The organism is Gracilibacillus kekensis, assembly GCF_900143085.1.
GTDB classification, from domain to species: Bacteria; Bacillota; Bacilli; order Bacillales; family Amphibacillaceae; genus Gracilibacillus; species Gracilibacillus kekensis.
The window spans coordinates 922,745-980,415 of record NZ_FRCZ01000001.1 but is presented as its reverse complement, the minus strand read 5'-3'; the positions used below and the strand labels follow the sequence as shown (position 1 = coordinate 980,415).

The following is a 57,671-nucleotide window of genomic DNA, read 5'->3' as shown; positions in this document are numbered from 1 at the left end:
CGTTTAATTGAATGTAATCCCAAACGTCTTCCCACGACCAATGAATCAGCGGACATATTTTGATGGATTGAAATCGATCATCTTTGTTAATAAATCTCGTGTTAGCTCTTGTGGGTGATTGTGATCTTCTTAGACCTGATATCCAGGCTGTTGCTCCAGATAATGCTTCTTCAAGAGGTTTAACTTTTCTGATATAACAGCATTGATCAGGGTTTCTTTTCCATAAAGCAGCGCCATATTGTTCACGTTGTTCATCTACGGTTATGGAAGGTTTTTTCATTTCAATTTTTAATAACGGGTACCGTTTCTGCACTTCTTCAATTAAGTCATATGTTTCTTGAAAATGCAGGTCCGTATCTAAAAAGACTAATGCTGCATCTTTTTTTACCTTGGCAATAAGGTCAATAAGTACCATGCTTTCTGCACCGAAACTGCAAGCGTAGACTAATGAGTCACCATAGCTTTGATAAGCCCATTCAATAATGTTTAAAGCTCCTTTAGTGGGATCATCTACTGGTGGGGTTTCCTCATTTAATGGGCTTTCGATATAACTTTTGTACGTAATCATGTGTTTCCCCCTTTATCACAGTGTAACCGCCTCTAACCCCACTATTTACTCGATTGAAGTATAAGCAAAGTAGCTGGGTAGTGAATAAAAGGCGATAAAACTTTTTCGTAGAAAGTAAAAACCTCCTTATCGTATTTGATAAGAAGGTAGGCAATTTTTGACGTTCCTCCTTATCTTTCGGGTTACAACATTTGTTGTCCCGCAGGATTTGGCACAGTGTTCCAATAACGAACCTGTTGCCGAGGTTTCTAAGGGCCTGCCCCTCCACCTCTCTGGATAAGAATTCCATTTATTAACATTTAACACTATAATAAACCCTTAATTTGGAAATGTCAATGATTTCTATTGTAAATTTTGTGAATATTTGTGATTTTTATTAGAGAGAGGCATTATACCTTTTCCTAATAATGTCACTTTAAAGAAATAACAGCGTCCCGAACCGTTGGATATACGTGTATCTTGGAAAGGTTCACATTACGTAAGGAAGATGACATCGCTATTTGGCTACTGATCCCCGTAAAAATAATAGTAGTTCCTACTAATTTCATAGAATTTATAGCTTTGAATAATAGTTGTAACCCTGAATCTTCAACGCTTCCAATTCCTGTAAGATCAAATATAAGAAATTCGATTTTTTTATCGACTACATTATGAATGGTTTTATTCATTAAATTAGTTGCTTTTTCAGCGTCAATTTTACCAATTAAAGGACATACGCCAATGTGGTGATCAATTTTAATAATAGGCACAGAAAGTTCCATTAAATCGTCAGATAAATGTTTGTCAGTTTCCACTTGATAAATATGCATGAATCCACGTACATAACCTGAGTTGAAATGAAGTATCATTTCGTCAATTTTTTTGGACAGTATATAATATTCATCATAAGTTATAGTGTGCTTTTTAGCATTTTCTTTCAGGATGTTGAATATGGCTTGACTAACCAATGGGAGAAGGTCAAGCGTCTTTAAAAAAACGTCACGATCTAGTCTTATATTTCCATTTTTAAAACCAGAACTTTTAAGTTCATTACATATCTCGTCGTTAGTAACACTGTTCAAATTTGTACTAAGTATATAGATTAAATTTTCTATCAATATATAAATATGTGGATGTTCGTGTTGATTATAGATGGAATTTGCAATGTTGGAGCTCTGTTGTGAGAGTACATGAGCAGTATATTTACTATGATTTTCTTCAGGCATTTTTATCTTTTCCTCCTCAGTTCTTATAAAAAAACTATAATAATATAAGTTTATAGGATTAAGATAAGAATAAAAGAGGTATATTAATTTATACTAAGGGGAGAGATATATGGACAAAGATTTGGAAAATACAAAAGTTGTATTAGATGTAGTATGTGGAAAATGGAAGGCAGTTATTTTATTAAAATTATTCGACGGAACACTTAGGTTTGGAGAAATTAAAAAAAGTATTCCATTAATTAATCATCAAACATTAATAAAGCAATTAAGAGAATTAGAGGAGGATCATTTAATTTCTAAAAAATCCTACCCAGTTGTCCCGCCGTGGGTTGAGTATTCGTTAACAAAATATGGAAGAAGTCTTAAGCCATTATTAAATGAGATGGTAGCATGGGGAGAGAAACATAATAACAAAGACAAAACACCTTCATAATAAAACTCCAAACGATTTCAAAGTTAATTCAAATCGTTTGGAGTTTTTCTAATAAGCAAGGAAAGTATAACCGTTGGTATTACTGTGTTTTGGTATCCAATTCCTGTTTTAAATGTGAAGTGAATGAAGATATAGTTGATTAGTTATGTTATTTATTATGAGAGTTATCGTGTGCCAGAATATCCTCTACTTTTGCTAATGTTTCTTGTGAAAGGGATATTCCTGAGGCTTTTGCATTTTCTTCGATTTGTTCAGGTCGGCTTGCACCAATTAATGCACTGGAAACATTATCCTGACGCAAAATCCAAGCAATTGCTAATTGTGCTATTGATAAATTTTCGTTGGCAGCAATTCCTTTTAATGCTTCTACTCGTTCTAAGTTCGCTTCCGTTAAAATTCGTGATAGGTCTAAGTCTTTTTGGGCAGCGCGACTATCACTAGGAATCGCTTCTCCTTTTTTGTATTTACCAGTGAGTACACCCTGAGCTAAAGGAGAAAATACAACTTGACCAATTCCATTTTTCTCACTAACCGGAATTACTTCTTTTTCAATATAACGATGCAGCATACTATAATTCGGTTGATTAACAACGATTCGGTCCAGTAACTTTCTATCAGCAATACGAACAGCTTCTGTCATTTGTTCGGCAGTCCATTCGCTAACCCCTATATATAGAATTTTTCCTTGTCTAACTAAATCTTCCAATGCTCGCAACGTTTCCTCAATCGGCGTATCCGAATGATAGCGGTGGCAATAATAGACATCGACGTAATCTAAGCCTAATCTGTCTAAACTAGCATTGCATTGCTCGATAATATGCTTTCGAGATAACCCTTGGTCGTTGGGACCATCTCCCATTTTACCAAAAACTTTCGTTGCTAATACATAGGAATTTCTAGGATATTTACGCAAAGCTTTACCGACAATTTTTTCTGCTTCCCCACGCATGTAGACATTTGCCGTATCAAAAAAGTTGATCCCTAAATCATAGGCTTTATCGATGGAAGCTTCTGCATTTTTTTCTTCCACATATCCTCCGTAAGTGAGCCAGCTCCCTAAACTAATCTCGCTGACTTTTAGGCCGGTATTTCCTAAATGACGATATTGCATAAATTTGTTCCCTCCATGTTAAGCGTTTACATTATTATAAAGGAATACAAAAAGAGAAGCGAATGATCTGTTCTGCATTGACATAGAAATGTATGCTATATTGTATAGAGATGACTTAGGCAGAAGTGGGGGAGTAACTTGCGTTTTTCTTTTTGGATCTGGTTGGCATTATGGATCGTAACATGGGCATGCGCTATATTAGTGGAGGTAAATGCGAGCCCTGGATTAATTACATATTTAATCGGGATGTCTGCTTTGTTTTTTGTTTGTTTTTTTCTTACTTCTATTGCTGCAAAAAGTCAACCGGTACTATGGGTTTTTATCATTAGTATTATCACTGTTAGCTTTTTACTACCGCTCAATAATGAGATTAACCCTTTTACTTGGATGATGTTAGGTTTGGTACTTGCCGTTACTATAAATCAATCAGCAGGCCACAAATTATATGGCTTGGTTTCACTTATTCTATTATCAGCAATTTTATTACATATTGAATACGTATCACCAATGATAGCAAGTTTCTTCTTCGTCTTATCTGTCTCTGTTTTGACAGGCACGTATTACTATCAATACAAACTAGTCAGCAACAGAGGAATGAAAGACCGCTACCAAGCGTTATTACAAACCTATCGAAAACATAAAAGAGATACCGTGACAAATGATCAGCATGCTAGACAACAGGAACGTATCATGATTGGACGAGAGATACATGATAGAGTTGGTCACACGTTAACAAACTTGTTAATGCAAATTGAGATTTTAAGATTACAGGATAATAGAGCAGAATGGGACCTTTTAAAAAACTTAGCGAATGAAAGCTTGTCTGAATCAAGAAAAGCTGTAAAGGCACTTAAAGAAGATCATGTGACAGGAATCGCAGCAGTGATTCACCTAATCCGTAAGTTAGAGGCAGAACAGTATGTTTCTATTGCTTTTTTAACAAGACAAAACGCCTTATCCGTCTCCTTAAGCCCTAAGCAGGCAACAGTTGTTTACCGAGCGATTCAGGAATCATTGACTAATGTTATGCGCCACAGCAGAGGTAAGGAAGCGACCATTATATTAGAAGCACCAGGTACTACGCATTTTCGCTTCGAAGTTATTAATCCAGTAGAAGATGACATAGAGTATAGGGAAGGCTTTGGGTTAAAATCTATGAAAGAAAGGTTAGCACAAATAGACGGAGAATTAGATGTATTAGTATACAATAATCAATTCATCGTACGTGGGTTATTTCCTATAGAGGGGGAGAGAGTGGAATGACTGATATCTTACTTGCGGAAGATCAAGCTATTGTCAGACAAGGAATAAAGATGATGTTAGAGACAGATCCGGAGTTAAAAGTAACAGGCGAAGCCAAAAACGGCCGTGAAGCACTTGCTTTGCGTGAAAGAAATCATTATGATTTAGCGATTTTAGATATCCGTATGCCTGAAATGGATGGTCTCGATACTGCTAAAGAGCTATTGCGTCGTTTTCCTCAAATGAAAGTTCTAATGTTAACCACATTTAATGATGAGGAATATGCCATTCGCGCACTGAAAATGGGTGTTCGTGGCTATTTATTAAAAGATGCAGAAGCAAGCCAATTAATTCATGCGATAAAAGATTGTTTAGCTGGCGGCTTACAGTTACCTGGAGAAGTTGCAAAAAAAGTGGTGCCACATCTATTAGAAAGAAAACAAACAAGTATAAAGAAGACGAACACGACCATAACAAATCGGGAATCGGATATTTTGTGCTTATTAGGAGAAGGGAAAAGCAATAAGGAAATTGCCCAAGTCTTAGCTCTATCAGTGGGCACTGTTAAGAATCATATTACACACCTTTTAGATAAATTAGAATTGAGAGACCGGACACAGCTTGCAATATACGCCATACAGAATGATTATATTTAAAAGTGACGGAGGTCATGGTATCTAATGAAAGAAGTGACTAAGGGCAGTGTGCAGACTGCTCTTTTTTTAATAAACTAAGGCTAGCGCTAATGAAAGTAAAGGAGGGTGACGAAATTGTTGGAAACTCATGATTTACGAAAGGCATTTAAAAAGAAAGTCGCAGTTGATGACGTTAACTTATATTTGAAGGAGGGTGAATCTGTTGGTTTGCTCGGACCAAATGGAGCAGGAAAGTCGACGTTGATTTCGATGATTTCTACTTTAGTGAAACCGACTTCAGGTATTGTTACATGGAATGGCCAAGATATTATTAAACAACCGAATCATATTAGACCAATACTAGGGGTGGTTCCCCAAGAAATAGCTCTATATAAGGAGTTATCCGCATATGAAAATGTAAAGTTTTTTGGAAAAATATATCGACTACGGGGTAAGAAGTTAGAAGAAAAAATTCAGGAAGTTCTAGAATTAGTTGGACTAAAGGATAGACAAAAAGAAGTAGTTAATAATTATTCTGGTGGGATGCAACGAAGAATTAATTTAGCTGTCGCTTTATTACATGAACCAGAAATTCTTATTATGGATGAGCCAACTGTGGGCATTGACCCGCAATCTAGGAATTACATTCTGGAAATGGTCAAAAAGCTAAATGAAGAAAAGGGAATCACTGTCCTGTACACCTCACACTATATGGAAGAGGTCGAAAAATTGTGTGATCGAATCTATATCATGGACCATGGTAAGGTGATTGCAACGGGAACCAAAGATGAGTTGACTGGTATTTTATCAAGTGAAGAAACAATCCAATTAGAACTTGATCAATCACCGCAAATCTTCAAGAAATTACTTGAAGAGCAAGAGAATGTTCTTAAAGTAACGGAATGGGAAAAAGGTTTAACATTAATTGTTTCTAAAAATAACCGAAAGCTTGCCCATATTTTTCAATTAGCAGAACAAGAAAAGGTCTCCATTATCAGTGTAGACGTAAAAGTTCCATCCTTAGAAGATGTGTTTTTGCATCTGACAGGCCGGAGATTAAGAGATTAGGAGGTGGGAGGCTTGTTAGATTTCTTGATGAAGGATTTAAAAATATTATGGCGAGATCGTAGCGAATTACTGATTATTTTTCTTATGCCATTTGTACTAATGACTATTCTCGGCTTCGCACTAAACGGAGTAATGAGTGGAAGTCCAGGAGTAATTACAATCGATGTAGCCATTGTTGAAAAAGACCAGCATGAAGAGGGTATTCAACAATTCAATGAGGCTGTATCGAGTCAATCGATACCAACTCAAGCACAAGAGGCTTTAATGCAAGCGGCACAACAACTAAGTCCTAATGCTCTATTGAAAAACCTTATAAATGAAGAATTATCCGACATTGTAACCTTAACAGAGATGACAGAAGATGAGGCGAATCAGCAATTGGCTGAACAGGAAATAGATACTGTATTACTAATTCCAGAGGATTTCACCTATGATACATTGCAAAATATGTTGTTAGGTGAGGAAGTAACAAGTACGATAACGATTCGAAAAGGCGAACATGCTCATTTTGAAAGTGATATTTTTCAGAATATTATGGAGCAATTCACCGATACCATGACAGTAGAATCCGCTGTTGCAAAGGTTTCGGGAAGAGGTGATTCATCAGATGTGGAAATCGAAAGCTTTGTTCAGGAAGAAACGGTGACAGATAGAGATTCAGTTAGTTCTATGGAGTATTACACCATTGGTATGGCGGTTATGTTTGCTTTCTTTATCTCCGCTACAATGGCATCTAAGGCGTATACGGAAGTGAATCAACAAGTGGTAGATCGAATGATGCTAACGGGGATTCATCCCATTTATTTTTTATTGGGTAAAGGTGCAGCAGTTATTATAATGGCTGTAATTCAAATAAATATATTATTTATACTGTCTACTTTTATTTTACAGTCCTTTCAGCCGTTTTCTCTATCGATATGGCTTACAACATTACTGGTTACTTTATGTTATGCAACAACCATAGGAGCAATCGGCAGTTTACTTGTAGCATTAACGATAAAATATGGTTCAAACTCCATATCAGATGCGTTTGCTGGTGGTTTTGTCAGCGTCTTGGCTTTATTAGGTGGGAGTTTCATCCCAACGGATGGTTTTCCAGCCATTTTTCAAACGATAGGAAATTGGACACCGAATGGTATGGCCCTTCGTTCATATATGCTGGCAAATCAAGGGATGCCAATCGATAGTATTGTCCCATATCTATTCAGCCTTTTAGCGATCGCGGTTGTTATCTTTAGTATTAGTATAATGATCTTTCCGCAAAGGAGGTCAAAATAATGTTCCACATATTTACTCTACAATGGCAACGATTTAGAAGAAAACCACTAATGGTGTTAGCGATGATCGCGATGACAATCGTCTTTATCCTGTTTATTGGTGGTGCAAATAGCGAACCGCAAACAATGATTCCTGTAAGTTTTTCTGACGATATTGTCGATTCTGAAAGGTCCGGGTGGATCGATCAGTTAAATGAATTAGATGGTTTTAAATTTGCGGATACAGAATATGAGCAATCAAAGGAACGTGTCGCCTTAGGGAATTCCAGTTTTGGAGTGATTATTTCAGAACAGCATTATACCTTTTTAGTCGGTACGGAAACGCCAAACCAATCCATTGTTGAACAATTTATCAGTTCGCTTTATTGGGAAAAGGAGAAAATCGATCTAGCGGTGTCTGCTTCTGGTGATGATGAAGCAAGCACAAAAATAGAGAAAAGTTTAAAAAATCCACCGATAAAAGTAGAAAGTGTTATTGGAGAGTCAGAAAAAGACTTCTTTATTTTCGATAATCAATTACAAGCTCTATTTGGTATGACCCTATTCTTTGCTATTTATACTATTGTGTTCAGCTTGAGTGAAGTGGCAGAAGAAAAGCAGAGAGGAAGCTGGGATCGGCTTATATTATCACCTGTTCGTAAGTGGCAGGTCTATTTAGGTCATTTAAGTTCGGCATTTGTAATAGGTATGGCACAAATGATTGTCATTTTTCTAATGTTCCAAGTGTTATTTGGATTTGATATAGGGGATAAATGGTTGGAAATACTGCTTATCTGTGCATTCTATACGTTTGCAATAGTCTCCTTGGGAATGCTGATTATCGGTCTTGTTAATAAGGCATCCCAGTTAAGTGCGATAGTTCCGATTGTTGCTGTAAGTATGGCTATGCTGGGTGGTGCTTATTGGCCAATCGAAATTGTAAGTAACAATATGGTAATAATCGCTGCTAAAGCTGTACCGATTACGTATGCAATGGACGCATTAAAGTCGGTTACTATTTATGGAAATGACCTAGCAACCATTACACAACCGTTGGTAGTACTCTTTTTCATGGGCGTTCTTTGTATGGGAATAGGCATCAACCTAATGGAAAGGCGTTAGAAAAAACACGTTCGGTTTGCTAATCAACGAAATCCAAACGATACCTTTTCGTTTGGATTTACATACATAGTAAGAAGATACTGCGACATAGCAGAAGTGGTAATTATGAGATTTTATATGTGCTTTGCAACTGCTTCGGCTTGCTCGTTTTCCGCGGGTTTTTACCCTAAGCTAACTTTTTAAGCAAAGTTAGCTAAAAAAGTGGATCTTAGGGTAAAAACATCCCGCAGGAGTGAAAACGGACGCCTTCGCTCTATATGGATACAACAACTGTTGTCACAGCTATCATGTTGATCTTTCTATAAGTATTTCGTTTATATTACGCGATAGTAGTCTTTATTTAAACTCTTGCATCTATTGTAGAATTAGCATAGGCGTTCGCTTCAACTCCTATGGGACTCGTTTTTCCTGAAGATCCGCTTTTCCATGTGGTTTTTGCTTGGGGAGTTAGCTGAAGGGAAAATCCCATGGCATAGAAAACAATACGGAAGCTTTGCTTGAGTCGATGTTGCACATGTGCCCGTGGTGAAAGGGAAGCGAACAAGCCATAGCGGTTGTTACGCACAAATTTACTGTCAATCCCCTTTTTTCATCCTTTGAAATGCCTCTAATGCTCGCTCGCGTGCAAACGTATGCTCTACTATAGGTGCAGGATAATCTTGTCCAATTTCAACAGATGCTTGTTTTAGAATCTCTTTAGATGCTTCTGACGGTTGATATAAATACTTAGTAGGTAAATCACTTAATTCTGGGAGCCACTTTCGAATATAAATACCATCTGGGTCAAATTTTTCAGCCTGTTTTACTGGATTGAAAATACGAAAGAATGGTGACGAATCAAATCCGGTACCTGCCACCCATTGCCAACCAAGTGTATTGTTGGCTATATCATGATCTACTAAATGTTTTTCGAAATAGGCTTGACCTTCTAACCAGTGCGTTAACAAATGTTTCACTAAAAAAGAAGCTGTCACCATCCGAACGCGGTTATGCATATAGCCTGTTTCCTTAAGCTCGCGCATCCCTGCATCGACCAGCGAATATCCAGTAATACCATATTTCCATTTTTCCAAGGCTACCTCATCTTTTTTTAACCATGGAAAAGTAAGGTAAGAAGATTGAAGAGGTTGATCGATAATATGTGGAAATTCCACTAATTGATGATAAGCAAAATCGCGCCACGCTAATTGTTTTAAAAATGTTTCCGCGCTCTCTTCATGTCTATGTGACAAACCTTTTTCCATACTTATTAATTCGAGGGTTTCTTTCGTTTCATGCCAAATTAATCTTGGCGTTATTTCTCCTTGTGCTAAATGAGGTGACAACAGTGAAGTAGCATCTATTCCTGGAAAATTCCGATATTCTTGGTAATCTGTTAATTGATTTTGTAAAAAATATCGCCACTTTTCTAATGCAGCTGTTTCGCCTGCTTTCCAGTAGTTTCTTAGCTTCGAACTTGTTTCCAAATCGGTTTCCTCAGGTTCGCTTTTGTACCAATTGATAGCCTTAGGTTGGAGTAGAGGTTTTTTAATGGGCAAAGCTCTTAGGTTTTTCCAAAAAGAAGTAAATACTTTGTAGGGGTTTCCTTGTTTATTTATAATGGTGCCAGGTTCTGTTAGTAAGCTTGAGTGAAAACGTTGAACAGGAATCCTAAGGTTTTCATATATTTTCTGATCTGTCATGCTTTCTTTGGGATCATAGGAATAATTAAAATACAATGCACTAGCATCTACTTCTTTTACGATTTCAGTTAAGATCATTTCAGGGTTCCCTTTTCGTATCAATAGTGTACCACCTTGATTTTTGATCGTTTGTTGAAAAGCAAAAACAGCTTGATGATGATAAAGGTCACTATTGGTAAGGTTGTGCGTGCTTGATGATGGTTTATGTATGTAAACAGGAATTACTATTCCATCCTGCGCGGCATGGTACAGAGCAGGGTTATCCATTAAACGAAAATCTCGCCTCAACCAAACGATAATTTTATTAGTCATTATTTGCACCTCACTTTGTGGTTAGTATACCCGTTTTGAGAAAAAAAGAATCTGAAAGGGTGAATAGCAGGATTGAAACAAAAAGTATATGAAGCTTATAATCTTATCTTAATAAATTAGTTTAATTTTTTGTTACTATTAGAAGCTTTTCGACACGATCAAACTCGTGTAAAAGAAATACTTTAAAACTTCTAAAGTGGGCGCAGTTATATAACAATCAAAATATTGAACATCAATCTATTTTAGATGTGGTAAGAAATAATTAGAGATTTAGACAAAAGTATTCTTTAATCAGAATAATCCATGCAATTTAGAAATCTCTGTATGAGTAGAGGTCGGGTATAAGGGGGAAGGGGTCAAACCAAAGCGAATAAATAGATCATGTCAAAGTTGCTCTCAAGTGTATGTCTTACTTTTCTTCTAATACGCATAAAATCCAAACGATTCGAAAGCTAATCGAATCGTTTGGATTTTTTTAGTTAAAAGTTTCTTTTGTTCCAATCTCTCTTTCTTGGAATTAAATAACACCTTGTGCTACCATTGCGTCTGCTACTTTAAGGAAACCGGCGATGTTGGCACCAACTACTAAGTTTCCAGGCTGACCAAATTCTTCAGCAGCTTGGACACTGTTTTTATAAATATCTTCCATGATTTCTTGAAGTTTTTCGTCCACTTCTTCAAATTTCCAAGAAAGTCTCGCACTATTCTGAGCCATCTCAAGTGCAGAAACTGCAACACCACCAGCGTTAGCAGCTTTTGCTGGTCCGAACAATACTTCTTTTTCTAAGAATACATCAATCGCTTCTAAAGTTGATGGCATGTTGGCACCCTCACCAACTGCTTTTACACCATTTTCAACTAATGTTTTCGCAGCATCTTCATTTAATTCGTTTTGTGTTGCACATGGAAGTGCAATGTCACAAGGAATATTCCAAATGCCTTCAAATCCAGCAGTATACTCTGCTTCTGGATGTTCATTAACGTACTCTTTAATACGTTTTCTTTCTACTTCTTTAAGGCGTTTAACGGTCTCAAGGTTAATTCCGTTTTTATCATAAATATATCCACTTGAATCACTACATGCAACGACTTTTGCACCTAATTCAGTAGCTTTTTGAATCGCATAAGTCGAAACGTTACCAGAACCGGAAACAACGACAGTTTTTCCTTTGAAGCTGTCTCCTTTTCCTTTTAACATTTCCTGAACGAAATAGACAGTACCAAAACCAGTTGCTTCGGTACGGGCCAAGCTACCACCGAAGTTAAGACCTTTACCAGTTAACACACCAGCTTGGTTTCCGCCGCGCATTTTCTTATATTGACCAAACAGGTAGCCAATTTCGCGAGCACCAACACCGATATCACCAGCAGGAACATCTGTATCTGGTCCGATATGCTTGGATAATTCGCTCATAAAGCTCTGGCAGAATCGCATGATTTCGCCGTCAGATTTACCTTTTGGATCAAAGTCAGATCCACCTTTACCGCCACCAATTGGTTGGCCAGTTAAAGAGTTCTTGAAAATCTGTTCAAAGCCTAAAAATTTAATAATACTAGCGTTTACAGAAGGGTGGAAACGAAGACCACCTTTGTAAGGTCCAATTGCACTGTTAAATTGTACACGGAAACCACGGTTAACTTGTACTTTTCCTTCGTCATCTACCCAAGGTACACGGAAAGAAATAATTCGTTCTGGTTCTACCATTCTTTCTAGTATGTTTTCTTCCATGTAAACCGGCTGTTTTTCGAATACCGGGACTAAGGAATTAAATATTTCTTTTACAGCCTGATGGAATTCATTTTCACCAGGATTACGTTTTTTGACAGTTTCGAACACGTCGTTTACATAATTTTGAGCTACTTGATTTGCATTTGTCATATCTTAATTGTTCTCTCCTTACTTTATATATTATTAAGCATAAGCGTGACACCAACATTGTCTATCTTATATTGTCTAATTTTTGCGAAAATATCTCGCTAATTTCAAGTGTATTATATCAAATTGATCTAAACAATGCTCATGCGAGATACAATTGATATCATTTTGAGATAGGTTGAACATTTGTTCCAAGTTTTTTATCGGAGGGTACAAAATAAAGAATAACCATACCGATCAAAAATAATACAATTAAACTAAGTATGCCTGCATTGGATTTACCGGTAAGTTGAGCTGTAGCACCCAACAGAAGTGGACCAGTAATAGAGGCGAATTTTCCGAATATGTTGTAGAAGCCAAAAAACTCATTAGCATTTTGTTTTGGGATTAACTTCGCGAAATAGGATCTGCTTAAGGCTTGTATCCCTCCTTGTGATGAAGCCACTAACATGGCAAGAATCCAGAAATCGATTGCAGTTTCTAGAAAATAGCCGTAAACACAAACGATCATATAAACACTGATCCCCACATAGAGCATGATCTTAGCTGAGAAGCGATTAGCCAACTTGCCATAGATAACAGCAAATGGGGCTGCTACTACTTGAGTGACTAATAGAACAACCAATAAAATGGTGGAACTTAAACCAACATCAGTTCCATAGGCTGTAGACATTGAAATAATGGTCCCGACACCATCAATGTAGAAAAAATAAGCAAGTAAGAAAATGCTTAGGTATTTATATTGTCGAATATTCCTCAATGTTCGAATAAGTCGTTTGAAGCTTTGTCTAATCGGTTTTGGCTCATTCTCTATATAATGCAGTTGTTGAACATTTTTTATAATTGGGATTGCAAAAACAGCCCACCATATGCATGTAATTAGAAATGCAATCTTGCTTGCAGTAGTGCTGTTTATTGGTAAGAGACCTTGTTGAGCTAATAATATAATTGAAATACTTATAATAAATGGAATCGTACTTCCAATATATCCAAGACCAAACCCACGTGATGAGACGCTGTTCATTCGCTTATCTTTTGTAATATCCACTAGAAAGGCATCATAGAAAACATTAGCACCAGTGGAACCTAAGGAGGCTAACGTAAAAAAGATGAGGAGTAATAGCCATTGTCCTTCTGGTACGAACACTAAGGCGAAGGTTGAGAAAATACCGAGTCCCATAAAACTCACAAAAAACCTTTTTTTAAGTCCTTGATAATCTGCAATCGTACCCAAAACAGGACCAAGTATAGCCAAAATAAACGTGAAAATAGCAATGGTATAACCTAAATAGGCAGTTGAGTTTGCACCTGTTATTCCTGCTTCCGTGGCTTGCGCCTTATAGTATATCGGAAAAATGGCAGTAGTAATAATGACACTAAATGCAGAACTTCCCCAATCATAAATCATCCAACTATTTTCCTCTTTAGTAAACTTTCCCACTGTGACACCATCCTTTTGTTTCATATAATTTAGCTATTTTTAAAACTTTTAAAAGTTTATTGGTTTATCTAGTAGCGAAGCCCTGATTCATTTTCTGACTCCAACATATGGAAGTCTCACTTCATTGTACTTGAGCGAAGGTGAAAAATCCCATAGAAAAGAAAAAATTTTTACATAAGTTTAATATTATTGAGAACGGGTACATTAAAACCAAGAAATTAAAGGGAAAGGATGATGATCCATGTATAAAGCAATTCAGGCATTCTTTAAAGAGGAAGACGATGCGGAAACAGTTAAGGCAGATTTAAACAAACTAAAGTCAAATAATATTCGAGTAGACAAGCTGCCAGAAGCAGATCGCACAATACTGTTAACTCCATTAACATACGCTGGAAATGGCACTACAAATGCTGGTGGCGGTGCTGGTGCAGGTATTATAGGAGCCTTCACCCGAGATAATGAAGGAGCCGGTATCAACACAGACAACAGTCCAAGGGAATACACAGTTGAATGTGAAGTAGAGGAAAGTGATTATCAAGAAGCGTTGAAAATCATTATGGAAAATGATGGTCATATGGATAAGAATGCACTAGAAGACTAAGTAAATGGAGCAAAGTTTTCCGCTTTGCTCTCATTTTTTTGTGATAAAGTGATACTATAAGATCCCTTTCGGAAATAAGCTAATCAAAGAAAATAAAAGCTTCATGGGGGATGTTATTCCCCCATGAAGCCGTTAACCTTCACTGTGGCCGATATTTAAACCTTTTTAATCCGAGCAAATGCTCTGTATTTACCAGAAAAATAGTGGTAAAAACGCGATAGTAGCAATCGCTCCAAGTGCGATACCGAGTCCTAACCCCCATGGATACCCTCGTCTGTATCCGTAATATCCAATCCCGTAGCCACCCATTCCTCGATTTGGACCGAGTGGATCTATAAATACTTGAGATTGGTTAACACGTCTAATTATACCTCTGTGAACTTCTCCATGATGCGTAACTATTTTTACAGGACGACCAATATTTCGGTTGCAAAAATGATAATGTGACATTCTAAGTCTCCTTTCCATACCAATGCACTACAGCATTACTACTATATAAGGTATGCAATATATTCTTTTAGGTATGGTCAAGTGTCAACGGACATTTTCACTATTTTTCACGGTAACCTCCTGATAAGTTTGCCTGACAATCCGTAAGATGTACAAACATCTTAAGCAAGATCCGCATCAGAGATAAATTCTTCATTCTCAACCCTTAATAATGCTCTTGGGCTTTTTTTGTTTTTCTCCATATAACGAAGAACAATGTTATAACCAATAATATAACCGATATTTTTAGGGATGCCTTTACTGCCGTACATAAGCAAGTCATGTTTATAGTTCATACGTTTTATTTTTTGATGGGGCTTGATCCATCTTTCCCATAATTCAGAAAGTGCTTCATCTGATAAATATTCAATCCGTTTATTCCCATAAGATTTACCTATTTTCTTCCGTACAAGCCATTCCGCAATCCCCTCTAGTATAACTGCATCTAATAAAGTATAGTTAAATTCCTCTTTTGGAAAATGATGCAACCTGCAGGTATGGCTATACTCATGGATAAACAATGCTGCGATTTCTTTTGTGCTAGCAGTTGAAGATAAAAATAAAAATAATTTATCTGGATAGCTTAATCCTGCATTACTATTAAACCATGCTTTTAATTCTCGAATGTCTTCATTTGATGGTAAGATAAAAATATTAGTAGAGGGCCCCTCCCATGCACGTTTGCATCTTTGATACAGATTATTCACTGTTGAATAATAATCTTTATTTAACCATTCATTGATAAAAGTAGCCGATGTAACGGGAGAAAAAAGTCCGTGTCTTAAAAGATGGTCCTGTATATTTCCTGGAGTGACTTCTGGAAAGAAAGAGGATAGAGGTTCACAGATAGCAGAGAGATGGATTTTATGCTTTTCCTGACTTGTGCTGCTAGCTTGTTGGTTTAAACTTGTGCTTAGTTTTTTAAGCCACTCATCAGTAGCATGGACGGTCATCTTTCATCCCCTCTCTTTGTGGCAGTGAATAAATATGCTAACAATTGATCTTCATATTTTTCACTTAAGTGAAAATGCTCATTTAAAATGTCCAAAGTTTTTTCATCGAGTGCTTGATTGAGAGGTGCAGTTGAACTTGATTTATTTACTTGATGAAATGCGATGTCCTTATATCGATGGTTAGATAAACTCTTTTTCCAATCCGTTAATGAATAAAGATTTGGTAATTGATAAAAATGTTTGATCTCCTCTTGACCCTTTAATGAAAGATCATTTGTGTGCACCATTTCTAATAGAATAAGCTTTCCATTTGGTTTTAAACATCTCGTTATTTCTTGCATGGCTTGCTTTATCTGGGTAAAGGTAAGTACAGATTCGGAAATGATAAGGTCAAAAAATGAAGAAGCAAACGGTAGAGAAGTAACGTCAGCTTGTTTTATTTTTACATTTCTAATATCTTTTGATTGTTCTTTGGAAATGGCAACCATTTCAGAAGATATATCAATGCCATAAATAGCTGCATTTGTCTTAGAGCGCAAATACCGGATGGTTTCACCGACACCACAACCAACTTCTAATATATTTTTCATATTTGATATGTCCTGATTATCTAACCATTTTTCTGTAGTTTCCTTTCCACCTGGATGTGCATAGGCTATTCTTAATTGGGTTAATAGATCATGATAAGTCTTCATAGGATCATTCCTTTCAAGTGTCTTCAAAGCTTTCTGAGATAGGCTCGAACTTTGGCTGGAAATTTTTATTGGGGTAAGCGGCATTAATTCCTGATAAGTTGCACCAAGTATAGTAGGTAACTACGACTTCCATTGATTGAAATCTCACTTTATATTTGGATTTAATTGTAGTATGATTAAGTATTAGTAAGAATAAATAACAGTTGTATATAGTCTATACACAACATCTAAAGAAGGTGAATGGATTGGAAGAAAAAGAGATTGAATTATTGAAATTATTAGAAAAAAACGGACGAATTGAAACAGATACAATAAGTAAAATGTTGGATATACCTTCAGACACGGTGGAGGAAATGATACAAAAGCTAGAGAAAGACCATACCATCCTGGGATATTCCACATTGGTCGATTGGTCCAACGTCTATGAATATGAGGGAGTAGCCGCACTCATCGATGTTAAAGTAACACCTGTTCGAGGTGTTGGCTTTGATAAAATTGCTTCTCGTATTTACAGATTCCCGGAAGTGAAAGCTGTATATCTAATGTCAGGTGCTTATGATCTTAGTGTATCAGTAGAAGGCAAAACGATGATGGAAGTTAGCCGATTTGTTTCAGATAAGTTATCTACCCTTGATACAGTGCTTTCGACTACTACCCATTTTATTTTGAAAAAATATAAACACGATGGCATTATTTTTGATAATGATGACGACGATGACAAAAGAATTATGGTGACACCATGAGTCCTTCCTATTTAGCTAAACATGTGGAAGAGTTAAAACCGTCAGGAATTCGTAAATTTTTTGATTTGGCATCAAAAATGGAAAATGTCATCTCATTAGGGGTAGGCGAACCAGACTTTGTAACACCTTGGAATGTAATTGAAGCTAGCTATCATTCACTGGAACAAGGATATACCGCTTATACTGCAAATGCAGGGTTATTGGAATTAAGAGAAGAAATTAGTGAATACTTAAGTGAAACATTTTCGCTAACTTTTAATCCCGAAAATCAAGTTCTCGTGACAGTTGGCGCGAGTCAGGCAATTGATTTAGCATTGCGAGCTATTATTGAACAAGGTGATGAAGTTATTGTTGTGGAACCTTGTTTTGTATCCTATAGTCCAGCTGTATCATTAGCTGGAGGTGTGCCAGTTCCTGTAAGTGCGAAAGCGGAAAATGAATTTAAAATATTGCCAGAACAAGTGGAAGCAGCAATTACTTCACGTACAAAAGCAATCGTTTTATGCAGCCCAAACAATCCGACAGGGACGGTATTAAGTAAAGAAGAATTAGCTGCTATATCAGAAGTGGTAAAGAAACATGATTTGATTGTTTTGTCTGACGAAATTTACGCAGAACTGTCTTATGATGAAATGGCAACGAGCATTGCAGCTGTTGAGGGTATGATAGAACGTACAGTAGTTATTTCAGGTTTCTCTAAATCATTTGCAATGACGGGTTGGCGTTTAGGTTATGCAGCCGGACCGAAAGAAATTATGGAGGCAATGACCAAAATCCATCAATATACGATGATGTGTGCACCTACAATGGCACAGCATGGTGCTTTGGAAGCATTGAGAAATGGAAATGACAGTGTAAGAGACATGAAAACGAGTTATAAACAAAGACGTAATTTTGTCGTGAAGGCTTTGAATGAAATGGGTTTATCTTGCCATTTACCTGGTGGTGCTTTTTATGTGTTCCCTTCTATAAAGGAAACAGGATATAGTTCAGAAGAATTTGCCCAAAAATTACTGGAAGAAGAAAGAGTGGCGGTTGTACCTGGACACGTATTTGGTGATAGCGGAGAAGGAAATATTCGTTGTTCTTATGCTACCTCGATCAAACAACTGGATGAGGCAATGAAAAGAATGAACCGTTTTGTTCAAAAACACTGTAAGTAAAAACAAGAAGAAGAGACAAACAAATTATATAATTAAAAAATCCAAACGATCAGGTGAAATCGTTTGGATTTTTCTGCGTCGTAGGAACATGCTACGCAATAACTTATGTGTATTTATTAGCCAAAGTGGTAATTTTGAAATGTATTGTCTGATAACATCCGCTCCGGCTGCCCACTTTCCATTCCGTGGGGTTTTCCCTTCAGCTAACTTTTTTAAGCAAAGAACGCTTATAAAAGTTAGCTGAGGAGAAAAACCCGTGGAAAGAGAAGCGGACAAGCCGTAGCGGTTTCTAAGCACAAACATCATCTCAAAATTACTACATCATTTATTGCGCAGTTTCCGTATAATGCGCAATAATCTGTTTTTACTGCGTTAAACGTCTGAGGGATATAGTTGTTAGCATAAGTCAGTATAATATTGCTGGAATTGTGTAGTTGTAAGTACAAGTGCTCTTGTATATAATAGTATTATAGAAGATAGAAAGGATGTCAGCAATGGAAATAAAGCGTATACATGATGTTGAGATAATAGCATCAAAAGGGGACAAAGTTGATTTGCCAAAACGTGTCAATGTTGAATTAGAAGATAACGTTACTGCTGAGTTTGATGTTAACTGGGAACAAGTTAATCAAAAAGAATTAGAGGAAAAAGGAAGCGTTGAAATAGAGGGTGACATTGTTCATAAAGACTATCAAAAGCCTTTTATTGAAAAAAGGGCAGATCCATACTTATATAAACATACCGATGGTTATTATTACTTTACTGGTTCTTATCCTTTATATGATCGTGTCGTATTAAGGAGAGCAAAAACAATTGAAGAGCTTCCTGAAGCAGAAGAGAAAGTGATTTGGTGGAAGCATGAATCAGGAATTATGTCAGAACATATTTGGGCACCGGAAATTCATTTTATTGATGGTAAATGGTATGTTCATGTAGCTGCAGGTGATAAAGATGATGTTTGGGCGATCCGGCCATATGTGTTAGAATGTGACGCTGAAAATCCGCTTGAAGGTGAATGGATAGAAAAGGGACAAATTAATACGGAATTTCAAAGTTTCTCGCTAGATGCTACCACCTTTGAACATAATGGGAAGCGTTACCTTGTATGGGCACAAAAGATAGAAAATGATACAATTTCTAATTTGTATATTGCAGAGATGGAAAATCCGTGGACAATTAAGAAACAGGTTTTTCTTTCTAAGCCAGAATTAGACTGGGAAGTAATTGGATTTGATGTTAATGAAGGACCAGCGATGATTAAGAATGATAAAAGAATTTTCATTGCCTTTTCGGCAAGTGCCACAGATGAGAATTATGCAGTTGGTTTGCTACACGCTGATATCAATAGTGATTTATTAGACCCTGCTTCATGGACGAAAGAAAAGGAACCATTCCTTGTTTCTAGTGATCAAACGAGTGAATATGGTCCAGGTCATAATAGCTTCAGTGTGGATGAGGATGGATATGAACTGTTAGTCTATCACGCCCGTCCTTATAAAGGCTTCAATACAGAAAATCCATTATATGATCATAATCGGCACGCACGGATCCAACGATTATTTTGGACGAACGACGGTTTCCCGTATTTTGGTGAACCGGGATATCAATTAGATGTCAATAATCACAAGGCAAAGGCTACGATCACTTTAAAATAGAGTATAAAAGCTGAGTATATATAAGTGTACTTCACAGGATAATTACACTTATCCTGTGAAGTGACCACTATTTCCCCTAGGAAAACCCCATTTGTTAAGGAAAATGGTCACGATTCGCTGTGTGAAATAAGGGTTATTCAATTATATATTCAATTTCTTCCATGTTTCTTGAGTATTTAATATGGAAGTTCATGTTGTCAAAGTACCACAGGTCTGATTCCTCTACAAAAAAGCGTATTCCCTCTTCTGTTACTTCTGCTCCCGGACTATTTGGTTCCACTTTTTCTAAAGCTAATGAAAACCCCTTATGTACACCACCGAATCCACCATATCTTGCGAAGAAACGGATGGAGTCCTGTTCCTTTAAATCTAACTCATTAATAAACCATTTTACTGCTGGTTTTGTTATCGACATTTTCATTTACTTCAGCCCCCTTTGCATAATCATAACGAAATCGATGGTATGTCTACCTTTATTGTACCGAAAACAAGGAGAGGTTGCTAGCAGTAGAGCTTTGTATAATGACTTTAACCATCATTTATAAACATTGTTAGATTATCTTACAAATACTTTTTCAAATGGAAAAGAGAAATGTATAATTCTAGTAAGGTCATATTACAACGGTAAACAAAATTAGGTGGTGTACCATATGGCAGAAGGTCCGTCATACAAGGAAAGAAAGGTTATAACAATTGGAGTCGTAAGTGAATTAACTGGTTTATCAGAACGTCAAATTCGCTATTATGAAGAAAGAAAACTTGTATACCCGGAACGATCACCAAAAGGTAATAGAAAATATTCCTTTGCAGATGTAGAGCTTCTAATAGATATTGCGAACAAGCGCGAAGAAGGTGTGCAAACGTTCGAAATTAGACAGGATATGATTCGAGCTGAGAAAAGAAAAGAGAAAAAAATGCGAAAACAGTTATTGCGAGGAGAAATCAATGCGAGATTCGGTATTCAGAAGGAAAGGTAATAGTAACTTTTTTTATATTCATAAGAAAGAGAAGCCTAATGAAAGTCAGGCTTCTCTTCTTTTAAGTGGGGATTATATCGAGTGAATTTAAGTGCATTTTGTTTTTCGAATTCCAGACAAAATTGTTCATAGTCATGTACAATCTCGCTAATAGGTTTGTCGTATAGTTCTAAATCATTCTTATCCACTACACCACTTTCCATCAACTGTTGAATTAGATAAACTTTTTGTTTCTCCACTGCTTCTCGTAAAAAAGCCATAGGTTTAGCCTCCTATATAAAATTAACTTGTTCACTATTCATGAAAAGTATTGCCATCTTTGTTATATGTTATACAAAACGGCTTCATGTCAATGTAGTAAAAGTGTGTCCGAAATGTATAGAATTTGTAATATAATTTGAAACGAATAATTTCTGCGAATAAGTAGTTTGTTATATAATGTAGGAATAGTAAATATTTGAGGATGTAAAGTAGATTATGTCTTTACTATATGTCATCATTTTATCTTTGTCATGGCGTATGTCAATAAAGTTTACATACAATTTAATGAATCTTATTGAGGTGTTTACAAATGTCACAGGAGAAAGTGTCAATTATTGTTACAACCTATAATAGAAAAGTTGCGCTAGCTGAATTATTAGCTGCCTTGACGGAACAAACATATCAAAATTTTGATGTGATTATTATCAATGACGCTGGAGAAAGAGTAGAAGACGTCATTGATTTATACCCTGAATTAAGCGTGAAATTAATTAACTTGTCAGAGAACCATTATCATGTGTATGCAAGAAACAAAGGATTAGAAAAAGCAACAGGAGAACTTATTATGCTGATGGATGATGATGATTTACCTTTACCCACTCATTTAGAAAAAATGGTAAATGAGATAGAAGGATATGACCTTGTTTATTCAGATGTTGAAATTGTGAATTACCATGAAACAAAAGAGAAGCGAATCCCTCTTGATTACTATTTATTCGCATATACTTTTGACATAGCAGCAATGAGAAAGTTCTCTACCTATGTTCCCTCCGGTAGCTTATATAGAAGATCACTACATAACGAAGTTGGAGAATTTGATGAAACGGTAAGAAATTACTGGGATTGGGATTTCTTTTTAAGAGTTGCAAAAAATCACCGAATCAAGCGAGTGCCAACAGCAAGTGTATTATATGAATTTTCAGAGTCCGGAAATAACCAATCCAAAAAATTAGATAACATGCGATTCTATTTAGATCGTTTATCGGAAAAACATCAATTAGGTAATCTGCCAACCAAGAATTTTCACTTATTATTAGAGGAGCCTGATTTAAAACAACGAGAAGCAGAAAGTAAACGACTTTGGACTGGTGAGATGCCACAGTCGCGTTTACAAATATAGGGGGAGCTTTTGTTGAAAAGACAGCGTGATTTCACACAAGGAAGCATATGGAAAGATTTATTTTATTTTTCTACCCCAATTATGTTCGCGCAATTATTGCAAGTGTCCTATCAATTTATCGACAGCCTGTGGGTTGGAAATCTGCTAGGAGCTAATGCATTAGGATCTGTAGCAGTATCAGGAACAGTTATATTTACGATATTGTCTTTCATCATTGGGATGAATAATACGACATTAACCGTCTTATCTCAACAAAAAGGGAGAAGCAATGAACAAGGGCTTCAAACGTATGTAAATGCTTTTGTTGTTACCTTATCAGTTCTGGCAGTGATGATGGGGGTTTTGGGGTTTTTATTCGCTTCAACCGTACTAACACTATTGGGAACACCTGAAGCTATGATGACAGATGCTGTTGTTTATTTAAGGATCAATGCAGCTGGGATTATATTTTTAGTAGGTTATAACTTTATCAGTACTGCTTTACGGGCTGTAGGTGATAGTAAAACACCTCTAAAGTTTGTTGCTATTGCGGTTTTGCTGAATATTGTATTGGATCCAATACTTATTTCGGTTTTTAACCTTGGTGTACAAGGTGCAGCAATAGCGACCATATTATCGCAAGGTTTTTCTTTTATATATGGTATAGCCTTTGTAATTCGTAAAAAATTAATCCCAATAAAGTGGCCAACAATTCCTGCCTGGAGTGAAGTAAAGTTAATTTTAAATCTCGGTATCCCTTCTGGATTACAGATGGCGGTGATTTCTGCTGGAGCTGCAGCTATCATCAGTGTTGTTACTTCTCACGGTGAAGCAGCTGTGGCTGGATACAGTGCTGCCCAACGTCTGGATAGCTTGTTTTTGTTACCTGCACACGCATTGGGTGCAACGGTAAACAGTATGGCAGGCCAAAACATTGGTGTTGGGCAGTGGGCACGCGTGAAAAAAATAGCCACTTATGGTGTGCTGTATAATACTGTGGTAATGCTTGTTTTTGCATGTCTTATTGTCTTTTTTGCAGAGTTTGGCATTCGATTATTTATTCAAGAACAAGCTGCAGTAAAATTTGGTGCGCAATATCTGCTAATCATCGCATTCTTTTACCCATTTCTGGGCATCAACTTTGTTTTAAATGGAATTGTCCGTGCATCAGGTGCAATGTATCAAGTACTCATACTTAATTTGATCTCGTTTTGGCTACTTCGTTATCCGCTTGCCTATCTTTTTTCTGAGATAATGGGTGAAGATGGAATTGCTTATGGAATTGGTGTAAGCTTTATGATAAGTAGTGTGATAGCGTTTTTATATTATCGATATGGCAAGTGGCGAGAGAAGAAAATTTTTTCAGATTAAGGGGAGTGAAAGATATGGTTAATGTTGGCTTTATTGGAACAGGTGGATTTACCAAGCATCATGTAAACATTTTAAATGAATTGAATAATTTACAAGTGGTAGGGTTTGTAGGTTCCAGCCAGGAAAAAGCAGAAGCATTTGCACAAGATTATCCAGGGACCAAAGGATATGATAGCTTAGAAGCAATGATCAAACATGAACAATTAGATGCAGTATATATATGTGTTCCTCCAATGGGACATGATAATTACGAAGCCACATTAATTGAACATAATATCCCGTTTTTAGTGGAAAAACCTCTTGGGGTGAAGGAAGAGAAGGTTCGTGAGACCAAACAGAAGGTCTTAGAAAATAATCACCTGACTTCTGTTGGGTATCATTTCCGTTATGCAGATATTATTGCTACATTCAAAGAATTGTTAAGGGACCAAAAAGTCGGAGCTGTTTCTGGAAAATGGATGGGATCGATGCCTGGTGTTTATTGGTGGAAAAACCAAGAGCAATCAGGAGGACAGTTCAATGAACAAACAACACACATAGTGGATTTGATACGTTATTTATTTGGTGAGATCCAATCTGTTTATGCCCAAGAAGTAAATGCAGTAACCGCAGAAGCTGATTCTTCCGTTACTGTGGCAGATGTCGGTCTATTTATTTTAACATTAGAGAATGGTCTGATTGTGCAAGTAAGCAACACCTCTGTGATGCCAGATGGATTAGGTGATGTTGGTATCCAGGTACATACCGATACGAGTATGATCGAATGGAGAATGGGTCATTTAGAAATGAAAAAAGTGGATAAGGTCGAACGCTTTAACGCCAAAGAAAACCCTTATTTAAACGAATCAAAAGCGTTTATTCATGCAGTCGAGACAGGCGATCGTTCGAAGATTCTTTCCGATTATGAAGATGGCTGGCGCTCCTTTAAAGTAGCTCTTGCAGCAGAGAAGTCCATTGCCGAAAAAAGAGTCATCAATATCAATGAAATTGTCGAATAAAAAAATATGTTTCGTACATAGTAAACCTACAGGAAAAAAAATAAATCCTAGAGGTGATACAAGTGTACAAATATCTTATTTTATTTGTAATGTTTAGTCTGTTAATAGGGTGTAATGAATCCTCTTTAGAACCGGAGGATGAGAACATACAACCAGAGAATGTCAGCTTTGGTGGTGATAATAGTGGCAGGAATCAAGAGATGAGGGAAGAACGCATTCAAGTTCCGGTTAATCCAGGAAGGGAACAAAATATTTTTGAAGATGCCAACCCAAATCAATGGTTCCGCCAAGGTGATGGAAACGATCAAACGAATCCACCATCAGACCAACAAGGGCAAGAGGGTTCACAAGGTAAGCAACAACCACCAAATCGACAAAATCAACAAAATCAAGAGAGTGCCAATCAGGAGCAAAATAATCAAACACCGTCATCTGGTGAAGAGTCGTTAGATCAATTTAGGCAAAAGGTAATTGAGTTAACAAATGAGGCTAGAAGTGAAAATGGAGCACAGGAACTGAATTTAGATAAAAGACTTGCAGATGTTGCTCAGACAAAGTCAGAGGATATGGCAGAGAATAATTATTTTTCTCATACTTCGCCTACTTATGGTTCACCATTTGATATGTTAAAGCAGTTTGGAGTAGACTATACAAAGGCTTCCGAGAATATCGCTGCAGGTCAACAATCACCCGAGTCTGTCGTGCAAGGTTGGTTGAATAGTGAAGGTCACCGTAAAAACCTGCTAGACGCTGAAGTTACACATATAGGTGTAGGGTATACCTCAGACGGAAACTATTGGACACAACTATTTATCAAGAAATAAACGAAAAAGGGATTAACCATCAAACCGGTTAATCCCTTTTTGTAATGGTAATTTTGAATGAAGCTTCTGTGTAACAACCGGAGCGGATGACTAGTAAATAAAAAGTTTCAAAATTACTACTTTGGCTAGTAAAGTTACAACAGTTTTCTTCGCAGTTTATGTCTATTGTTTAATCATACGGCTTTCTTTTCTTACTAATAAGTTCTATAATTGACAGTTATCAGTACAACTTGAGAAGGGAGCGATCTGGGTGGCACGAGGAGAATCTACTGTACCGTTAAAAATGCTCTTATTTTGCTTTCATGGAGCAAATACAATAATCGTTAGTTTCTTACCTTTATACCTGCAATTCAAAGGTCTGAACGGAACCGAAATTGGCTGGGTAATGGCAATTGGGCCATTTGTTGCAATATTCTCTCAACCGCTTTGGGGATATGCCAGTGATAAGTATCAAACAGTAAAAAAAATACTGATGTTATGTTTAATTGGACTTATAATTAGTAGTTTAGTCTTTCTGCAAATGGATACATTACCGTTATTATTAACGTTTGGAGCTACTTTCTTTTTCTTTGCTGCTCCAATTGGGGCGTTGGGAGACAGTTTATCCCAAAGAAGAGCCGATCAACTGGGAATTTCCTTTGGTTCAATACGAACTTGGGGATCGATCGGTTTTGCAACATCATCATTAACAGTAGGGGCAATTTTATCTAATGTAGGTATTCAATTCATTGTTTGGCCCTATTTAGTCTTAGCTGTCGCAGCTTTTATTGTCAGCACACGGTTGGTCGACGTGAAAGTGGAAACCCCGCCTATTCAATTTAAAGATATTGGTTTACTTGTTAAGAAAAAACCTTTTGTTATCTTTTTAATACTAATAACACTTATTACCATTTCCCACCGTGCTAATGATAGTTTTATTGGTATTTATATCGCTTCACTCGGAGGGTCAGAGGATTTAATCGGGTTTGCCTGGTTTGCGGGTGTTGCCAGTGAAGCGGTCGTTTTTGCAACAGCAGGATTATGGTTTCGAAAGTATCATCCACTCATTTTCATCATTGGAGCTGGTATTTTGTATTCGATTCGATGGTATTTCTATGCTGTTTTTGATGACCCGACGTTGATTGTGGCATTGCAATTTTTACACGGACTGACATTTGGTGTATTTTACTTAACCGCGTTCCAGTATGTCACCCGCATTATTCCGAAAATGTTACAATCAACGGGTCACTTAGTATTTGTCTCCACTTTTTTTGGAATCTCCGGAATTATTGGCTCGCTTATCGGTGGAGTGATTATGGACAGCCTGGGAGGTTCATCGTTATATTTATTTATGGGAATATTAACAACCATTGGAACACTAATGATGTTAATTTATCATTGGCTTCCATTCGGAAAATCTTAATATAAACAGGTGATAAATAATGGGATTTATCGGAGTATTGATTCCAATCTTCAGTATTTTTGCAATTGGTTATATCGGGATAAAATTTTTAAGAATAGATATAAAGCCAATTTCCACGGTGACGTTGTATTTAATGTCCCCGTTTTTAGCTTTTAGGACATTTTATCATAACGACCTGAATATGGATTACCTCTATTTGGGCAGTTTCTTATTAGCATTATCAATGATCAGTTTGCTGCTTGCTTATATGATAGGATATTTTAGAAAATGGGATCAGTCTGTAAAGAGTAGTTATATTCTTGCTTCGGTATTTATGAATAATGGTAATTATGGTGCACCACTGGTTTTACTGGTTTTTGGTGAAGAGGGGTTTCACTATGCAATCATACTAATGGTGTTACAAACATTGATCATGTGTACAGTAGGTATCTATTTTGCGGCAAAAGGTGGGGCACAAGGACGCCCGGTACGGATTTCACCTCTAAAAGATGTTATCAGAGTACCGATTATATATGGAGCTATTTTAGGGATTATTCTTAATTTACTTGGCATACATATGAATGATCAAATGATGACAGCCGTTGATATGGTAGCAGATGCAACAATACCAACAATTATGATTGTACTTGGAATGCAACTGGCGCAAATTAAGTTAAGTGATGTAGAAGTTGGTCGCGTATCTTTAGCAGTTACCTTTCGATTAATACTGGCTCCAATCATTGCATATTTTTTAACCTTACCATTACCGCTCGATGGCATGGTAAAAGATATCTTAATTGTGATGGCGGCCATGCCGACTGCTGCCAATACAACGATGTATGCATTGCAATTTGGTTCAAGGCCAGGCTATGTCTCAAGCGTCACTCTGATTTCTACCTTATTAAGTATAATCACACTGCCGATATTGTTACTGATTTTAGTATGAGGATAAAAAAGAGAGAGATATTAATTATACTCCTTCTTTTTTTGTACCTCAGGTCTGCATAAAAATGTAACTCGGAGACAGGAAAGGCGAAGAGCAAATGGTAATCCAAATATTCAGAATAATCGCAATATAAAAACTTCAATAAAATCTATTGAATTAAAGTGTTTCATGCTATATCATAATGAATGCAAAATGTATAAATATAAATTTGGAGTGAATATTTATGAATAAATTAATGACGAAGGGATTACTGATTTTCCTTTTAGCTATTTTAGCAGCGTGTGGAACTAGTGATGACCAGGAGCAAACAGAAGGAACGAACGGTTCAGGTGATAAACCAACACTATCTGTAGTAACCGAAGCGGGTTTTATGCCGTTTACCTATTTGGATAAAGGTGAATTAACAGGATTTGATATTGATTTATTAGAAGCAGTGATGGGCGAAGCAGGCTATGATTATCAAATAGAAAACGTTGGCTGGGACGCGATGTTACTTTCTGTTGAAAAAGGAGAAGCAGACCTTGCGATTGCTGGAATTACGGTAAATGAGGAACGTAAAGAAACGTATGATTTTTCATCTGCTTATTTTGAATCAACCCATAAAGTAGTTTTCCGAGAAGGAGAAGGGATTACTAGTGGTGAAGATATTAAAGACCTAAAAGTCGGGGTACAATCAGGTACAACAGGGGCTGAAGCTGTGGAAAAGATTTTAGGGAAAAATCATGAGAATATTTCAAAATACGATTCCAATACATTAGCACTTATGTCCCTGCAATCGGGAGATGTTGATGCTGTAGTAACGGATAACGTAGTCGCTGATGAATATGTCGAGAATAATCCGGAAGCGAATGTTGAAATGATCACAGATCCTGACACATTTGAATCTGAATTTTACGGTATCATGTTCCCTAAAGATAGTGAAGTGAAAGAGGATATTAATAGCGCACTACAAACAGTTATCGAAAACGGAACTTATTCTGAAATTTATCAAGAATGGTTTGGAGCAGAGCCAGACACAGATGTACTAACTAAATAGAAAACATGTGAGAGGTTAGTTCCGTAAGAAACATATAAATCACAAAGCGTAGCGACTTCGTTACGCTTTTCGTTTTTGTTAAAGTTATTACGGTCCATAATACCCTTAACGAAAAGTTTCAAGTGAATCAAGTTGAGGATAAACGGAGATTAATGTCTCACTCTATAGTATCGTTTAAAGAGTATAAAATAGGGTAGCGAATAGCAAAGTATAAGTAAGAAGGGAGAAAACAACATGGATTTTAGGTTTGATATTATTGTCGAGTATTTTCCATTCTTTATGGAAGGTATGGGATTGACTATCTTAATGTCAGTTGTTGGGGTTATAATGGGCTGTATCCTGGGCTTCTTCATTGCGTTAGGAAAGATGTCCCCTTTTGTTTTTGTAAGATTGCCATTTGTCTGGTACATTAACTTTTTAAGGGGTACCCCTTTGTTAGTGCAGTTATTTTTATTTCATTATGCGGTATTACCATCTATACTAGGATCAACAACTCCAGTCCTGTCCGTGATGGTTACATTATCATTGAATTCTTCTGCATATGTAGCAGAAATCTTTCGTGCCGGTTTACAATCGATTGACAAAGGTCAAGCAGAAGCGGCCCATTCATTAGGGATGAATAAAATACAAGTTATGCGTCATGTCCTTTTACCTCAAGCTTTTAAACGCTCGATTCCACCATTAGGCAATGAGTTTATCGTATTATTAAAGGATTCTTCTTTAGGTGCGATGATTGCAGCGCAAGAGCTACTTTATTGGGGGAGAGCGGCATCTGGACAATACTTAAGGGTTTGGGAACCATATTTAATGGTCGCACTTGTCTATTTAGTACTAACACTAAGTTTGACTTACTTATTGAATTATATGGAAAGAAGGTTTGATGTCAAATGATTTCAGTTAAACATTTAAAAAAATCCTTCGGTGATTTAGAAGTATTAAAGGATATAAACGCAGATATTAATCAAAAAGAAGTTGTTGTAGTTATTGGTCCATCGGGATCTGGTAAATCGACCTTTCTCAGATGCTTAAATCTTATTGAACCAGTAACGGATGGAACAGTAATGATAGACGGGGTAGAATTGACGGATAAGAAAGTGGATATAAATAAATTGCGGGCTGAAGTTGGTATGGTTTTTCAACAATTTAATCTTTTCCCACATAAAACTGTAATCGAAAATATAACATTGCCAATCATCACAGTTAAAAAATGGAATAAAACGGATGCAGAACAAAAAGCAAAAGATTTATTAAAAAAAGTGGGTTTGTTGGAAAAAGCAAATGCCTATCCTGAATCGTTATCTGGTGGACAAAAACAAAGGGTGGCGATTGCGCGTGCATTAGGAATGGAACCTAAAGTGATGTTGTTTGACGAACCAACGTCTGCATTGGATCCTGAAATGGTTGGAGAAGTATTAGAAGTAATGAAGCAATTGGCCGAAGAAGGAATGACCATGGTGGTGGTTACGCATGAAATGGGCTTTGCAAAAGAAGTAGGAGATCGTGTAATTTTTATGGATGAGGGTTATATAGTGGAGGAAAATGAGCCGAACCAGTTATTTGATGACCCACAACATCAGCGAACGAAAGCTTTTTTAAGTAAAGTGTTATAACTTTCAGTTAGCCCATTCTATGTTAAACTAGCAGTATTAAATAAGGGAGGGTTCTACCAATGAAGTTAGTCAATTATCGTTTGAAGTATCCGTTTGCACAAAATCGGATTGGGATCCTGAAAGGTGAAAAAATTGTTGATGTACATAAGGTACATGAATTTGTAGCTAATCACATCGATTCTAACGAGGCTGGTACATTATTACCGGCGGATCCAAATGAATTTTACCTAAATGCTAATGCCAATATTATGACATTAGAGCGTTTGTTTAGCCGACTTCAGAATCCGCCTGAGCATATTTCATTCCAAAGAACAGAAGTTATTTTGGAGACTCCCATTCCGAATCCTTCGAAAATTATATGTATTGGAACAAATTATGCGGATCATGTTAAAGAGATGGGTGGGGACTTACCTGAGTATCCAGTTTTGTTTTCAAAGTTTAATAATGCTTTAATCGGCCCGGAAGATGACATCCATAAGTCAACTGTGACGGAAAAGTTAGATTACGAAGTAGAACTTACCGTTGTCATCGGTAAAAAGGCTGCAAAAGTAAAAAAAGAGAATGCACTTGACTATATTGCTGGATACACGATTGGTAACGATATTTCAGCGAGGGATCTGCAGAAACGTACACCACAATGGTTGCAGGGTAAATCATTAGATCATACTACTCCCGTTGGTCCTTGGTTAGTGACCACTTCAGAAATCTCTGATCCAAGTCATTTACGGGTTCGTTCCTATGTAAACGGGGAACAAAGACAGTCTTCAAATACTGAGCAATTAATTTTCGATATACCTTTTCTGATCGAATTTATATCGAACATTATGGCGCTTGAGCCCGGTGATATGATTTTGACTGGTACACCAGGTGGTGTCGGATTCGCCATGAATCCACCAGCGCTTTTAAATGATGGAGACCAAGTAACATTGGAAATTGAAAAAATCGGAACGCTTGAAAATAAAGTGGTAAACGTATAGTTAACTAAAGTGGTAAAAAAATCTACAACAGAAAAAATTTGAAGCACTCGAACAAATGTAAAATTCACTACTTCAAATAGTAATTCTATTTATCCTACAGAATAATTTCTGTAGGTATTTTTGTGTATGTGTGTATTTTTTTATTCATTAACTTGTCATATCAGCGGACTCTGATACAATAAAACTAAATCAATATTCTTATTTTTCAATCGAGTTGCATGGAAAAGAGGAAAATAAAGATGGACAATTTTGTCGAAAAAAAGATGCCAATAGCAATTTTGATTACCCAACTGATCATGGTACCTTTATTTGCATTAGACGATCAGGCGAATCTTACGTTTCTTTATTTCATGGTTGGCATCTATGTGATGATTCAGTTTTTAAGAGATTTTGTATTTAGAGTTAATTTGGATGATCAAACAGGCGTGTATTATTTAATTACACAGCTTCTTTTATTAGCAGTGCTCATCAGTGTCGATCAATCCTTTATTTCTCAGGTTTTTTTATTAATATTAATTGGAGAAATGGTATATCACCATTCTCTAACTTCTAGCATTATTTTTACCAGTTTTGCGTACATGAGCTTTGTATTAGGCAAATGGATAGCCTTTGACTTCCCCTCGTTATCATCTATGACATTTATCATCCCAAGAATAACTGAATTTTTAGTTGTGTTTACCTTCAGCTACTTAGTGAAATTATCCATCAATCAAAAACATCAATTACAAAAGGCATATGAAAAAATGAAACTATCCACCTTACAATTAGAAGAAAAGACAATTATGCAGGAACGCAAGCGTTTTGCCAGGGAAATGCATGATTCTATTGGACATTCTTTCTCAACTTCTCTGATTGGGTTAAATGCTGTTAAAACCTTGATTAGTTCCGAGCAGGATCAGGCAAAAAACATGCTTAATCAAGTGTATCGTAATTTAGAAGAAGGTTTACAGGAAGTTCGAAAATCTGTACGAAATTTGCAAGAAAGTCATTTTTTTATAGATTTTTATCAAGCAGTTTCTTCACTAATCCAAGAGACAATTGAACAAACGGGGGTAGTAATTGAATCAGAAATAAATGTTCGAAAATTTTCACTAATTCCACGACAAGAAATAGTAATATATCGAGCCTTACAAGAAGGTGTAACCAATGGTTTGCGGCACGGAAAAGCAAATAGATTTCATGTATATCTGGTAACTAATAAAGAAGGAATTTTATTCAGGCTAAGTGACAATGGTAATGCAATCGAGAACTTTGAAGAGAACTTAGGGTTTGGTTTAATGGCAATGAAGGAGAGAGTAGAAGAACTAAATGGAGTAATCAAAATACATTCAATAAACACAAAATTGGGTGGAGCAGATATTATTATTGAACTGCCACATCTAGAAGACAATAATGCCAAATCTCATGAAAATGCAGGGTGAATAATATGAATACAATTAGAATAATGATCGCTGATGATCAGAGAATCATTTGCGATGGATTGGCTGTAATGTTCGATCAACACCAGGATATAAAAGTGGTAGCCACAGCTACAAATGGTGAAGAAGCGATAGATAAGGCGAAAGCTGTGAAGCCTGATGTGATTTTGATGGATATTCGAATGCCGGTTATTGGTGGGATTACAGCAACTAAAATAATCAAACAAGATCTTCCATCCATCAAAATTATCATGCTTACGACCTTTTCGCAAAATGATTATATATTACAAGCATTAAAAAATGGTGCTAGTGGGTACTTGTTAAAAGATACAGGCTTACAACAATTAGTGGAGGCAATCCATCATTCTCTAAGTGGGCAGTTGTTAATTCCAGAATCCATTCAGCCGATGTTAATCCAACAGTTAGAAGCAACAAAGGAAAATAAACCTGTTTCATTTGCAGCAAGTGTTGAAGCCTTAAAAGAAAGAAATATCAAAATGACTCCTACCGAATTACACGTGTTGGAATTGCTGGTGGAAGGAAAATCTAATCAACAAATTGCTGAGCATATGTATCTCTCTGTTGGTACGGTCAAAAATTATGTAAGTAAAATTTATCGGAAAATTGGTGTGTCAGGACGTACAGAAGCGATTTTATTTATGAAAAGTTTAGTATAGGTCTATATCGTAGTTTTTCTTAAGGTGCTATTTTGGGTTGATTTCTTTTTCTTTGTTCTTAATTTCATTCACGACAGGTAAATATTTGAGAAAAGATTGGACTTCATCTTTTGTTAATCCTTGTTGTTTAGCGATGTAAATAAGACGTAACCATTCAGCATCCATTTGCTTGGGATAATTAGACAACGTACTCACTCCAATATAATTTAATCACAGAGTAACCGTCCATAATACCTTTAATTCGAGTTAATAAAAAAATAAAAGGCCGGTAACTTCCTGAAAAGGTTAGCTAACAATCAGTGGGAGTATCTTACCCGCTGATTGTTTTCTTCACTTATATGAAAAGTATATCGCAAAATTCGTTCGTTATAAAGGTTACCAGCGTCATTTTTTACAATAAAAAGTCATAAAAGTCATAAACTAAAAGTCCTAATAATAAATGATCCTTGTGTCCGTGCTAAGTAAAATTAATTTAAACTTGGATATTTATACAGGATCGTGAATAAAATAATGAGTGTGATCATGAAACTAAAAGTCCTTTGCAATCTGTTGTTTCTTTCCTTTTTTATTCAAAAATTCTATAATTAATAGCAAGGAAAACTATAAGAATTTGAGTTTTTTTATAAACGATATTGCATGAAAATACAAAATGGAGTATAATTATAAACTAATCATATACGGAGATTAGGAGGAACTGTTGTGGATGTAGCAATTATAGGTGGAACGGGTTATGGAGCGGTTGAATTAATACGATTTTTGCATAACCATCCACATGTTCAAGTAACTAAAATTATATCCCATTCAAATAGTGGTACAGATTTATCGGAAGTTTATCCACATTTAACAGAAATTATTGATCTTGAAATGACACCGTTGAATGTTGATGAGCTGGCAAAAGAAGTAGAGTTAGTCTTCTTTGCTACACCATCAAATGTAAGTAAACACTATATACCTTCTTTAATGGATAAAGGGGTTCGTTGTATTGATTTATCTGGTGATTTTAGGTTGCGAGATGGTGAAATCTATCAAACTTACTATGGAGAAGAAATGGCAACGCAGAGGTATATTGATCAAGCAGTATATGGATTGCCAGAAATCAATAAAGAAAAAATTAAACAAGCTAGTATTCTGGCAAACCCGGGATGTTATCCAACTGCCACCACTTTAGGTCTATTACCAGTATTAGAAAATGATTTAGTTGATAATAGTTCGATTATTATTGATGCCAAAACAGGTACATCTGGTGCAGGTAGAGGATTATCCTTAAATGTCCATTTTTCTGAAATGAATGAAAACTTTAAGGCATATAAACTTGGAGTGCATAAACACATTCCTGAGATTGAGCAATTGTTAACGGAACGTGCTAAAGAAGAAATTCAGGTAACGTTCACCCCTCATATTGTACCAATGACGAGAGGGATAATGAGTACCATTTATGTGGACTTGAAAGATAAACAGTCAACAGATTATCTAATCGACGTTTACCAAAATTATTATAAGAATGATCCGTTTGTTCGTGTCCGAAGAAACGGTACAATTCCATCAACAAGAGAAGTGTATGGTAGCAATTACTGTGATATTGGCTTATATGCAGATGAGAGGACTGGAAAGCTGATTATTGTTTCAGTCATCGATAACCTGGTTAAAGGAGCATCTGGTCAAGCGGTACAGAATATGAATATTATGTGCGGATGGGACGAAACAACAGGTATTAACCAATTACCTATTTATCCTTAAGGAGTGAAATCAAACATGGGAGATCAGCAAGAGCATTTTCATATAATTAAAAATGGCAATATAGCCACTGCGAAGGGGTTTCAAGCAGGTGGTTTACATTGTGGATTACGCAAGAAAAAAATCGATTTAGGCTGGGTCTATTCAGAGGTTCCAGCTCAAGCGGCTGGTGTCTACACGACCAATTCATTCCAAGCAGCGCCGCTAAAAGTAACACAAGAGAGTATAGCTAAAGAAAATCAATTACAAGCAGTTATTGTTAACTCAGCCATTGCAAATGCTTGTACAGGCGAACAAGGACTACAAGATGCCTATGATATGCGTAAACTTTTCGCAGAAACAATGGGAGTGGAAGAACACTTAGCAGCGGTGGCTTCTACTGGTTTAATTGGTGAGTTATTGCCAATGGAAAAGTTGCAAAAAGGAATCAGTCAAGTAAATGATCAAGAACATTTGGGAGCGGAAAAATTTGAAACGGCGATATTAACGACAGATACCAAAGAAAAAGGTATTGCGATCGAATTAGAAATTGATGGCGAGACGGTGACGATTGGCGGAGCGGCAAAAGGTTCTGGTATGATCCATCCGAATATGGCTACAATGCTTGGTTTCGTCACAACCGATGCCAACATTTCTTCTAATCATTTAACAGATACATTGAAGGCGATCACTAATAAATCGTTTAACATGATTACAGTAGATGGTGATACGAGTACCAATGATATGGTATTAGTGCTAGCAAATGGTCAAGCAGAAAACAAAGAGCTAACACCTGATCATAAAGACTGGGAAACTTTTTATGAAGGATTAAAGTTTGTTTGTGAGTATTTAGCAAAAGAGATTGCTAGAGACGGGGAAGGTGCTACTAGATTAGTAGAAGTAAACGTTGAAGGAGCTTTTACGGATGAATCAGCAACAGGCATTGCTAAGTCAATTATTTCATCTAACTTGGTGAAAACTGCCATTCACGGTGCAGATGCAAACTGGGGCCGGATCATCACAGCGATTGGGTACAGTGGGGAGTCATTAGATCCAGATAAAGTAAGTATTTACTTAGGAGATATTTTAGTAGTAGAAAACGGTGTCCCCCATCCTTTTGATGAAGAAGCAGCTAAAGAACATTTGTTAGAGGATGAAGTCAAGATACTGGCGAAATTGGGAGACGCTAATGGCAGAGCCACAGCATGGGGCTGTGATTTATCGTATGAATATGTCAGAATTAATGCTTCTTATCGTACGTAAGGAGGTTGTCAAATGAATTATGTCGTGATCAAATGTGGTGGTAGTGTCTTTGAGCAACTGCCTCCTTCTTTTTATCAAAATATAGTCGAAATTCAAGCGCAAGGCGAATGGCAACCGATCATTGTACATGGTGGCGGGCCATTGATCTCTCAACTATTAGAACAAACAGGGGTAGATACGACGTTTGTTGACGGATTGCGTGTGACCACAAATGAAGTATTAGATGTGGTAGAAATGGCACTAAGTGGCTCGATCAATAAAGGAATTGTTCGTGAGCTTTCAAAAGCGAATGGAAATGCGATCGGTGTCAGTGGTGTAGATGGAAACTTATTAGAAGCGAAACCAGTTAACGAAGATGGGCGATTAGGTTTTGTTGGCCAAGTAACCGATGTAAATACAAGCTTACTAGAGAACTTTATTAATCAAAATTTAATTCCTGTTGTTTCTCCAATTGGAATAGACAAAACGGGACAACGCTTCAATGTTAATGCTGATATGGCAGCTTCAGCGGTAGCGCAGGCTTTAGGTGCAAAATTGTGCTTTATTAGTGATATTCCAGGTATTTATCATGAAGTAAAGGGAGAAAAGCAAGTCTTTCATCAATTAAATGAAACGAAAATAGAAGAACTTATACAACAAGAAGTTATTTTTGGTGGCATGATACCGAAAGTACAATCCGCTTTAGCAGCCTTAAATCAAGGTGTTATGGAAGTCTCGATCGTTAATGGAACACAGGAAAACGGATTGTTAGAATTTATGCAAGGCAAAGAAATTGGAACAAGAATATCTTTGAATCAGGAGGTGCCACATGTCTAATCAAAGTGTAAATCCGGTTATGCATACATATGGTCGTTTTCCTATTACACTTGTAGAAGGGAAAGGAAGTTATGTGTGGGATGACGAGGGAGAGAAATATTTAGATTATTCATCAGGTATAGCGACATGTAATTTAGGTCATGTGCCAGAAGTTGTGGAAAAAGCAGTACAAGAACAATTATCGAAATTATGGCATTGCTCCAACCTTTATCATATTCCCACACAAGAAAGATTAGCTGAAGCCTTAACAAAAAACAGTTGTGGAGACCAAGTATTTTTCTGTAATAGTGGGGCAGAAGCAAACGAAGCAGCCATTAAAATAGCTAAAAAATACGGACATGACGTGCTAGGTCAAGAGGCGCCAACCATTATTACATTCAATAATTCGTTTCACGGCAGAACAATGGCAACATTATCTGCAACGGGTCAGAAGAAAATTCAAGATGGATTTGCGCCGTTAACACCTGGTTTTGATTACTTACCTTTTAACGATTATCAAGCATTAGAGAAATTAAAGGAAAAGAAACCAGTCGCCGTGCTTCTTGAATTAGTACAAGGTGAAGGTGGAGTGATTCCTGCTGATTTAACATGGGTGAAACAGCTGGAAGCCATTTGTAAAGAGCATGATATTTTATTAATGATTGACGAAATTCAAACAGGGATCGGAAGAACCGGTAAATTATTTGCTTATCAGCATTATGGAATTGAACCAGATGTGATTAGCATTGCTAAAGGATTAGGATCAGGTTTTCCGATTGGTGCGATCATAGCAAAAGAGTATGTTGCAAACGTATTTTCTCCTGGTACTCATGGAAGCACTTTTGGTGGGAATCCAATTGTAACTACGGCAGGGTTGGCAACGATTAATCATCTTACACAAACAAACGTTTTAGAGGAAGCAAACGAAATTGCTGAATATTTATGGGCAAAGTTAGAGCAATTAGTTTCCGATAAACAAGAGATTAAATCGGTTCGTGGTAAGGGATTGCTTATTGGTCTTGAGACAGAAGGTAAAGCAATAGATTACGTCAATAAGGCGAGAGAAGAACATCAATTATTGATTATTGTAGCGGGCCCTCAAATCGTTCGTATTTTACCACCGTTAACAACTACTAAAGAAGAAGTAGATGAATTTATTGGCAAGATCAATAAAATATTTCAATAGATCGTGTTTGATCACTTGACCCACCTCGGAAACATGATAAAGTATTATTGAATGACAAAAATAAAGAGGGATCAAGATGAAGAGTTATATACAGGAAAAGTTAGACACATTTAAGAAAATCAACAAAAATAGAGCACGCCTTTTAATCAATTGTGCCGATCAGCCTGGTATCGTTGGAGCTGTATCGCAATTTTTATTTGAACATGATGCCAATATTCTCGAATCAAACCAATACTCAACAGACCCGCATGGTGGGGAGTTTTTTATCCGTATTGAGTTTGAGATCAATAATTTAAAAGAAAAGGCAACACAATTAGAAGAAGATTTCCAGGAAATCAAAAATAAATTTCAAATGGAAGCAACCTTTAAATTTGTAGACCAGGTCAAAAAAGTAGCGATCTTTGTATCGAAAGAACCGCACTGTTTATTAGAGTTACTCTGGGAATGGCAAAGTGGCGATCTAATGGCAGATATCAGTCTTGTCGTAAGTAATCATGAAACGTCGAGGGAATTTGTCGAGCCATTGGGCATACCATATTATTATATTCCAGCGAATAAGGATATCCGCAAACAAGTGGAAGAACAACAGATTCAATTGTTACAAGAACACGATGTCGATGTGATTGTATTAGCACGTTATATGCAAATCTTAACACCTCATTTTGTTGAAACATTTAAAAACAAAATAATTAATATACATCATTCGTTCTTGCCTGCCTTTATTGGTGCTAAACCATATGAGAGAGCCTATCATCGTGGTGTAAAATTAATTGGTGCAACCTCTCACTATGTGACAAATGATCTTGATGAAGGGCCAATTATTGAGCAAGACATCAGTCGTGTGGACCACCGTGATAATGTTGAAGCGATGAAAAAAATAGGCCAATCCGTAGAACGAAGCGTCTTAGCAAGAGCTGTAAAATGGCATCTGGAAGACCGCATTATTGTCTATGGAAACAAAACCATCGTATTTTAAATGGAAATACAATGGTTTTGCTTAAATGTTCAAATATAATCAACTTTTTGATTTCTTCACAGGATAATACCTCCTGTTGACGGGATAATAGTCTCTCTTCACGGGATAACATGTTTGCTTGACAGGATATCAAGACTTATCCCGTGAAGACGATTGATTATCCAGTCTACAACACTACTTATCCAGTTAAGGGACTCACTTTTTTTATATTGTTATTAATTCGTATCAAAATTATGATTGAGCATGCTAATCTTAAATGAAGATTGGTGTGTTTTTTTTGTTGAGAATGTCTCACATATGTCTCATTTCTCATATGTTATTATGAGGTGATTCCTAAATGAAGAACTATTTTAGTATGTGGAAAAATCAAAATATTATCTACATGAAACCAAATGTAGAACTTATATATTATAAAGTCTATGAGAATAATAGATTGGTCACAAGTAATTCTGGTTCGGAGGGTAGTTATATAGCTTTACGTCAACCAAATCCTTCTACCACTATCGTAATTGAATATTACCATGACAATGCACTGGAAAGAGAGCAATACTCCTTAAGAAATTATTACGCAAACAGGAAACGTGACTTTCAGGCAGGTGATATTTTAGTCGCTAGTGATAACGTAAAATCAGAATTAACAGGTTATATGGGTCATACAGCACTAGTCATTAATGAAAGTGAATTAATTGAGTCACCAGGGAGTGAGCCAGCAATTGTAAAAGAACCAATCCAACAGTTTATGGATAAACACCCAGTGCATGCTCAGTTTCGATCGGTAAATGATGATATAGGAAAAAATGCCGCACGATATGCCACAGATTACTTCGAAAAATATCAATATAATTTAAAGGAAGGTTTATCTAAGCCGTCCTTTTCCTTTAATTTGTCGCAATCGTTAGATGACCCGTGGGATAAAATATATTGTTCAAAATTGATATGGATTTGCTATCATTTTGGAGCGAATTATACATTTGAAAACGATCATTTGTGGTTCTCGCCGGAAGACTTATACCATCAATTGATAGAAAATAAAGATTTTGAAATGATTTATCAACATGAAGATGTAAAATTTTTAATTGATTTATAATGCAAAGGGCTAAGCGAATTAAGAACAAACCTAACATAACTGACCAATTTCATATGCGTATTAGGAAGATACAGCGACATAGCTAAAGTGGTAATTATGAGATTTTATATGAGCTTTGCAACCGCTTCGGCTTGTCCGTTTTCCTTTCCGCGGGTTTTTACTCTAAGCTAACTTTTTCATGCGATTTTTGCATGGAAAAGTTAGCAAAAGGAAAAAGCCCATGGCATAGAAAACACTGCGAAAGCTCTGCTTGAGTAGATGTTGCACTTGTGCCCGTGGTAAAAGGGAAGTGGGCAAGCCGAAGCGGATATGACACTCATACATCATGTCAAAATTACCACAAGGTCATGTCGCAGTTTCTGTATAAGGTGTAACAGTACATTATGAATATAATCCTAGTCGGATTAAAGTATCCGTTTATTACATTTTTTTAAGAAAAATGTGCAAAAATTTATTAAATTACTACTTATATATTGAATGTACGTACGAATTGTATTATTATAGAAGTAAATATTTTTACACATACGTACAAGGATAATAGAATATCTAGAGAAAGGTGGAAGGCAGCATGCTTGAAAAACTTAAACAGCAAGTGTTAGAAGCAAACCTTGATCTTCCTAAGTATGGTTTAGTTACATTTACTTGGGGCAATGTAAGCGGTTTCGATAAGGACTCAGGCTTAATGGTTATTAAGCCTAGTGGTGTTCCGTATGAGGATTTAAAGGTAGAAGACTTAGTAGTTTTAGACTTAGATGGAAATATTGTCGAAGGTGAGTTAAAACCATCTTCCGATACGCCAACCCATCGTCTGCTTTATCAAAAATTCCCTGGTATTGGTGGGATCGTACATACACATTCACCATGGGCTACAAGTTGGGCACAAGCAGGTAAAGGTATTCCGGCGCTTGGAACAACCCAGGCCGATTACTTTTATGGTAAAGTTCCCTGTACAAGACGTATGACACAGGAGGAAGTATCCGGTGAATATGAATGGGAAACAGGAAATGTCATTGTAGAAACTTTTAAGGATATCGATCCACTTCAAATTCCAAGTGTGCTAGTGCATAGTCATGCACCTTTTAACTGGGGGAAAGATCCACATGAAGCACTTCATAATGCCGTTGTATTAGAAGAAGTAGCGAAAATGGCATTGCACACGTATCAAATCAATCCTAATGCTGAAGACATGGATCAATTCTTGTTAGATAAACACTATCTAAGAAAACATGGTGCTAATGCTTATTATGGACAAGATAAAAAGTAATAATTAATCTCTAAATGCGAGAGTCATTAAAAAAATAATCTATAATAAACAATAGGAGGAATACATTATGTTAGAAGTACGCCCATATAAATTTTGGTTTGTTACAGGAAGTCAGCACCTTTATGGAGAAGGACCATTAACAGAAGTAGCTAACAATTCAAAAGAAGTAGTCGAAGGATTAAATAAAGAGGGCAATCTGCCTTATGAAGTACAATTCAAAGAAGTGTTAACGACATCAGATGATATTTTGCGTTTGATGCAACAAGCAAATACCGATGAAAATTGCGCTGGTGTCATTACTTGGATGCACACATTCTCCCCAGCAAAAATGTGGATTGCCGGACTAAATTCATTACAAAAACCATTATTACATTTGCATACGCAATATAACCGAGATATTCCTTGGGACAGCATTGATATGGACTTCATGAACTTAAACCAAGCAGCACATGGAGATCGTGAATATGGATTTATTGGTACACGCATGGATGTATCACGTAAAGTAGTTGTTGGTCACTGGCAAAGCAAAGATGTGACAACTAAGGTTGCAGGATGGATGAAAACAGCAGTTGCTGTAACAGAAGGATCAAATATTCGTGTAGCTCGTTTTGGTGATAATATGCGAAATGTAGCTGTTACAGATGGAGATAAAATTGAAGCGCAAATTAAATTTGGCTGGGTCGTTGATTACTACGGTATCGGTGATTTAGTAGAAGAAATGGACAAAGTATCAGAAACAGATATTGATGGATTATATAAAGAGTACCAAGAATTGTATGACATACCAAATAAAGAAGGTAATGTAGAAGACTCTATCCGTTATCAGGCTAAAATCGAACTAGGTTTAAAATCCTTTTTGAAAAAAGGCAACTATACAGCATTTACAACAAATTTTGAAGATTTACACGGAATGAAGCAATTACCAGGACTTGCGGCACAGCGTCTGATGGCTGAAGGTTATGGATTTGCAGGTGAAGGGGATTGGAGAACAGCAGCATTAACGCGTTTAATGAAGATTATTGCGGATAACAAAAATACTTCCTTCATGGAAGATTACACCTATCATCTTGAACCAGGAAATGAAATGATATTAGGTTCACATATGTTAGAAATCTGCCCGACAGTATCTGCTACAAAACCAAAAATTGTAGTTAATCCATTATCAATGGGAGATAAAGAAGATCCTGCACGTTTAGTCTTTGATGGAAAAGGTGGAGATGCTGTTAACGCATCATTAGTGGAAATGGGTGGTCGCTACCGTCTTGTTATTAACGAAATCAAAGCAGAACAGCCTAAAACAGAAACACCTCATTTACCGGTTGCAAAAGTTCTATGGAAGCCACAGCCTTCTTTAAGTGAAGCAACAGAGGCTTGGATTTATGCAGGTGGAGCACACCATACGGTTTTCTCTTTTGACGTTACCACAGAACAATTATATGACTTTGCAGATATGGCAAAAATCGAATGTGTAGTTATTGATAAAGATACAAACCTTCGTCAATTCCGCAATGAACTAAAATGGAATGAAGCAATATATCGCTAAAGAGTTAAAACAGAGGCCTTTTTCATTAGAGGTCTCTGTCTTATTTTATCAAAAAAACTGCATCACAGATTAGCAGCTCTTGACAGTTTTTATTAATTCTATATGCTTAAATTAAGGTACTTATTAACTAAGTTATGAATTTGCAGAATTACTGAGGTGTATAAAAGATGCAAACAAAATATAGTATAGTAAAGCAAGCAATAAAATCTCAAATTTTAGATGGTACATTTCAACCTCATCAAAAAATCAGTTCTGAAAGTGAACTTATGAAACAATTTGGTGTTAGTAGGCATACAGTAAGGTTAGCAATTGGAGATTTAGTAAACCAAGGATGGTTATATCGTGAGCAAGGAGCTGGGACGTTTTGTGCTGATCGCTCCAAAGATGATGTGGCTTCATTAATTCGTCAAAAAAATATCGCCATTATAACCACATATATTTCTGATTATATTTTTCCATCAATTATTCGAGGGGCAGAATCTTACTTAAGCGAACAAGGATATCAAGTAAGTCTTTTTAGTACAAATAATGACCACAATAATGAACGGAAATTTTTAGAAAAAATTCTAACTCAACATTTTGATGGTGTGATTATTGAACCAACTAGAAGTGCTATTACGAATCCCAACATAAATTATTATTTGAATTTGGAAAGACAAAACATACCTTATCTAATGATTAATGCATTTTATGATGAATTAGAACCATTCCATATTGTGATGGATGATGAAAAAGGCGGGACCATTCAAACAGAGCACTTAATTGAATTAGGTCATAAAAATATTCTGGGTTTCTTTAAAAATGATGATATTCAAGGGACTAAACGACTGAAGGGATATTTAAAAGCACACCGAAAGCATCAAATTGAAATTTTGCCTAATAATATCATTACATACAATACAGAAGAAAAAAACACAAAACCGGCAGAAATGTTACGTAAAATGCTTCAGGAGCCAAAGGAACATAGGCCAACTGCGATTGTTTGTTACAATGATGAATTAGCAATAAAATTGCTTGACGCAATACGTGAAGCACAATTAAAAGTTCCAGAAGATATATCAATTGTTGGTTTTGATGATTCCTTTATGGCGGAAGTTACCGAAGTTAAATTAACAACTGTGTCTCATCCTCAAAGTGAAATGGGTAGATTAGCCGCAAAAGTAATTCTAGACATGATTAAGCAAATAAAATCACCTAATAAAGACCAGCAAAACATGGCGAAAGATCTTATTCGCTTTGATCCTGAACTCGTTATTCGAAATTCAACTGCAACGATTAAATGATAAATCATACTTAGAGCTGTTACTCATGTATTGCACATAGAGTGATGGCTTTTTTGATTGGTTTCGCAATTTATGGAATGGGTTGTAAATAAGCTAAAATTTGGTATACTAGTAGTACGTACAAATATATAGGAGCAACAAGAATCAATCCAAAAATGTAAACGTTACCAAACAGGTGATTTAAATGATTGTTCTCTTAAGCTTGGGGAACAACTTATTTAATTTCGTTTATAAAGTAAGGGAAGGGAATATTTTAGGGGGTGTAGGGAGATGGAAGCTAAATATAAAAAGATTAAACAATCAATCAAATCTAAGATATTAGAAGGGCTTATTATTCCTCATGAAAAAATAAGTTCAGAAAGTGAATTAATGGAACAATTTAGTGTTAGTCGCCATACTGTTCGCTTAGCATTGGGAGAATTAGTAAATGAAAACTGGTTATATAGAGAACAAGGAGCAGGTACATTTTGTCAAGACCGATCAAAGATTGAGAATAACCAGCAATTTGAACATCCAACTAAAAACATAGCGATCGTGACATCATATATATCAGAATATATATTTCCAACCATTATTAGAGGAGCAGAGGCTTATTTAAGTGATCAAGGTTATCATGTCAGTATTTTTAATACGAATAATCAATATATACAAGAAAAGAAAATTTTAAGTAATATATTGTCAGGTAACTATGACGGGGTTATTATCGAACCAACCAATAGTGCTTCATCTAACCCGAATTTGAATTATTATCTTAAATTGGAAAAAGAACAAATACCTTATGTGATGATAAATGCTACTTATGAAGAATTAGAACCAACCAGTTTTATGATAGATGATGTAGAAGGTGGCTATATGCAAACCGAACATCTATTGAAACTTGGACATACATCGATAGCGTGTATGTATAAAACGGATGATGCTCAAGGCCAAAAAAGGCTCAAGGGATATATTAAAGCACATCGTGATTATAAGACCTCTATAAATCCAAAAAATATGATAACTTATTGTACGGAAAATGAGCACATAAAACCATTTGAAGCTATAAAACAATTAATTGAAACGAAGAATGAAAAGCCAACAGCGATGGTTTGTTATAATGATCAACTCGTACTTAAATTAATGGATGTCCTGAGAGAAGGAAAAATTAAAATCCCAAGAGACTTATCATTTGTAGGATATGATGATTCCATGCTGGCGGAAATATCTGAAGTAAAACTAACATCTATTATTCACCCTAAGAGCCAAATGGGCTTAGATGCAGCAAAAGCAATGATTGCGATGATAGAAAAAAGAGGTCTATCATTTGACAATGTAGCTTTATCAAAATTGTATAAACCAGAAATAAAACAACGACAATCTACAACAGCTATAAATAAAGATTTAATAATCTCATAATTTTAAAAGCAAAGTATTTTCTGGAAATACCTTGCTTTTTATATTTGATTGGTAAATTTTATATATTAATACTTAAATATTGCTCATGAAATTGAGTATGAAAGCCTTGACAAATACATAATAATTTCATAATCTTAATATACGTACAATTACTCGAAAAAATATAAATAAGAATGAGATGTACGATCAAGTATTTAGTTAGCAATAGTTTGTAAGCGGTTAAAATCTTGACAGTAAGTCTTTTAATTTGAAGATAATAGAAAGGATGATAGTAATGGTGAAAGAAACAGTGAAGGCAAAAATGGTAGTGGACAAGGAGTTTCAAATTTCGGAGATTGACCCTAGAGTTTACGGATCCTTTATTGAGCACTTAGGGAGAGCTGTCTATGGTGGTATTTTCGAGCCGGATCATCCAACAGCAGATGCAAATGGTTTCAGACAAGATGTTATTGACTTAGTAAAAGAATTACAAGTGCCAATTGTAAGGTATCCAGGTGGTAATATGGTTTCTGCCTATAACTGGGAAGATGGTGTAGGTCCAAAAGAAGAGCGTCCTAAGCGATTAGAGCTTGCCTGGAGAGTTACGGAAACAAACCAAGTAGGAACGAATGAGTTTGTTGATTGGGCAAAAGCGGCTAATTCAGATGTTATGATGGCAGTAAACCTTGGTACAAGAGGGATAGATGCTGCTAGAAACTTATTAGAATATTGTAACCATACAGGTGGAACTTATTGGAGTGATTTAAGAAAATCACATGGGTATGAAAATCCACACAATATAAAAACATGGTGTTTAGGAAATGAGATGGATGGACCTTGGCAGGTCGGCCAAAAAACAGCACATGAATATGGTCGCTTAGCATATGAAACTGCCAAAGCGATGCGTCTGGTTGATCCTGAAATTGAACTAGTGACTTGTGGAAGCTCTAATTCTCAAATGCCAACTTTCCCTAGTTGGGAAGCAGAGACATTAGAACATACGTATGAAGTAGCTGACTATATCTCACTGCACCAGTATTATGGTAATAGAAGTGGAGATACAGCCAACTTTTTAGCTAAGTCTATGGATATGGAAAATTTTATTCAGACAGTTATTGCAACATGTGATTATATTAAGGCAAAGAAACGCAGTAAGAAGGACATGTATTTAAGTTTTGACGAATGGAATGTTTGGTTCCACTCCAATCAACAAGATAAGGAAATTGAGCCATGGACAGTAGCACCGCCTCAATTGGAAGATGTTTACACATTTGAGGATGCGTTGTTAGTGGGAAGTATGTTAAATACAATGTTACGTCATTCAGACCGTGTGAAAATTGCCTGTATGGCACAACTCGTTAATGTAATTGCACCAATCATGACTGAGAATAGCGGAGCAGCTTGGAAACAAACGATTTTCTATCCTTATTATTATACTTCTGTATATGGAAGAGGAGTAGCATTGAATCCAGTAGTAAGCTCTCCGAAGTATGACAGTAAAGATTTCACAGACGTACCTTACTTAGATCCGTCTGTTGTATATAACGAAGAAAAAGAAGAGCTAGTGATTTTTGCGACTAACCGTCATTTAGAAAAGCCGTTAGAAGTAGATGTCGATGTAAGGGCTTTCGAAGGTTACGATGTAGTTGAACATGTAGTATTAGAAAATGAAGACGCAAAAGCAGTAAACATTGCTGGCCAGGAAAATGTAACACCACATTCTAATGGTGAATCGTACGTAGATGATGGGAAACTAGTAGGTATTTTCCCTAAATTCTCTTGGAACATGATTCGTTTGCAAAAGAAATAATAGATTAAATGGAAATAATAGTGGAGAAAGATCGCAATGGATACTTTCTCCACAACTATTATGAAGAAAATAAATATTTTAATGAGGTGAGAGTATGTCAAACAAAGCAATTATAAATGCTGATGTAAAAAAGGGAACAATTAATAAAAATATTTATGGTCATTTCGCAGAACACTTAGGCCGTTGTATTTATGAAGGATTTTGGGTTGGTGAGGACTCTGATATACCAAATACGAATGGTATAAGAAATGATGTCGTAGAAGCACTAAAAAATATTAAAATTCCAGTACTTCGTTGGCCTGGAGGTTGCTTTGCAGATGAATATCACTGGAAAGATGGTATTGGACCTAGAGAAAATAGAAAACGTATGGTGAATACCCACTGGGGTGGTGTGATTGAGAACAATCACTTCGGTACGCATGAATTTTTTATGCTTTGTGACATGTTAGAAACAGAACCTTATGTATGTGGAAATGTAGGTAGTGGTACGGTTCAGGAAATGTCAGAATGGGTAGAATATATGACATTTAACGGTGAATCACCAATGGCAAATTTGCGTCAAGAAAATGGAAAAGAAGAGCCTTGGGCGTTAACTTATTTTGGTGTAGGAAATGAGAACTGGGGTTGCGGTGGAAATATGCGACCACAATATTACGCAGATCTTTATAATCGCTTTCAGACGTATGTAAGAAATTACGGTGAAAATAAAATCTACCGTATTGCTGGCGGTCCTAATGTGGATGATTATAAATGGACAGATGTGCTCATGCGTGAATCGGCGCAACACATGGATGGCTTGAGTCTGCACTATTACACAATTCCAGGTGAATTCTGGACTGGTAAAGGTGCTGCAACCAATTTCCCTGAAGATGAGTGGGATGCTACCATGCACAAGGCATACCACATACAGGAACTAATTGAGAAACACAGTGCTATTATGGATAAATATGACCCAGAAAAACGTGTTGGTCTAATTATCGATGAGTGGGGAACTTGGTTTGATGTTGAAGAAGGAACAAACCCAGGGTTCCTTTATCAGCAAAATACGATTCGTGATGCATTGGTTGCAGGAGTATCATTAAATATTTTTAATGATCATAGTGAACGTGTTCAAATGGCAAATATTGCTCAAACTATTAATGTGTTACAGTCTATGATTTTGACGGATAAGGAAAAAATGATCTTAACTCCTACCTATCATGTTTTTGAAATGTATAAGGTGCACCAAGATGCGGCAAAAGTAGCCTTAGATATTACTTCTGACACATTTAAAGTTGGAGATAAAGAGATGCCTCAGGTAACTGCATCTGCATCAAAAGCAAATGATGGGAATATTAATATTACTTTATGTAATGTAGACAGAGCAAGTGCAGCTGACCTTACGATTGATTTACGTGGAATGGATGTAAACCAAATAAACGGTCGTGTATTAACAGCAAATGAAATGGATGCACACAATACATTCGAAAATCCAGACAATGTAAAACCTGTTAAATTTACAGATTTCCAAGTTAATGGGAATGAATTATCTATTAATTTACCATCCAAATCTGTTGTAGCATTGACTGTAGAATAAAATGAAATTCCTACTTATTTTAAAAAGCCGATAAGAAAACTTATCGGCTTTTTAAATGAAAAAAGATAACTAAAACAAGCTTATTGACCATAGAATGGATGTAAGTGTTAATTCAGCGATCAAGATATCAGGGGAGTAAACGGGTTATTATAATATTGAACCTGTTGTACGTAATAGTTTTGGTGTGTAATCTTGATCGTGCGATGGTACAAGCATGAAATATAATTAACCTTTTTATTTACCAAGGAACCAAAAAAACAATTGCATAACCGTATAGTTAATGGTGAAATGCTGTTATTTCCATAAGAACCCATTTATTATAAATTTAAGTTAAGAAAAGAGTGTATTTTTTTAAGAAAATGATTGAAAAAACTTATCCAGTTATATATAATAGAAACAACCAACACTTATACGTACGTTTGGTTGCGATTACATGATCGGTGTTACTAAACTGCATATCGTCTTAAGTGAAATTTAAGAAGTCTATAATTATTGAAAGCGCATTCAGTTTATTTAATTTTAAGGAGGGGTTACAGTGGCAACAAGTCAAACAGTAGATGCAAAAAAAGGTCCCAGCCCAATTATGAAGTTCCTAAATTCTAAGAAGGTTGTACCTTATATTTTTGTATCACCATTCATTATTTCATTTTTGATATTAACAGTATATCCGGCAATTCGTGGTATCATCATGAGCTTTCAAAGTGTGCTACCAGGACAAGTTAATTTTATTGGGTTACAAAACTATGAGAGGGTTTTCAATCCGACATTTTATAAAGCCTTGATGAATACATCGATTTATGTAGTGTTGACAGTATCAATTTTAACGATATTACCAATTATTTTAGCGGTAATACTCGACTCGAAATTTGTAAAATTGAAAACGCTATTTCGTGCTTCTTTATTTATGCCGGCATTAGCTTCAACCATTGTTGCAGGTATGATTTTCCGTTTAATGTTTGGGGAAACAGATACAGCAGCGGCAAATCAGGTTCTTAATTGGCTAGGAATGAGTTCCGTGGATTGGAGATACAATGCATGGTCAGGAATGTTTCTAATGGTTATGCTTTGTGTTTGGCGTTGGTTAGGGGTAAACATTCTTTACTTCTTAGCAGCCTTACAAAACGTACCAGATGAATTATATGAAGCTGCCGAAATTGACGGAGCATCTATTTTGCAAAAGTTTTGGTATGTAACATTACCATTTTTAAAACCAGTAACTATTTTTGTGGTAACAATTTCTATCATAAACGGCTTTCGAATGTTTGAAGAGAGCTTTGTGTTCTGGGAAGCAGGTTCACCTGGAAACATTGGTTTAACAGTTGTAGGTTATATTTATCAACAAGGTATACAACGAAATGATATGGGCTTTGGTGCCGCTATCGGTGTAATTCTAATGCTTATTATCTTCGTTATCAGTTTCATTCAGTTAGTTCTAACAGGTGCATTCAAGCGGGGTGACGAATAATGAAAAAAGAAACCAACAGTACAGCAAAATGGATTATGAATATTGGAATGGTACTTGTTTGCTTAATCGTATTATTTCCAATGATCATGTTATTAATTTCCTCTTTGAGACCTTCTTCGGAATTGATGCGTACAGGTATAAGTTTAGCGTTTGATTGGAGTTTGCTGAATATTGATAATTATAATTATATCTTTACACAGGCAGGAAGCTATTGGACTTGGTATGTGAACAGTCTGATTATTTCGGCAGTTACGATAGTGTTATCTTTGTTTTTCTCAGCAATGGTAGGTTACGCATTAGCAGTGTATAACTTTAAAGGAAGAAACTTATTCTTTACATTTGTAGTATTTATACTAATGGTACCATTTGAAATTTTAATGCTACCGTTATTCCAAATGATGATTACAGCACAGCTAGTAGATTCTTATATAGGTGTCATTTTACCGATGATTGTAGCACCTATCGCTGTCTTCTTCTTTAGACAATATGCTTTAGGATTACCTGTCCAGCTGATGGATGCAGCAAGAATAGATGGAGCGACAGAATATGGTATCTATTTTAAAATTATGCTACCTTTAATGGGACCATCGCTAGGTGCAATGGCCATATTACAAGGGCTTGGAAGCTGGAATAACTTCTTATGGCCATTAATCGTATTACGTTCGAATGATATGTTTACTTTACCTATTGGTTTGGCAACACTATTAACACCTTATGGGAACAATTACGATGTATTAATTGCCGGATCGGTAATGACAATAGTACCAATTATTATCCTATTTATCTTCTTCCAAAGATACTTTGTAGCTGGTTTAACAACTGGTGGAGTGAAAGGGTAATAGTGTTAATTAGGATGTGACAAAGATGTTTGGACAGCAAATTGTAGGTTCGTTAGATCGCTTCTTAAGAATAATATTACAAGTAGCATGGTTAAATTTTCTCTGGATAGGATTTTCATTAGTAGGACTTGTAGTAGGTGGGATATTCCCGGCTACTACAGCTGCTATTGCAGTAGCAAGAAAATGGGTGCAAAAAAAAGAAGTAGTTTCAGTTTTCAAGTCTTTTAAACAAGCGTATAAAAAGGAATTTGTTAAATCAAATATAATTGGAATTATCATAACTGTAGTTGGCATTATATTGATAGTGAATTATCAAATATTACTGCAGTTAGGTGATCAAATCTCAATCATTGCTGTTTTTTCTTATTACTTTGTCATATTCCTGTATGGAATTCTTGTTTTGTGGATTTTTCCATTGTTAAGTCATTATGATTCAACTATATTTCAATATTTCAAGAATGCTTTAATTATTGGTATAACTAAGTTGCCGATAACTATTATGCAAGGTTTGATTATATTTTTTATATTGTACATCTCATTAGAATTTCCAAGCATGTTGATTTTTTGTACGATCAGCTTAATTACGATATCTGTGGCTTATTTTTCAGTGAAAGTTTTCAAAAAAATTGATGCAGCTGAATAAATCATGTACGTACTAATTTGTCGAAGTGTGTGATTAATCATAGAATTAATCAATGTATTCATTAGTATAACTTCAAAAACTTATTGACAAATAACAGACGTAATGGTATCTTATAGTTAACAACGATGTGAATGATAACGAAGCGACCATTTGTTTAAACTTAATCTTGTACGAACAGGTTACAAAACAGATGACTTCGTTTATTATTTTTCAATTGTTGAAAGCGGTTACTGATTTTATAAATTATTTTTTTAGGGGGTAAAAAAATGAAGAGAAAAAGTTTATTAGCTTTAATTTTCGGTCTAGTTGCAATGTTCTTAATTGCTTGCGGCGGTGGAGATGACGAATCTAGTACTGAGGCAGATGAAGTTTCAACTGTTGGGGAAGATCTAGAAGGAGCTACCAAAATTAGTTTATGGACATTTGCAGCACAACACGTGGATTTTTACATTGATGCAGCAGAAAGATGGAACGAGGAAAATTCAGATCGTCCCATTCATTTAACAGCTGAGACATATCCATTTGATCAAATGCATAATAACTTATTATTAGCATTACAATCTGGTGATGGTGCTCCAGACATTGCAGATATTGAAATTGCGCGTTTCCCTAACTACATGGAAGGTGAACCACAGTTAGAACCGATGAACGAATATGTGGAACCAGAACTAGATAACTTTGTTGAATCTCGTTTTGACATTTATGCAAAAGATGGAAATTACTATGGAATGCCAACTCACGTAGGGGCATCTGTAATGTACTATAATACAGAAATTATGGATGAAGCTGGTGTGGATATAGATTCCATCAAAACTTGGGATGATTTCAAGGCAGCTGGTGAAGAAGTAATTGCAAATACAGATGCCGTTATGTATAACACATTCCCAGGTGATTATCTACCATACTTCCAATTAGTTTCACAACAAGGATCAGACTTCATTGATGAAAATGACAACATTACCATTAATAGAGAAGAAAACGTGGAGGCATTACAGTTACTAAAAGACATGCAAGAATCAGGTATTGCTGAGGTAGCGCCAGGTAATGAACCACATGCAGAAGAATATTATTCATATATGGGTGATGGTGGAGCGGCAGCAGTTGCAATGCCGATCTGGTATATGGGTAGATTCACTGATAGTATGCCAGACTTAGAAGGTAAAATGGTAGTACGTCCTTTACCAGCATTTGAAGAAGGTGGAAACCGTTCCGCAGGTATGGGTGGTACTGGTACTGTTGTAACAAACCAAGCAGAAAATAAAGAATTAGCAAAAGAGTTTTTAGCTTATGCGAAGCTTTCTCAAGAATCCAACATTAAGATTTGGACAGTATTAGGGTTTGACCCAGTACGTCATGATGTTTGGGATCATCCGGAAGTACTAGAAGACAATAAATACTTCCAATATTTTGGTGATGATATCTTTGATACATTGACAGAAGTACAAGATGAAATTAATGCGATCAATGTTTCACAATATACGCCAGATGTTGCAACTGAAATTAACACAAATACGTTGAATAACGTTCTACGTGATGGTTCACAAACACCACAAGAAGCATTGGATGCTGCACAGGAAGCAGTTGAATCTCAAGTAACAGAATAATAAATTATTATGGAAGGGCTATCTTGATAGATAGTCCTTCTTTTGTTTGCCTGATGAATAGTGAATCATATAAAATAAAACAGAGTAAAACAAAACTTATCAGGAAGTTAACGTCCGTAAATTTCTCACATAACTTCATTGTTAGATCTCGAAACATTAAGTGGGATAGTACGAACGAAAAATCGTGATAAATATTATAATGGAGGAAAGGAAAATGACTAAAATATTGTACCTCGATTGTTTTTCGGGTATCAGTGGAGATATGACCATAGCAGCATTACTGGATACAGGAATCTCATTTGAATGGTTTGAATCACAATTGTCAAAATTAAATCTTTCTCAAGAGTATAAGCTAAAACTAGATACAGTAATAAAAAATGGGATTAATAGTAATAAATTTGATGTGATCTTCACTGAGGATTCACATCATCATGACCATAGCCATAGTCATACGCATGATCATCAACATAACAATCACCATCACCGTACCTATAAGGATATAGTAAAAATGATTAAAGAGAGTGAATTGAATGAGGTCGTAAAGAATATTTCCCTGGATATGTTCAAAAAAATAGGTGAGGCAGAAGCAAAAATTCATGGAATGGATTTAAAAGATGTTCATTTTCATGAAGTAGGTGCTATAGACTCTATTATTGATATCGTAGGAGTAGCGGTTTTAGTTGATCACCTAAAAGTAGATCAAATTATTGCTTCCCCAATTCCTGTAGGATCAGGTCATATTCATATCGATCATGGTATCTATCCAGTACCGGCACCAGCTACTTTAGAAGTGCTGAAAGATGTACCACTTAAAAAAAGTACGATAACCGGAGAGCTGACAACACCAACAGGAGCAGCAATTATTAAAACATTAGTTTCTGAATTTAGCGAAATGCCAAGTATGCAGGTGAAGCATATTGGGTATGGAGCAGGAACTAAAACCTTCCCAGATCACCCTAATGTGTTACGCGTCTTAATTGGAGAATAAAAGGACCTGCAAAGAAATACTTTATAACTATAAAAATCCAAACGATTATTAGAGTAAACGTCGATATCGTATGAATTTTCATGCGTATTAGGAAGATACTGTGACATAGCAGAAGTGGTAATTATGAGATTTTATATGTGCTTTGCAACCGCTACGACTTGCCCGTTTTCCTTTCCGCGGGTTTTTACCCTAAGCTAACTTTTTAAGCAAAATTCGCTTAAAAGTGGATCTTAGGGTAAAAACATCCCGCAGGAGTGAAAACGGACGCCTTCGCTTTTCTATGCCCTTCAGCTAAAGCAAGAGGATGCATTTTTGCTTTTATCACCATCTTTTGTGGTAATTATTTGTAGAAAGAACCAAAAATATTAGCATTTACAAAAGTTGTAGAATTTCATTAAGCGTAGGCGCCCACTTCAACTCCTATGGGATCCTTTTTTCTGAAGATCCACTTTTTCATGCGTTTTTTGCATGAAAAAGTTAGCTGAAGGAAAAAGCCCATGGAAAGGGAAGTGGGCAAGCCGAAGCGATTTTAAGCACAAATTTCATCTCAAAATTACCACCCCATTTAGTGCGTAGTTTCCTTATAATGCGAAACAATATATATTTTATCGTGAATGTTTTTAATTTAGACAAATAGTATTTTTTAACCTCTTTGTAAATTTTTTACGCTTCTTTGGTTTTATATTGACTTCTGTATTTTCCAGGTGTTATGCCTTCCATTTTTCTAAAGGATCGAATAAAATTTTGTGAGTTATTATACTTTAGTTTTTCAGCTATTTCTTTTACGGACATATTTGTCGTGGTTAACCATTCTTTTGCCTTGTTTAAACGATAACGTAACAAATAATCACTAAAAGAATATCCTGTCTCTTTCTGAAAAATACTACTAAGATAGTTAGGGTTATAATGTAATTCTGCAGCAATTAAATCTAAAGAAATATCTTTATCATAATTGCTATGAATGATTCGTATCATCCTGTCAGAGATTTTCTTATTCTTAGAATCATCTCTTGCATCTACATTATCAATAAGCGGAAGAATGATCTGGTTAATAACCCAGTCATGGATTGCTTCAATAGACCTAAAGTTTTGATAATAAGTAATCATATCCGTAGACTGGAAACCCTCCACAGATGCTCCTAACAATTCCTTTAATTCATATAACTCATACAAAAACCTCGATAAAATAATTTCCAACTGTTGATGATGGATATCGTGACGATCCAGGTAATCGAAAAACTTAGTAAGTTCTGTTAAGGCTTGGTCCTTATCACTTAATTTAATCGCATCAAATATTTTGTTTTTAATAGCAGAAGGGTACGGAGCAACGCTGGAATAACGCCGGTTTAAATTTTCATAGAAAATAATCGACGACTCACCCATCTTTAAACGGTATTTTAACGCTTCCTTGCTTTCTCTGAATCCGCTGTTGGTAGCTTCTAAATCACTAAAGCGTGTACTGATACCAATACTAACTGATAAATGAAATAATTCTTTTACTTTTGATTGTATAAGTTTCACCTTTTGATTAATGGTATGTGTATAATCTGCTTCATTATCACACTCTGTAATAATTATAGTGGACTGTGTGTCATTGATCACTACTGGTGTGAATCTTTCACTGGTTGGAATTAAATCTTCTATTAAGTTATTAATGGCAAATAAAATAAGATCCTGATCATTGCTATTAAATCGTTCCTGATCAATTTCATCGATCTTTAAAGAAAATACTGTAATCCATGTCCATGTCTGGCTATAATGAAATGACTTTAACTTATGTGGTAATTCGCTCTTAGTTACTTTCCCTTGAAGCAATCGGATCATAAATAATTGTTTTAATTGGGTAACTTGACTTTGAACACGTCTTTCCAATAAATGATTTTGATCTAAGAGTTTTTCGATATGTGTTTCAATCAAATCAAATTCATTAGTTGTCTCAGAAGAAATGTCATGTTTTTCGCCAGTAGAATAGATAACATCTTTGAGCTTTTTAACTGGTCGATATAATACTTTACTGCCAATGAATGCGATACATAATGAAATAATTAATAGAATAGAAACAATCGTTAACGTTAACCAGCCAATAGAACTGGATCGCATATGTAAATCACTTAATTTCACTAAAGATATATAGGTCCAATTATTATAATTAGAGGTTTGATAGGAAATTTTAAAATCCGTACCATTAATTTGATATTCAAATTGACCTTCTAGTTCCTCGCGGTCAATCTCATTAAATAATGCATTAGGTATATAACCATCATCTCCCATATATTCCGTGTTACTGTGAGCGATCGTTTGATTGTTCTCGTCAAGGATAATAAATGATTCACTATCATTACTTTGAGCCATAATTTCATTTAACTCACAAATAGGGATAATGACAGAAATTAATCCTTCAGGCTTAGAGGATAAAATCGGAAGCTTTTTTACTAAG

At 36.0% G+C, this 57,671-nt stretch carries 53 protein-coding genes and 1 riboswitch (2 of these 54 running past the window's edge); of the genes, 40 read left to right on the top strand and 13 right to left on the bottom strand.

The features are described from left to right. Window positions 1-568, bottom strand: partial view of a phosphoadenylyl-sulfate reductase gene (locus tag BUC25_RS04465; RefSeq protein WP_073200029.1) — the 5' portion only. Its footprint begins 164 nt before the window's first position; only the first 568 of its 732 coding nucleotides appear in the window; its start codon is at window positions 566-568; the stop codon falls past the left edge of the window. A 167-nt stretch (window positions 569-735) separates the two neighbouring features. Continuing rightward, window positions 736-851: riboswitch (SAM riboswitch) on the bottom strand. Between the two features lie 127 nt (window positions 852-978). Continuing rightward, a complete protein-coding gene (locus tag BUC25_RS04460; RefSeq protein WP_073200027.1) occupies window positions 979-1,773 on the bottom strand; it encodes an STAS domain-containing protein in 795 nt (264 codons plus the stop codon). Window positions 1,774-1,882: 109 nt separating this feature from the next. Between BUC25_RS04460 and BUC25_RS04455 the strand changes: the two genes are divergently transcribed. Then, window positions 1,883-2,206: a winged helix-turn-helix transcriptional regulator gene (locus tag BUC25_RS04455; RefSeq protein WP_073200025.1), complete on the top strand. Its 324-nt coding sequence runs from the start codon at window positions 1,883-1,885 to the stop codon at window positions 2,204-2,206. Window positions 2,207-2,354: 148 nt separating this feature from the next. On the opposite strand, the gene BUC25_RS04450 is transcribed toward BUC25_RS04455, so the two are convergent. Next, complete coding sequence (locus tag BUC25_RS04450) at window positions 2,355-3,317, bottom strand: aldo/keto reductase family protein (RefSeq protein WP_073200024.1); 963 nt, start codon at window positions 3,315-3,317, stop codon at window positions 2,355-2,357. A gap of 138 nt (window positions 3,318-3,455) precedes the next feature. Here BUC25_RS04450 and BUC25_RS04445 point away from each other — a divergent pair, with 138 nt between their 5' ends. The 5 genes from BUC25_RS04445 (at window position 3,456) to BUC25_RS04425 (ending at window position 8,640) form a co-directional block, all read left to right on the top strand. Continuing rightward, window positions 3,456-4,580: a sensor histidine kinase gene (locus BUC25_RS04445; RefSeq protein WP_073200022.1), complete on the top strand. Its 1,125-nt coding sequence runs from the start codon at window positions 3,456-3,458 to the stop codon at window positions 4,578-4,580. Next, window positions 4,577-5,215, top strand: a complete 639-nt coding sequence (locus BUC25_RS04440; protein ID WP_073200020.1) for a response regulator — start codon at window positions 4,577-4,579, stop codon at window positions 5,213-5,215. The genes BUC25_RS04445 and BUC25_RS04440 overlap by 4 nt, the downstream gene beginning before the upstream one ends. A gap of 114 nt (window positions 5,216-5,329) precedes the next feature. Then, on the top strand, window positions 5,330-6,262 hold the full coding sequence (locus BUC25_RS04435) for an ABC transporter ATP-binding protein (protein ID WP_073200018.1): 933 nt from the start codon (window positions 5,330-5,332) through the stop codon (window positions 6,260-6,262). A 12-nt stretch (window positions 6,263-6,274) separates the two neighbouring features. After that, a complete protein-coding gene (locus tag BUC25_RS04430; protein ID WP_073200017.1) occupies window positions 6,275-7,540 on the top strand; it encodes an ABC transporter permease in 1,266 nt (421 codons plus the stop codon). After that, window positions 7,540-8,640, top strand: a complete 1,101-nt coding sequence (locus BUC25_RS04425) for an ABC transporter permease (RefSeq protein WP_073200015.1) — start codon at window positions 7,540-7,542, stop codon at window positions 8,638-8,640. Before BUC25_RS04430 ends, BUC25_RS04425 begins: the two co-directional genes overlap by 1 nt. Before the next feature lie 575 nt (window positions 8,641-9,215). Here the strand turns inward: BUC25_RS04425 and BUC25_RS04420 are convergent. The 3 genes from BUC25_RS04420 to BUC25_RS04410 all read right to left on the bottom strand — a co-directional run bounded on the left by BUC25_RS04420 (window position 9,216) and on the right by BUC25_RS04410 (window position 13,975). Further along, window positions 9,216-10,634 (bottom strand): cryptochrome/photolyase family protein, encoded by a 1,419-nt coding sequence (locus tag BUC25_RS04420; RefSeq protein WP_073200013.1) that lies wholly within the window; start codon window positions 10,632-10,634, stop codon window positions 9,216-9,218. A gap of 517 nt (window positions 10,635-11,151) precedes the next feature. Continuing rightward, entirely contained in the window at window positions 11,152-12,513 is a 1,362-nt protein-coding gene (gene gdhA, locus BUC25_RS04415; protein WP_073200011.1) for an NADP-specific glutamate dehydrogenase, read from the bottom strand. A gap of 160 nt (window positions 12,514-12,673) precedes the next feature. Continuing rightward, on the bottom strand, window positions 12,674-13,975 hold the full coding sequence (locus BUC25_RS04410; RefSeq protein ID WP_244535123.1) for an MFS transporter: 1,302 nt from the start codon (window positions 13,973-13,975) through the stop codon (window positions 12,674-12,676). Window positions 13,976-14,192: 217 nt separating this feature from the next. Between BUC25_RS04410 and BUC25_RS04405 the strand changes: the two genes are divergently transcribed. Beyond that, the gene (locus tag BUC25_RS04405; protein WP_073200007.1) at window positions 14,193-14,552 is read left to right on the top strand and encodes a hypothetical protein; all 360 of its coding nucleotides are present in this window, start codon (window positions 14,193-14,195) and stop codon (window positions 14,550-14,552) included. A 189-nt stretch (window positions 14,553-14,741) separates the two neighbouring features. Here BUC25_RS04405 and BUC25_RS04400 read toward each other — a convergent pair whose 3' ends face one another. From BUC25_RS04400 to BUC25_RS04390, 3 genes are all read right to left on the bottom strand, one after another. Continuing rightward, window positions 14,742-15,002: a hypothetical protein gene (locus tag BUC25_RS04400; RefSeq protein WP_073200006.1), complete on the bottom strand. Its 261-nt coding sequence runs from the start codon at window positions 15,000-15,002 to the stop codon at window positions 14,742-14,744. Window positions 15,003-15,163: 161 nt separating this feature from the next. Beyond that, window positions 15,164-15,994 (bottom strand): DUF2268 domain-containing putative Zn-dependent protease, encoded by an 831-nt coding sequence (locus BUC25_RS04395; protein WP_084543357.1) that lies wholly within the window; start codon window positions 15,992-15,994, stop codon window positions 15,164-15,166. Beyond that, window positions 15,991-16,689, bottom strand: coding sequence for a class I SAM-dependent methyltransferase (locus BUC25_RS04390; protein WP_073200003.1), 699 nt, complete (start codon window positions 16,687-16,689; stop codon window positions 15,991-15,993). The genes BUC25_RS04395 and BUC25_RS04390 overlap by 4 nt, the downstream gene beginning before the upstream one ends. Before the next feature lie 245 nt (window positions 16,690-16,934). Between BUC25_RS04390 and BUC25_RS04385 the strand changes: the two genes are divergently transcribed. The 3 genes from BUC25_RS04385 to BUC25_RS04375 all read left to right on the top strand — a co-directional run bounded on the left by BUC25_RS04385 (window position 16,935) and on the right by BUC25_RS04375 (window position 20,250). Further along, the gene (locus tag BUC25_RS04385) at window positions 16,935-17,432 is read left to right on the top strand and encodes an Lrp/AsnC family transcriptional regulator (RefSeq protein WP_084543355.1); all 498 of its coding nucleotides are present in this window, start codon (window positions 16,935-16,937) and stop codon (window positions 17,430-17,432) included. Further along, window positions 17,429-18,595, top strand: a complete 1,167-nt coding sequence (locus BUC25_RS04380) for an aminotransferase (protein ID WP_073200001.1) — start codon at window positions 17,429-17,431, stop codon at window positions 18,593-18,595. The genes BUC25_RS04385 and BUC25_RS04380 overlap by 4 nt, the downstream gene beginning before the upstream one ends. Window positions 18,596-19,089: 494 nt before the next feature. Continuing rightward, the gene (locus tag BUC25_RS04375; RefSeq protein ID WP_073199999.1) at window positions 19,090-20,250 is read left to right on the top strand and encodes a family 43 glycosylhydrolase; all 1,161 of its coding nucleotides are present in this window, start codon (window positions 19,090-19,092) and stop codon (window positions 20,248-20,250) included. A 133-nt stretch (window positions 20,251-20,383) separates the two neighbouring features. Here BUC25_RS04375 and BUC25_RS04370 read toward each other — a convergent pair whose 3' ends face one another. Further along, a complete protein-coding gene (locus BUC25_RS04370; RefSeq protein ID WP_073199997.1) occupies window positions 20,384-20,671 on the bottom strand; it encodes a HesB/YadR/YfhF family protein in 288 nt (95 codons plus the stop codon). 229 nt (window positions 20,672-20,900) lie between these two features. On the opposite strand from BUC25_RS04370, the gene BUC25_RS04365 reads away from it, so the two are divergent. Then, window positions 20,901-21,227, top strand: a complete 327-nt coding sequence (locus BUC25_RS04365) for a MerR family transcriptional regulator (RefSeq protein ID WP_073199996.1) — start codon at window positions 20,901-20,903, stop codon at window positions 21,225-21,227. 35 nt (window positions 21,228-21,262) lie between these two features. Here BUC25_RS04365 and BUC25_RS04360 read toward each other — a convergent pair whose 3' ends face one another. Then, window positions 21,263-21,487 (bottom strand): hypothetical protein, encoded by a 225-nt coding sequence (locus tag BUC25_RS04360; RefSeq protein ID WP_073199994.1) that lies wholly within the window; start codon window positions 21,485-21,487, stop codon window positions 21,263-21,265. 311 nt (window positions 21,488-21,798) lie between these two features. Between BUC25_RS04360 and BUC25_RS04355 the strand changes: the two genes are divergently transcribed. The 12 genes from BUC25_RS04355 to BUC25_RS04300 all read left to right on the top strand — a co-directional run bounded on the left by BUC25_RS04355 (window position 21,799) and on the right by BUC25_RS04300 (window position 33,825). Next, entirely contained in the window at window positions 21,799-22,608 is an 810-nt protein-coding gene (locus tag BUC25_RS04355; RefSeq protein WP_073199992.1) for a glycosyltransferase family 2 protein, read from the top strand. Window positions 22,609-22,620: 12 nt separating this feature from the next. Continuing rightward, window positions 22,621-23,958 (top strand): MATE family efflux transporter, encoded by a 1,338-nt coding sequence (locus BUC25_RS04350; RefSeq protein WP_073199990.1) that lies wholly within the window; start codon window positions 22,621-22,623, stop codon window positions 23,956-23,958. Window positions 23,959-23,972: 14 nt separating this feature from the next. Further along, window positions 23,973-24,956, top strand: a complete 984-nt coding sequence (locus tag BUC25_RS04345; RefSeq protein ID WP_073199988.1) for a Gfo/Idh/MocA family protein — start codon at window positions 23,973-23,975, stop codon at window positions 24,954-24,956. Window positions 24,957-25,018: 62 nt separating this feature from the next. After that, complete coding sequence (locus tag BUC25_RS04340; RefSeq protein ID WP_244535122.1) at window positions 25,019-25,780, top strand: CAP domain-containing protein; 762 nt, start codon at window positions 25,019-25,021, stop codon at window positions 25,778-25,780. Between the two features lie 250 nt (window positions 25,781-26,030). After that, complete coding sequence (locus BUC25_RS04335; RefSeq protein ID WP_073199986.1) at window positions 26,031-27,182, top strand: MFS transporter; 1,152 nt, start codon at window positions 26,031-26,033, stop codon at window positions 27,180-27,182. 19 nt (window positions 27,183-27,201) lie between these two features. After that, complete coding sequence (locus BUC25_RS04330) at window positions 27,202-28,107, top strand: AEC family transporter (protein WP_073199984.1); 906 nt, start codon at window positions 27,202-27,204, stop codon at window positions 28,105-28,107. A gap of 223 nt (window positions 28,108-28,330) precedes the next feature. Next, complete coding sequence (locus tag BUC25_RS04325; RefSeq protein ID WP_073199982.1) at window positions 28,331-29,143, top strand: basic amino acid ABC transporter substrate-binding protein; 813 nt, start codon at window positions 28,331-28,333, stop codon at window positions 29,141-29,143. 234 nt (window positions 29,144-29,377) lie between these two features. After that, complete coding sequence (locus BUC25_RS04320) at window positions 29,378-30,034, top strand: amino acid ABC transporter permease (protein WP_073199980.1); 657 nt, start codon at window positions 29,378-29,380, stop codon at window positions 30,032-30,034. Continuing rightward, a complete protein-coding gene (locus BUC25_RS04315; protein ID WP_073199978.1) occupies window positions 30,031-30,753 on the top strand; it encodes an amino acid ABC transporter ATP-binding protein in 723 nt (240 codons plus the stop codon). Before BUC25_RS04320 ends, BUC25_RS04315 begins: the two co-directional genes overlap by 4 nt. A 59-nt stretch (window positions 30,754-30,812) precedes the next feature. After that, window positions 30,813-31,730, top strand: coding sequence for a fumarylacetoacetate hydrolase family protein (locus BUC25_RS04310; RefSeq protein WP_073199975.1), 918 nt, complete (start codon window positions 30,813-30,815; stop codon window positions 31,728-31,730). A 239-nt stretch (window positions 31,731-31,969) separates the two neighbouring features. Continuing rightward, entirely contained in the window at window positions 31,970-33,151 is a 1,182-nt protein-coding gene (locus BUC25_RS04305) for a sensor histidine kinase (protein ID WP_073199973.1), read from the top strand. Window positions 33,152-33,156: 5 nt separating this feature from the next. Then, window positions 33,157-33,825, top strand: coding sequence for a response regulator transcription factor (locus BUC25_RS04300; protein WP_084543353.1), 669 nt, complete (start codon window positions 33,157-33,159; stop codon window positions 33,823-33,825). A 27-nt stretch (window positions 33,826-33,852) separates the two neighbouring features. Here the strand turns inward: BUC25_RS04300 and BUC25_RS19115 are convergent, their stop codons facing one another. After that, a complete protein-coding gene (locus BUC25_RS19115) occupies window positions 33,853-34,011 on the bottom strand; it encodes an anti-repressor SinI family protein (protein ID WP_244535121.1) in 159 nt (52 codons plus the stop codon). Between the two features lie 513 nt (window positions 34,012-34,524). Here BUC25_RS19115 and argC point away from each other — a divergent pair. The 17 genes from argC to larC all read left to right on the top strand — a co-directional run bounded on the left by argC (window position 34,525) and on the right by larC (window position 55,234). Beyond that, the gene (argC, locus tag BUC25_RS04295) at window positions 34,525-35,562 is read left to right on the top strand and encodes an N-acetyl-gamma-glutamyl-phosphate reductase (RefSeq protein WP_084543352.1); all 1,038 of its coding nucleotides are present in this window, start codon (window positions 34,525-34,527) and stop codon (window positions 35,560-35,562) included. 15 nt (window positions 35,563-35,577) lie between these two features. Further along, window positions 35,578-36,801 (top strand): bifunctional ornithine acetyltransferase/N-acetylglutamate synthase, encoded by a 1,224-nt coding sequence (gene argJ / locus BUC25_RS04290; RefSeq protein WP_073199967.1) that lies wholly within the window; start codon window positions 35,578-35,580, stop codon window positions 36,799-36,801. Window positions 36,802-36,813: 12 nt separating this feature from the next. Then, a complete protein-coding gene (gene argB / locus BUC25_RS04285; protein ID WP_073199965.1) occupies window positions 36,814-37,617 on the top strand; it encodes an acetylglutamate kinase in 804 nt (267 codons plus the stop codon). Next, window positions 37,610-38,782 carry an acetylornithine transaminase gene (locus tag BUC25_RS04280; RefSeq protein ID WP_073199963.1) on the top strand — a complete coding sequence of 391 codons (1,173 nt, stop codon included), beginning with the start codon at window positions 37,610-37,612 and terminating at the stop codon, window positions 38,780-38,782. The genes argB and BUC25_RS04280 overlap by 8 nt, the downstream gene beginning before the upstream one ends. Before the next feature lie 76 nt (window positions 38,783-38,858). Further along, complete coding sequence (gene purU, locus BUC25_RS04275; protein ID WP_073199961.1) at window positions 38,859-39,758, top strand: formyltetrahydrofolate deformylase; 900 nt, start codon at window positions 38,859-38,861, stop codon at window positions 39,756-39,758. A 337-nt stretch (window positions 39,759-40,095) separates the two neighbouring features. Further along, window positions 40,096-40,845, top strand: coding sequence for a hypothetical protein (locus BUC25_RS04270; RefSeq protein ID WP_084543351.1), 750 nt, complete (start codon window positions 40,096-40,098; stop codon window positions 40,843-40,845). Window positions 40,846-41,413: 568 nt separating this feature from the next. After that, window positions 41,414-42,109: an L-ribulose-5-phosphate 4-epimerase gene (araD, locus tag BUC25_RS04265; RefSeq protein WP_073199959.1), complete on the top strand. Its 696-nt coding sequence runs from the start codon at window positions 41,414-41,416 to the stop codon at window positions 42,107-42,109. A gap of 67 nt (window positions 42,110-42,176) precedes the next feature. Beyond that, entirely contained in the window at window positions 42,177-43,652 is a 1,476-nt protein-coding gene (gene araA, locus BUC25_RS04260; protein ID WP_073199957.1) for an L-arabinose isomerase, read from the top strand. A gap of 167 nt (window positions 43,653-43,819) precedes the next feature. Continuing rightward, window positions 43,820-44,935, top strand: a complete 1,116-nt coding sequence (locus BUC25_RS04255; protein WP_073199955.1) for a GntR family transcriptional regulator — start codon at window positions 43,820-43,822, stop codon at window positions 44,933-44,935. 270 nt (window positions 44,936-45,205) lie between these two features. Beyond that, on the top strand, window positions 45,206-46,330 hold the full coding sequence (locus BUC25_RS04250) for a GntR family transcriptional regulator (RefSeq protein ID WP_073199953.1): 1,125 nt from the start codon (window positions 45,206-45,208) through the stop codon (window positions 46,328-46,330). A gap of 274 nt (window positions 46,331-46,604) precedes the next feature. Further along, window positions 46,605-48,119 carry an arabinosylfuranosidase ArfA gene (gene arfA, locus BUC25_RS04245; protein WP_073199952.1) on the top strand — a complete coding sequence of 505 codons (1,515 nt, stop codon included), beginning with the start codon at window positions 46,605-46,607 and terminating at the stop codon, window positions 48,117-48,119. Between the two features lie 94 nt (window positions 48,120-48,213). Beyond that, a complete protein-coding gene (locus BUC25_RS04240; protein ID WP_073199950.1) occupies window positions 48,214-49,695 on the top strand; it encodes an alpha-N-arabinofuranosidase in 1,482 nt (493 codons plus the stop codon). Between the two features lie 583 nt (window positions 49,696-50,278). Continuing rightward, on the top strand, window positions 50,279-51,160 hold the full coding sequence (locus BUC25_RS04235) for a carbohydrate ABC transporter permease (RefSeq protein WP_084543383.1): 882 nt from the start codon (window positions 50,279-50,281) through the stop codon (window positions 51,158-51,160). After that, window positions 51,160-51,999: a carbohydrate ABC transporter permease gene (locus BUC25_RS04230; RefSeq protein WP_073199946.1), complete on the top strand. Its 840-nt coding sequence runs from the start codon at window positions 51,160-51,162 to the stop codon at window positions 51,997-51,999. The genes BUC25_RS04235 and BUC25_RS04230 overlap by 1 nt, the downstream gene beginning before the upstream one ends. A gap of 25 nt (window positions 52,000-52,024) precedes the next feature. Then, window positions 52,025-52,642: a YesL family protein gene (locus BUC25_RS04225; RefSeq protein WP_073199944.1), complete on the top strand. Its 618-nt coding sequence runs from the start codon at window positions 52,025-52,027 to the stop codon at window positions 52,640-52,642. A gap of 266 nt (window positions 52,643-52,908) precedes the next feature. Continuing rightward, the gene (locus tag BUC25_RS04220) at window positions 52,909-54,246 is read left to right on the top strand and encodes an ABC transporter substrate-binding protein (RefSeq protein ID WP_073199942.1); all 1,338 of its coding nucleotides are present in this window, start codon (window positions 52,909-52,911) and stop codon (window positions 54,244-54,246) included. A 214-nt stretch (window positions 54,247-54,460) separates the two neighbouring features. Further along, window positions 54,461-55,234 carry a nickel pincer cofactor biosynthesis protein LarC gene (gene larC, locus BUC25_RS04215; protein ID WP_073199940.1) on the top strand — a complete coding sequence of 258 codons (774 nt, stop codon included), beginning with the start codon at window positions 54,461-54,463 and terminating at the stop codon, window positions 55,232-55,234. 663 nt (window positions 55,235-55,897) lie between these two features. Here larC and BUC25_RS04210 read toward each other — a convergent pair. Next, window positions 55,898-57,671, bottom strand: partial view of an AraC family transcriptional regulator gene (locus BUC25_RS04210; protein ID WP_073199938.1) — the 3' portion only. 530 nt of this gene lie beyond the right edge of the window; 1,774 of the gene's 2,304 nt are visible here — the last part of the coding sequence; the start codon falls outside the window, past its right edge; its stop codon occupies window positions 55,898-55,900.

What these genes read in the sequence shown, in the direction of transcription:
- BUC25_RS04460 (WP_073200027.1), bottom strand. Translation starts at nt 1,773, where the DNA reads ATGCCTGAAGAAAATCATAGTAAATATACTGCTCATGTACTCTCACAA.
- BUC25_RS04455 (WP_073200025.1), top strand. Translation starts at nt 1,883, where the DNA reads ATGGACAAAGATTTGGAAAATACAAAAGTTGTATTAGATGTAGTATGT.
- BUC25_RS04450 (WP_073200024.1), bottom strand. Translation starts at nt 3,317, where the DNA reads ATGCAATATCGTCATTTAGGAAATACCGGCCTAAAAGTCAGCGAGATT.
- BUC25_RS04440 (WP_073200020.1), top strand. Translation starts at nt 4,577, where the DNA reads ATGACTGATATCTTACTTGCGGAAGATCAAGCTATTGTCAGACAAGGA.
- BUC25_RS04425 (WP_073200015.1), top strand. Translation starts at nt 7,540, where the DNA reads ATGTTCCACATATTTACTCTACAATGGCAACGATTTAGAAGAAAACCA.
- BUC25_RS04420 (WP_073200013.1), bottom strand. Translation starts at nt 10,634, where the DNA reads ATGACTAATAAAATTATCGTTTGGTTGAGGCGAGATTTTCGTTTAATG.
- gdhA (WP_073200011.1), bottom strand. Translation starts at nt 12,513, where the DNA reads ATGACAAATGCAAATCAAGTAGCTCAAAATTATGTAAACGACGTGTTC.
- BUC25_RS04410 (WP_244535123.1), bottom strand. Translation starts at nt 13,975, where the DNA reads ATGAAACAAAAGGATGGTGTCACAGTGGGAAAGTTTACTAAAGAGGAA.
- BUC25_RS04405 (WP_073200007.1), top strand. Translation starts at nt 14,193, where the DNA reads ATGTATAAAGCAATTCAGGCATTCTTTAAAGAGGAAGACGATGCGGAA.
- BUC25_RS04400 (WP_073200006.1), bottom strand. Translation starts at nt 15,002, where the DNA reads ATGTCACATTATCATTTTTGCAACCGAAATATTGGTCGTCCTGTAAAA.
- BUC25_RS04395 (WP_084543357.1), bottom strand. Translation starts at nt 15,994, where the DNA reads ATGACCGTCCATGCTACTGATGAGTGGCTTAAAAAACTAAGCACAAGT.
- BUC25_RS04390 (WP_073200003.1), bottom strand. Translation starts at nt 16,689, where the DNA reads ATGAAGACTTATCATGATCTATTAACCCAATTAAGAATAGCCTATGCA.
- BUC25_RS04380 (WP_073200001.1), top strand. Translation starts at nt 17,429, where the DNA reads ATGAGTCCTTCCTATTTAGCTAAACATGTGGAAGAGTTAAAACCGTCA.
- BUC25_RS04375 (WP_073199999.1), top strand. Translation starts at nt 19,090, where the DNA reads ATGGAAATAAAGCGTATACATGATGTTGAGATAATAGCATCAAAAGGG.
- BUC25_RS04370 (WP_073199997.1), bottom strand. Translation starts at nt 20,671, where the DNA reads ATGAAAATGTCGATAACAAAACCAGCAGTAAAATGGTTTATTAATGAG.
- BUC25_RS04365 (WP_073199996.1), top strand. Translation starts at nt 20,901, where the DNA reads ATGGCAGAAGGTCCGTCATACAAGGAAAGAAAGGTTATAACAATTGGA.
- BUC25_RS04360 (WP_073199994.1), bottom strand. Translation starts at nt 21,487, where the DNA reads ATGGCTTTTTTACGAGAAGCAGTGGAGAAACAAAAAGTTTATCTAATT.
- BUC25_RS04355 (WP_073199992.1), top strand. Translation starts at nt 21,799, where the DNA reads ATGTCACAGGAGAAAGTGTCAATTATTGTTACAACCTATAATAGAAAA.
- BUC25_RS04345 (WP_073199988.1), top strand. Translation starts at nt 23,973, where the DNA reads ATGGTTAATGTTGGCTTTATTGGAACAGGTGGATTTACCAAGCATCAT.
- BUC25_RS04330 (WP_073199984.1), top strand. Translation starts at nt 27,202, where the DNA reads ATGGGATTTATCGGAGTATTGATTCCAATCTTCAGTATTTTTGCAATT.
- BUC25_RS04325 (WP_073199982.1), top strand. Translation starts at nt 28,331, where the DNA reads ATGAATAAATTAATGACGAAGGGATTACTGATTTTCCTTTTAGCTATT.
- BUC25_RS04320 (WP_073199980.1), top strand. Translation starts at nt 29,378, where the DNA reads ATGGATTTTAGGTTTGATATTATTGTCGAGTATTTTCCATTCTTTATG.
- BUC25_RS04315 (WP_073199978.1), top strand. Translation starts at nt 30,031, where the DNA reads ATGATTTCAGTTAAACATTTAAAAAAATCCTTCGGTGATTTAGAAGTA.
- BUC25_RS04310 (WP_073199975.1), top strand. Translation starts at nt 30,813, where the DNA reads ATGAAGTTAGTCAATTATCGTTTGAAGTATCCGTTTGCACAAAATCGG.
- BUC25_RS04305 (WP_073199973.1), top strand. Translation starts at nt 31,970, where the DNA reads ATGGACAATTTTGTCGAAAAAAAGATGCCAATAGCAATTTTGATTACC.
- BUC25_RS04300 (WP_084543353.1), top strand. Translation starts at nt 33,157, where the DNA reads ATGAATACAATTAGAATAATGATCGCTGATGATCAGAGAATCATTTGC.
- argJ (WP_073199967.1), top strand. Translation starts at nt 35,578, where the DNA reads ATGGGAGATCAGCAAGAGCATTTTCATATAATTAAAAATGGCAATATA.
- argB (WP_073199965.1), top strand. Translation starts at nt 36,814, where the DNA reads ATGAATTATGTCGTGATCAAATGTGGTGGTAGTGTCTTTGAGCAACTG.
- BUC25_RS04280 (WP_073199963.1), top strand. Translation starts at nt 37,610, where the DNA reads ATGTCTAATCAAAGTGTAAATCCGGTTATGCATACATATGGTCGTTTT.
- purU (WP_073199961.1), top strand. Translation starts at nt 38,859, where the DNA reads ATGAAGAGTTATATACAGGAAAAGTTAGACACATTTAAGAAAATCAAC.
- BUC25_RS04270 (WP_084543351.1), top strand. Translation starts at nt 40,096, where the DNA reads ATGAAGAACTATTTTAGTATGTGGAAAAATCAAAATATTATCTACATG.
- araD (WP_073199959.1), top strand. Translation starts at nt 41,414, where the DNA reads ATGCTTGAAAAACTTAAACAGCAAGTGTTAGAAGCAAACCTTGATCTT.
- araA (WP_073199957.1), top strand. Translation starts at nt 42,177, where the DNA reads ATGTTAGAAGTACGCCCATATAAATTTTGGTTTGTTACAGGAAGTCAG.
- BUC25_RS04255 (WP_073199955.1), top strand. Translation starts at nt 43,820, where the DNA reads ATGCAAACAAAATATAGTATAGTAAAGCAAGCAATAAAATCTCAAATT.
- BUC25_RS04250 (WP_073199953.1), top strand. Translation starts at nt 45,206, where the DNA reads ATGGAAGCTAAATATAAAAAGATTAAACAATCAATCAAATCTAAGATA.
- arfA (WP_073199952.1), top strand. Translation starts at nt 46,605, where the DNA reads ATGGTGAAAGAAACAGTGAAGGCAAAAATGGTAGTGGACAAGGAGTTT.
- BUC25_RS04240 (WP_073199950.1), top strand. Translation starts at nt 48,214, where the DNA reads ATGTCAAACAAAGCAATTATAAATGCTGATGTAAAAAAGGGAACAATT.
- BUC25_RS04235 (WP_084543383.1), top strand. Translation starts at nt 50,279, where the DNA reads ATGAAGTTCCTAAATTCTAAGAAGGTTGTACCTTATATTTTTGTATCA.
- BUC25_RS04230 (WP_073199946.1), top strand. Translation starts at nt 51,160, where the DNA reads ATGAAAAAAGAAACCAACAGTACAGCAAAATGGATTATGAATATTGGA.
- BUC25_RS04225 (WP_073199944.1), top strand. Translation starts at nt 52,025, where the DNA reads ATGTTTGGACAGCAAATTGTAGGTTCGTTAGATCGCTTCTTAAGAATA.
- BUC25_RS04220 (WP_073199942.1), top strand. Translation starts at nt 52,909, where the DNA reads ATGAAGAGAAAAAGTTTATTAGCTTTAATTTTCGGTCTAGTTGCAATG.
- larC (WP_073199940.1), top strand. Translation starts at nt 54,461, where the DNA reads ATGACTAAAATATTGTACCTCGATTGTTTTTCGGGTATCAGTGGAGAT.